The sequence below is a fragment of the Pseudomonas sp. MF08831 genome (assembly GCF_059862645.1).
The window spans coordinates 447,228-504,898 of the sequence record NZ_JCBCUX010000004.1 but is presented as its reverse complement, the minus strand read 5'-3'; the positions used below and the strand labels follow the sequence as shown (position 1 = coordinate 504,898).

Below are 57,671 nucleotides of genomic sequence, written 5' to 3'. Positions count from 1 at the left end.
ATTGGCATGGTAGTAGGAAGTCAAGCTGGAGCCCCACAAATCGACGTGCTCAAGGAGTATGAGCGGACTGTACTGCAGCCTACGAAGAACTCGGGCGTGAAAGAAATCAAGGCATTTATGGACTATAATGAGGCTTATGCGGCTTTGGCCTCCCGTCGCGTCGATGCAGTCGTTCAATCCCTACCCAATCTCGCGCCTTTAATCAAGGAACGTGGAGATGTATTTGAAATTGTACAGCCTCCCTTCGGACCGCCGACATACTATGCGTGGGCCGGTCGTAAAGATGCTGACAGCGCCTCTCTTGTTAAATTCTTCAGTGACGGTATTGCAAAGCTGAACGCAAGTGGTGAGTTAGCCAAGCTCCAGCGCAAATGGTTCGGCTTCGAAATGCCTCTACCTACTGATGCTGTTCCAGCACCGATAAACTGAATGCAGTAATGCTAGTCGGGAAAATTAGGTATGTTTGATTTAACAGCTACAGCCCACTATTTGCCACAGCTTTTGGCAGGCCTGTTTACCACACTATGGGTATCTTTGACCGCTATTGCGTTAGGGCTGGTGGTGGGCTGGGCTGTTTGCCTTGGTCTGATGGGTGAGCATAGGTGGCTCCGGATGTTCTGCGCTGCTTATGTAAGCTTCTTTCGAGGCACGCCTTTGTTGGTACAGCTTGTTCTAGTATTTTATGCACTGCCTTCTATTGGGATAAGTTTACCTCCACTGGCCGCCGCGATTGTCGCGTTAACTTTGAATAGTGGAGCCTTCCAGGGTGAAATATTGCGCTCCGGTTTCCAGCTTCTGCCATACGGTCAAACTGAGGCGGCCAGAGATCTTGGTCTGTCGCGCTGGCAAGCATTGATTTATATTAAAACACCCCAGGTGTTGAAGGCCATGTTGCCTGCTCTTGTAAACGAAACTATCGATATCATTAAAAATTCCTCATTGATTTCTGCTGTCGCTGTACATGAGCTTATGAGGACAGCTCAAACCCTTGCCTCAACTACCTACCGCCCCATCGAATTCTTTATCGTGACTGGACTGCTTTACTTGGCCCTAACAATGGCGACTGGACGGGTGGGTAACTGGCTGGAAGCTAGGCTAAAAATTGCATAGGAGGTGCCTTTGATTGGCATTGGTCTGTTTGACGAGTACGGTGGCTCAATCCTAGCCGGGATTTGCGTTACGCTGAAAATGAGTATTGGGGGAATTGCGCTGGGGATGGTTTTAGGCCTGGCGTTACAGAGTTTTTACAAGCCTAATAACAAACCAGCTGCCTTTTTATATCAGCTGTATTTAAATGTTTTTCGGGGTACGCCGCTTCTTCTACAATTATTTTTGGTTTTCTATGGGGGACCATACATAGGTATTGACTGGACTGCAGAAACCGTAGGATTGATAGGTCTAGGGTTGTATGGTGCAGCCTATTTTGCAGAGATATTTCGTGCTGGACGTGAGTCAATTCCAAAAGGTCAACTCGAAGCTGCAAGAGATCTGGGACTGACAGGTACCCAGGCATTTCGAGTTGTGCTGTGGCCGCAGATGATGGCTCGGTGCGTACCAGCAGTTGTCGGGCAGACGATAATTCTACTAAAAGAGTCGTCTGTTTTGTCGATTATAACAGTCGCTGAGTTAACTAATGTGGCGATGACAATTGCTGTTCAGAGCTACTCGATGCTGGAACCATATACGATATTGGCGTTGACGTATTGGGCTATTGCCATTGTACTAGCTGGCATTGGCTCCAGAGCTGAGCGTCATTTTAAAAACTATCTGCAGCGCTGAGGTTATGCATGTCCAATTCATACGCTATAGAAATTCGTGATTTGCAAAAAAGCTATGGCCAGCATGAAGTGCTCAAAGGCATTTCACTCACCGTCGCAAAAGGCGAGGTTGTTAGCATCATCGGAGGTTCTGGATCTGGTAAATCAACGTTGCTGAGATGTATAAACTTTCTTGAGGAATATGACGGTGGTGAGGTATTGGTAAATAACCGCCTTATTGGTTACGGAAGCTCTGTTACTGGAGGTTTGTACCAATTACCCGAAAACACAATCCAGAGTTCGCTTCGCAAGGTGTGCATGGTTTTTCAACAGTTCAATTTATGGCCGCATATGCGTGTTCTTGATAATGTTGCCACCCCCCTGAGGCTTGTAAAAAAAATGCCGAAACTTGCGGCATATGCAATGGCGGAGGCCCAGCTTGAAAAGGTCGGTCTCGCTCATAAGGCTTCCAGCTACCCGAGTCAACTCTCCGGAGGTCAACAGCAACGGGTGGCAATAGCCAGAGCGTTGGCGATGGAACCCAGCATTATGCTGTTTGACGAGCCTACCTCAGCTTTAGACCCCGAATTAGTAGGAGAGGTGCTCAATGTCATTAAGGACGTTGCGAGTGAAGGTATGACATTAGTTATCGTGACGCATGAGATGGGATTTGCGGCAAAGGTATCGGATAAAGTCGTCTTTCTCGCTGATGGTCGCGTAGAGGAACAGGGACCTCCTAGCCAAATATTTGGGGCTCCCACCAGCCCTCGCTTACTTCAGTTCCTTACGTCATGGAATGAGCGGCAGAATGGTGGCAGTGTAAATTGAATTGCATTTACATCAATATGGTCTTACTTTGTGATCAAACTATCATTTGATCTCTTTCCAGAAGCATTAGATGCTAAATATTATCTTGTGCGGTGTTGCGTTTAAGCATGGTACTGAGGATGCAGAAAAGTGTCTAAATTCCCTGGCGGTGAGTTGCATATTGTGAAATTTGGATTCTTGCTCTCTGAGGGGTTTGACCTATATTCATTAGCGAATGCTATACAGCCATTACGATCCGCTAATCATGTAGCAGGCTTTCAGCTTTGTGAGTGGCAAATTCTCAGTTTAGAAGGGGGCACGCTTAACGCAAGCAGCGGCATAGCTACCGAGACTACTCGGCTGGACCATGCGCAGTTATTTAATGTGTTGATCCTGTGTACCGCGGAGAATCTACATTCCGATGCGGATTACGATGCTGTCATGCAGCGGCTGGACCATTGGATCACCGAGCCTGTTAATCTGGGGGCCTTCGGCGGTGCGGGCTGGTTGTTGGCAATGAGTGGCGCGCTAAATGGTTTTCGTTGCAGCCTACCTGAAACAGGGTATTCCCAGCACCTCGGTATTTACAAAGACATCAAATTTGTTACCGCGCCATTCTGTGTCGACCGTGGACGCCTGACATGTATTGGCCGCCAAGCTGTTCAAGGGCTCATGTGCGAATTTCTAGCACAAGAGTATGGGCGGTATATTATGTTAGAAGTTGAAAAGAATCTGGCAGTCAAATCAGGCGCAAGTGGTACGATTCCCCAGGTCCGAACTTAATTCCAGATAATCGTTGTGAGCTGGCTTATCGATGTAAATTAAGAGACAGAACCCTGGGTTTTTTTGTGTGGCCGATTCGAAAGTGCTCAACCGTTCGCATATCAATGTTATTTACTTCTCGACCGAAATTATCCATCACCAAGCTTGTTTCGGTAATCTCTCTAGCATCGTGGCCACCCTTGTCCCGAGATTGATCGGGCTAGAATGAAGATCTGCCTCGGCAAGAATGTTATCGTCTATATCATGATATCCGCTGATGAATTGCATCCCTCGCCCATTCTGGAAGCCGGTCTGCACATCTGAGATGTGTTGGGCTACTCGGAACTCAAGCGTTTTTTCGCTCTGATCACCGATAACAGCGCAAATACGCTGCACTTGGCAGACCCCTACAGGCTAGCGGTTAGGCGGCCTGCTCATGTTTGATCCTGTCCGCCCCAGGCGACTACGTAATAATCTGTAGTCTGATGTCGCTCCACAAAGCAGAGTCCTGATGCAGCGCAGCTCGGCGCGCATGGAGTTATTCTCCGGTTGAACCGTTTGTGTCAGTAAATGTTGCATCTCCTTCCCCTATGACCGCTCGCCTCACCCAGAGAAGACCCATGCACTCGAACTCGCTCGCTTCGTTGCGCTGGTCACCTATCGTCAGCATCTAAGCTGCGTTTATGACTCGATATCGACGGTCGAGATCGTCCATGGACATATGTCATCCAAAACATCGCGGTGTGTAGCGCTTTTTGATTAGCCCTGAGTTCCCCTTCGAAAATAGCGGGTCTGGTCAATTACAGGTCGGATTCGCACAAAAAATCCTACTTCGCATCTGTTCGAATGATCTTCAGCGGCCAGCCAGAGTGGCGTCTTACGTCGCTGAATCAACGACAAGGATAAATGACATGCAAATGCCTAAAACCATCCAGATCAAGAACGGCGAAAAAGTGAAATCGACGTTTTCGGTTGAGGAATACGCCAATCGACAGGCCAAATTGCGAGCGTATCTATCGCAAAACAATATTGATGCGGCAGTTTTCACGTCCTATCACAACATAAACTACTACAGCGATTTCCTGTTTTGCTCCTTCGGCCGCCCGTACGCGCTGGTCGTTACCCAAGACAGTGCCGTTACTATCAGCGCCAACATCGATGGCGGTCAGCCTTGGCGCCGCACCGTGGGTACTGAAAACATCGTTTACACCGACTGGCAGCGCGACAATTATTTCGTCGCGATCCAGCAAGCATTGCCGAAAGCTGGACGCATTGGCATCGAATTTGACCATCTGAACCTGCTCAATCGCGACAAACTTGCCAGTCGTTACCCGCAGGCCGAATTGGTGGACATCGGCGCACCTTGTATGCGTATGCGCATGATCAAATCCGCCGAAGAGCATGCAATCATCCGCCATGGTGCCCGCGTGGCAGACATCGGTGGCGCAGCAATCGTGGAAGCCTTGCGTGATCAGGTGCCGGAGTATGAAGTCGCCCTGCATGCTACCCAGGCAATGGTGCGAGAAATTGCCCGCACCTTCCCGGACTCGGAACTGATGGACACCTGGACCTGGTTCCAGTCTGGCATCAACACCGACGGTGCACATAACCCGGTGACCTCGCGCAAGGTTAACAAAGGCGACATCCTGAGCCTCAATTGCTTCCCGATGATCGCTGGTTATTACACTGCGCTGGAACGCACAATGTTCCTGGGCCATTGCTCCGACGAGCATCTGCGTTTGTGGGAAGTGAACGTTAAAGTGCACGAGGCCGGCCTGAAACTAATCAAGCCGGGCATGCGCTGCTGTGATATCGCCCTGCAACTTAACGAGATTTTCCTTGAGCACGATCTTCTGCAATACCGCACTTTCGGCTACGGCCACTCCTTCGGTACGCTGAGCCATTACTATGGCCGCGAAGCTGGGCTGGAACTGCGCGAGGACATCGACACGGTATTAGAGCCGGGGATGGTGGTTTCTATTGAGCCGATGATCATGCTGCCTGAAGGCCTTCCGGGTGCGGGCGGTTACCGCGAACACGACATATTGATCGTCAACGAGCAGGGTGGGGAGAACATCACCAAATTCCCGTATGGCCCGGAACACAACATCATCAAGAAGTGAGATTACGCGCCGCACAGTGAACCTGTGCGGCGTTCTCTTTTATTAGTGGCAAACGTGTAGAAAAAACCGTCCCGGCGGCTGAGTTAAACGGAAAAAGCAACGTATGCACGATAATATCGCGCATCATTTACTGACCCTAAACCCTGCCAAGTAAAACAATAGAGGGTATTTGTCATGTTCTACGTCATGATTCCGGCCACTGGCTCAAACCAAACCAACTTCCATACCGCTTCAGGTAGCGATACAGCGTTGCCTCTTCATTCCGATAATTGCACCTCTACCACCGGAGGTTCGCAATGAGCACCTGAAGCGCAAGTCTGACGCCGATCCTGGACCAGCAGCTTGAACAGGTGTCCGAGCGCAAGGCACTGCGGCGCGCGGCCAGTGCCAGTTTCATGGGCAACTTCGTCGAATGGTTCGACTACGCAGCCTACGGCTATCTGGCAACCGTTATTGCACTGACGTTTTTTCCTCAGACCGACAAGGCGACCGGTCTGCTGGCAACCTTCGCGGTGTTTGCGCTGTCGTTTATCGTCCGACCGCTGGGAGGGCTAGTCTGGGGGCACTTCGGAGACAAATACGGGCGGCGCAGCGCATTGTCATGGTCGATTCTGATCATGTCAGTCTCGACCTTCTGCATCGGTATCCTGCCGACTTACAACCATATTGGTCTGTGGGCATCGGCTCTGTTGTTCCTAATCCGCTTGTTTCAGGGCTTTTCCGCTTCCGGAGAGTACGCCGGTGCATCAGCCTTTCTGGCCGAGTATGCCCCCGAGGGTAAACGCGGTTTGTATACCAGCATCGTGCCTGCGAGCACTGCTGCCGGCTTGTTGTTCGGAGCAGTGTTCGTGGCCGGTCTGCATTCGTGGATGAGCGTTGAGGATCTGCACAGCTGGGGCTGGCGTTTGCCCTTTCTGTTGGCGGCACCGTTCGGTCTAGTCGGGCGTTACATTCGCATGAGTTTGCAAGACACACCCAAATTTCTGGAGATGGAAAAACGCCTCGAGGCCAAGGAATGCGCGACCCACGCTCCAGTTCGCGAACTTTTGACCTTGCACCGGCGTAGCGTGATTACCGGGATCGGTGTGACATGCCTGAATGCGGTGGCGTTCTACCTGTTGCTCAGTTATATGCCGACCTACCTGTCCACCGAGATGGGCATGAGCGAGAGTGATTCGTTCATGGCGTCAACGGTGTCGTTGGCGACCTATATCGGGCTGATTTTCCTGATGGGCAAACTGTCTGATCTGTTCGGACGAAAGACCATGTTGCTGACCGCGTCGGTGCTGTTCCTAGCCCTTACATGGCCGCTGTTTGGCATGCTGAACAACCAGCCGCTGGTCGTCATTCTAATGATCCAGATCGCTTTTGGCGCGATCTTGGCGATGAATGATGGCACCTTGCCGTGCTTCCTCGCCGAGATATTCCCGACCCGCGTGCGTTTCAGCGGTTTTGCCTTTAGCTTCAATATCGCCAATGCGGTTTTCGGCGGCACTGCGCCCTTTATTGCGACCTGGCTGATTCAATTGACCGGTAACAAAATGGCGCCAGCCTGGTATCTACTGGCGGCCGCTGCCGTTGCTTTGATTGCCATGCTCGCCAGTCGCGAGACCGCGCATAAAGCCTTGCAGGATTGACCAGCACCATCACTACCCTGTATAGGCCGAGCATGCTCTGATCGCGTCCTTGAGGTCGCCGTGACGAACAGGCTCGGCTCCTACAATCAATGCACGGCAGCCACTTTTTTTCGTTCACTTATGGGCGATATGCCGAAGAAACGGCTGTAGCATTTGGAGAAGTGCGCTGGGGAGACAAATCCGCAAGCTAGGGCAATGTCGCGCACTTGCGACTCGCTGCGCAATAGCAATTGCCGCGCTCGCGAAAGACGCAGCTCCAGGTAATACTGACTCGGTGTGCGTTGCAGGTGCTTGTGAAATAGGCGTTCCAATTGCCGCACCGATACTTCGTTCAACCGCGCGAGCTCCTCAAGGCTCAATGGCTCATCGAGATTGGCTTCCATGATTGCCACCATCTGGCTGAGCTTAGGTTGGGACGTGCCCAGTTTCTGTCGTAATGGGACGCGTTGCTGTTCCTGTGCGCCCCGTACCCGATCACACAGTAGCAACTCGGCCGCATGTGCTGCGATGTCCCGACCACCGGGTTCGCGGGCAATCAACTGTAGTGTCATGTCCATAGAGGCGACGCCACCGGAGCAGGTGTAGCGATCACGATCGAGCTCGAATAACTGGTTGGAAATAATGATCCCCGGAAAACGCTCCTTCAGGGCTTCGATATCTTCCCAGTGAATCGTGCAGCGATAACCCTTGAGCAAATTAGCGCGCGCCAATAAGTGGCTCCCAGTGCAAATACCACCTAGTGGCACCTGATCATGCGCCAGCTTGCGTAGCCAGTTGAGTAACGGTTGACTGCTGTGATTAGAGACGATCGGGTTTGATCCGACAACAAACAGAATATCTAGTTTTGGTGCATCGGTGATGGTGTAGTCGGGCAGGATGCGCATGCCGTTGCTGGCCGTGACCGGGTCCATGTTCGCTGCGATGATAACCGTGCGGAACATCGGTTGACGCGCCGCCATATTGGCTATGCGCAATGTTTCCACGGCGGAGGCGAAGCCGATAGTGGTGAAATTTGGTATGACCAGAAAACCTACGGTTTTCACTGGCCGTGGTTCATTAGCCGAACGTCCCGCCGCGGGGGGGAGCGCCGCCTGGAGTTTCGCCATTGTTCGCACTCCTCAACTGCATAAGTGACGCGCTTTGCGGCAATATGCCGACGTTCGCAACATCATTTTGTTTCTACGAGGGTTAACCCCGCTTTCAGTCTTAGGATCTTACTCCGAGTGTCCGATCAATAGACAAAGCGATACCTGCTTGCACTCAAGGTTTTCCTTGGGGGTCGATTTGAAGCCGGTCGATCCGACCAAATGGCTACGGAAGGGAATGTCCATCGCATGTATGCAGTTACCGAGCAAATCCCACCGCCAGTAGGGCCAAATATCGAGCAGTGTATACGGAATGCTGCTTCATTCTCACCCTGGCCCATCGCCAATCTATATCGAGACAAAATTTGTGGTTTGGTGCAAAGGCGAGCTTGCTTGGATGCGTCGCTTGCTTCCTGCGGGGGGCACTGATCTAGGTGTCGTCCCCTAGCATTACCTGGAAACACGGAACCTTCCCCCGACGCTGGCCATCGACACGCCGGGTTGCAGGCATTCCTGGACTATCTGGGCTTTAAGGGGTTTGGGCTAAGACGTTCTTCGGCGCATGGGAATCCTGACGATAAGAGTGATGGTGTCCACGTATTTTTAGGTGGAGAACATCGCCCTTTGCTGGGATCGGGTAGGTGACTTTGCCGGACGGTTAGAGCGCCAGTTAAAGCTGGCAGAGGATAGTCGATGAAAGTTCGATACTGGTAAGAAATGGCGAATCAACCAGACCCCGAGTCATGCATGTTGCACCGTGAGGTGCAGGGTGAAGCGTTGACAGGGGAAACCGATGGGCCAGCCATTGAGCCGCGTAATCAGGAATTCGGGATGCCGATGCTGTTAACCGAAGCAGAAGGCAATACGGAGCATGGCGTTATACGCCAGTCATGCTCTGATCCCGCGCGGTCGGAGACCCTGTGCACGTCGGGAAGTCCTTTGCACAGAAACTGGGAGATCTCAGCGGTGCCCGGTGCGCAAGCACCGGGCGGAGGAGGAAAGGCCAAAAGCCGTAACCCTGCTGCCTACGTCGCTGAGAAGTCGGATACGTCCGTAGTACCTGAGAAGCCATCGAACAAGGGGCCAAGCCCTGCGGAGATAGTGGAGGAAAGGGACGTAGCCAAGGGAAACACCGACACGTCCCCCGCGCCCCGGACACAGAGTCGGATCAGTTGCGCGTCGATGGGACTTGAAGGTGTACGTGAAGCAGCCCGAAGGAACAAGGGCATGCAGTTCACGGCATTGCTGCACCACATCACACCGCAGTTATTGGCGCAGAGCTTCTATGCCTTGCGCCGCGATGCAGCGGTGGGCGTGGACGGCATGTCGTGGCGAGAATATGAGGAAGGTCTTCTCCAGCGGGTGACCGATTTGCACGCAAGGCTCCACAGTGGAGCCTATCGGGCAACGCCATCGCGGCGGGTGTACATTCCCAAAGCCGATGGCAGGCAGCGCCCGTTGGGCATTGACTCTTTGGAGGACAAGATTGTACAGCAGGCGGTTATTACCGTTCTGAATGCGATCTATGAAGAGGACTTTCTTGGATTCTCGTATGGGTTTCGACCGGGCCGCAGTCAGCACGATGCGCTGGCTGCGTTAACGGTCGCGCTGAAAAGCCAAAAGGTGAACTGGATACTTGATGCGGATATCACGTCGTTCTTTGATGAGATCGACCATGAATGGATGCTGATGTTTCTGGGACACCGAATTGCAGACCGGCGCTTGCTCGGGCTTATCTGCAAATGGCTTCAAGCGGGCGTTGTGGAGGATGGCCGTAGGGTGGCTGCGACCAAGGGGACGCCCCAAGGCGCAGTGATATCGCCGCTGCTGGCGAATATCTATCTTCACTACGTGCTGGATCTATGGGCAAGGCAGTGGCGCGAGCGCCACGCCCGTGGCGATGTGATTGTCGTGCGCTACGCGGATGACAGTGTGGTGGGGTTCAGGACGAAAGTGCAGGCTCAGCAGTTTCTGGTGCAGTTGCAGGAACGGTTGGCCAGGTTCGGCCTATCGCTCAACGCCTTGAAAACACGACTGATCGAGTTTGGTCGTTTTGCTGTGACGAATCGCAGGAAACGAGGTTTGAGAAAACCGGAGACTTTTGATTTTCTGGGTTTCACCCACTGTTGTAGTGTCAGCCGACGCGGTGACTTCCAAGTACTGCGACTGACTGTCAAAAAGCGTATGCGTGCGACGCTTCTTGCTATCCGTGAGGAGTTGAGTCGCCGGCGTCATGACCTTGTCCGGGTTCAAGGGCAATGGCTCAAACGTGTGGTGAGCGGTTACTTCAATTACCACGCGGTACCGGGGAACCTGATACGTCTTAGCGGTTTTCGTTTGGCGGTATGCCGTCTCTGGCGGCAAGCCCTTAAGCGACGCAGCCAGCGTAATCGGCTTCAATGGTCACGGTACGGACGCCTTGCCGATCTCTACATCCCGAGACCTAGAAATGCACATCCTTACCCTGAGGATCGCTTTGCGTCACATACCCGAGGCAGGAGCCGTATGCGGTAGTTCCGCACGTACGGATCTGTGCGGGGGGCGGCAGGTAACTGCCGTTCCTACCGCGACCGCTCTTCCGCCCCTTCGGGCACACCCGGCGTGAACCGCAACGGTCCGGCGAGTCACCGCAGCCGCCCGGGTGCCACAGCCATGGCCCAGTGGTGCGCATACGGCGCTGGCTCGGCCGCACCAATCGCGGCCGGCGCCACAACCAGCACTCCATAGTACGAGGTACCTGCACCGGGAGCATCGGCAACGGCCGCTGAAGACGGTGCAGTGCTAGCTTGCACGCAAGGGCTGTCTGGCTAAAGAAGGCGATCGGTTAGCAGCCTGATCCGAGCAAGTGAATGCAGGGGAAAAGTCCACCGCATGTATGTTTTAACCTGCCAGGTCACGCCACCAGCTGTGCTTAAACACCAAGCAGTTTAGGCGGTATTTTGCTGGAATTCTCGCCTGGCCCTGCGTCGGACGATATAAAGAGCGATTTTCGGTCTCGCCCAAATATGAGTTTGCGTGGGTGTACTGCTTGCATCCTGCACGGGTGGCTGATCAATGCTCATACCGTTAGCCTAACCCGTTAAAATTCTACCTCACACAAAGCCTTGAGGTCGTGCAGGGACTCGCAATACGTCAGACATCCGTCTCACCTCCGTCACTGGCGTTAGCCCATGCCCATGCCGTTACTTGTCGTAGGGGTTGTCAGAACAATGCCTCAATGGAGCGGGTGATCCTGGTTTGAAAACTGAGGGTATCGGTAGTGGGGGTACAATATCACCAAAGAGACGGAGAGACATCAATCTCGATTTGATGCATCGCTATAAACGGGTTCGCCCAAACGAGCTAAATCGTTGCCTTGCTACAAGCTCAGTCAGAGAAAAGACTTAGTGTTGGGTCGGTGAACTGTCGACAGCCATATTGACGGACTTGAGGGCCCCTGCAAGATTCTCAGCTATATGCTGAGCAAGGTATTTGCTACGCCGGGCTTCGTACCTAAACAGTGCGTTCGCGCTACATAAAAGGGCGTCGTGCATACGCAGCCAAATTAATTGCCTATAAAAATGTGATAGATGCACATTACCTTGTATTCGCTTCGCACGCTTAATTCTTAATTTTCTAGCGTTTGAGAACAGGCCCAGTATTTGCTCCAGCCCTTGCAGGCCTGTCCATCAACGCTTTCGATCTGGAGAAAAAAGACATGAGTGCATCTGGCGATTTTCCGTTAAGCGAAGCCCCGCAATCTGCGCGCAAGGGGCTTCTTTCCATTTCCATGGTTCTGTTCAGTTTCACGTTCTTTACCGGCACAATGTTCGCCGGTGGGAAGCTGGGCATGGCATTTTCGTTCACCGACATGTTATGGATTGCAACCATCGGCAATAGCCTATTGGCACTCTATGCTGCGGCCCTGGCTTTCATTGCTTCGCGTAGTGGCCTTAACACCGTCCTGATGGGACGGTTTTGTTTCGGCGAGGCGGGTAGCAGGCTGTCCGACTTTCTGCTGGGCTTTGCTGAGTTGGGCTGGTACGCCTGGGGCACCGCGACGGCGGCTATTGTTCTGGTAAAAATGCTTGGCTTGTCCGAAGGACTGACGATTCCGTTGATGATCCTGTTCGGCTTTGGTTTCAGCATCACGGCTATCGTGGGCTACAAAGGCCTGGATGTCCTGTCGCGTGTTTCTGTACCGCTGATGTTTATTTTGCTGATCGTTTCCATGTACATCGCCACCCGCGATATTGGAGGCTTTAAGGGGCTGGCGGCTGTCATTCCCCATGAGACCATGACCTTTTCGGCGGCGGTGACGATGGTGTTTGGCACCTTCGCCAGCGGTGCTACTCAGGCGACCAACTGGACCCGGTTGTCGCGTACCGGTCGCGTGGCAATCATCGCCAGTGTCGTGAGCTTTCTGATAGGTAACGGCTTGATGGTGGTCGCCGGAGCTTGGTGTGCAATCGTCTATCAGCAGGCCGATATCGTTGAGGTAATGATCCTTCAAGGCTTGTCCTTCGCAGCAGTCATCATGCTCTGCCTCAACCTCTGGACCATTCAAGGTCCGACCATCTACAACGTCGCCGCTGCGTCTTGCCATCTGCTGCGCAGCGAGCGACGACGCACCATGACGGTTGCTGCCGCGGGTGTCGGTGTGCTGTTGGCCATCGGCGGTATGTACGAAATGCTGATCCCGTTTCTGGTGCTGCTGGGCTCGATCATTCCTCCTGTGGGCGGTGTAATCATGGCTGATTTCTGGTATCGCCACCGTGGTAAATACCCGCTGTTAGCGAATGCCAGCTTGCCTCGCTACAACCTCATGGGCCTGGGCGCCTACGCCGTGGGGGCCCTGGTCGCATACTGCTCGCCCTGGGTCGCTCCGCTGGTGGGTATCGCTGTATCAGCCGTCTGTTATATAGGATTGCTGCAGTTCAGCGGTCGTCGTGTCGCGGTGAGCGCCGCACAGGGGGAGTAGTGAGTTTGACCGTTGAGGAAGTCCTCAAACTGACCGGCCTCGAGGAGCTGAGCGTGCGTGCTGGTGCGGGTCAGCTGCATCGCAGTGTCCGCTGGCCCTATGTGGCTGAGAACGAAGGGATCGCCGAGTGGGTGATGGGGGGCGAGCTGGTGTTTATTACTGGTGTCAATCACACCAGGAACGAGGCTAATCTCCTGAGAGTAGTCGAAGACGGTGTGGATATGGGGATTGCTGGTCTGGTGGTTCTCACCGGGGGAACGTTCATTCAAAGCATCCCCCCAGCGGTTATCGAGCGGGCCGAGGTACTTGGCCTGCCTCTGATTGAGCAGCCCTATCTTCTAAAGATGGTCTTCGTCAGCCACACGATCGGCACGGCGCTGGTGCAGACCGCTCAGGCGCGGCGTTCACGTCATGACATCCTCAGCCAACTGCTGACCGGCGACTACCCGAGCCTGGCTATCGCGCGCCAGCGTGCCGAGCACGTGCAGCTTCCTCTTGAAGGGCCACGTCATCTCGTGGCCTTGCGGCTGTCGTCGGTCAGAGGTCTGTTCGAAAACCATCCCCCGGCCCAGGCTGAGCAATTGTTGCAGCAGACGCAACAGGCACTGCAAGACTACCTGGAAGCCTGGAACCGCCGTTTACCTGAAGCATTGCCGGTAATCCTACAAGGTGATTTGTTCATCGTGCTACTGGCGAACCGTGCACAGCTGCGTGACGATCTTTTGTATCTGCACCGCGAACTCAGCAGTTTGATTGGAACCATGACGGTTTTCATGGGGCTGGCAAACCGGGTCGAGGATTGTGGCCAATACCGTCAGGCCTTAAGCGAGGCGCGTCAAGCGCTAGACGTTGCGGAAAACCTGCGACCGGCCAGCGGCCTCTGCGACTTCAGCGAGCTGGGAGTACTGCGGCTGTTGCAGGGCATAAGCGACCGTACGGTGATTGATCACTTCGTGAAGCAGACCCTCGGCGCCTTGATCGAGCCTACCCGCAAGCACCCGTTCACTCTGATTGAGACCCTGGATGCGTTGCTGCAGGAAAACGGCAATGCCCTCAAGGCCGCCTCCCGGCTGGCGATCCATCGCAACACCATCACCCAACGTATTCAACGCATCGAACAACACAGCGGGCTGTCGCTGGATGACCCTCTATTTCGCATGAATGCCTCGGTCGCGCTGCTGGTATGGCGCATGACCGACGTCAATAGCAAGGAGTAAGTATGAATATCATAAACGCGCGACTGCGCGGTAAAAACGGCCTTTTTCGAATCGAGCTCGATGAGGCGCATATTGCGGCCATTATCCCTCAGACTGATGTGCTTCAAACCATTGACGCAACCGACCTGGATGCCGGACAGAATCTGGTTACCGCACCGTTTGTCGAGCCACACATCCACCTGGACGCCGCGCTCACCGCCGGCGAGCCGAAATGGAATATGAGCGGTACGCTGTTCGAAGGAATTGAACGTTGGGCCGAGCGCAAGGCGCTAGTGACCCATGAGGACACTAAAGTACGTGCGCGCAAGACCATCGACATGTTGGTCGATAACGGTATCCAGCATGTGCGTACCCATGTCGATATCACCGACCCAAGCCTTGCCGCGCTCAAATCCATGCTGGAGGTGCGTGAGGAAACCCGGCACCTCATCGACCTGCAAATCGTTGCGTTCCCTCAAGAGGGTATCGAATCGTTCAAGAATGGCCGTGCTTTGATGACCGAAGCCGTGGCCATGGGTGCTGACGTAGTGGGCGGTATTCCGCATTTTGAAAATACCCGTGAGCAGGGCGAATCCTCGGTGAAGTTTCTGATGGACCTGGCGGAGCGGACGGGGTGCCTGGTAGATGTGCACTGCGATGAGACCGACGATCCACAGTCGCGCTTTCTGGAAGTGCTGGCCGAGGAGGCGAGGGTGCGCGACATGGGTGAGCGGGTAACCGCCAGCCATACGGTGGCGATGGGCTCCTATGACAATGCGTACTGCTACAAGCTGTTTCGATTGCTCAAGCGTTCGCGCATAAATTTTATTTCCTGCCCGACCGAGAGCATCCATTTGCAAGGTCGTTTCGACGGTTATCCCAAGCGTCGCGGCCTGACTCGGGTTGCGGAGATCGACCGGGCTGGCATGAACATCTGCTTCGGTCAGGACTCAATCGTCGATCCATGGTATCCGCTGGGGAATGGCAACATTCTGCGCATTCTGGAAGCGGGTCTGCACATCTGCCATATGCTCGGCTACGAGGACCTGAAGCGTTCTCTGGATCTGATCACCGATAACAGCGCCAAGACGCTGCACCTGGGTGATCGCTACGGGCTTGAGATCGGCCGACCGGCCAATGTATTGATCCTGTCCGCGCCAGACGACTACGAAATGATCCGCAGCCAGGGGCAAGTGCTGATGTCGATCCGCAACGGAAAGGTTCTGATGCAGCGAAGCCCTGCGCGCGTAGAGCGATTCACAGGTTAAGCCACTTTCGCCAGCGAATCATGCTGGCCTTCCCTGGTAACCGCTTGACTTGCTCAGGGAAGGCCGGTGCATTCGACATCGCTTCGGTGCGCTGGTCACCTCTCGCCAGCTTCCTAGACTGCATTGTTGTCTCGGTCTCTTCGACGGCCGGGAACGTCCGTGCCCCCATTTTAATTGATGCGTTTTTCGGCAATAAACCAAGTTGATATACGAATTATCAGAATGAAAAATCACCATTAGACTCGACCACATCGCCGCATTGTTCACGTTGCGAAAAGAGAAAGGAGTTACGTGTTGCATACTCAAAAATCATCCAGGGACACCATAGGCCTACGGCGCGTTGTAGTGACCGGGATGGGCATTGTCTCCTGCCTGGGCAATGACCAGGTGGAGGTTGTGCGGGCATTGCGTGAAGGGCGCTCGGGGATCGGCTTCAATCCGACCTACGCCGAAGCAGGACTGCGTAGCCATGTCAGCGGGCTGCTGAACGTGGATTTGCTGCAGATTGACCGCCGCCAGCGGCGCTTCATGGGCGATGCCGCTGCCTATGCCTATCTGGCGATGCGCGATGCGATTGCGGACGCCGGGCTTGAGCCAGAGCAGGTGTCCAATCCCAGAACGGGCTGCGTGATGGGATCCGGCGGCGGCTCCAGCGAAGATATTGTCCAGGCCAACCAGTTGCTGGAACAGGGCATTCGCAAGGTCGGTCCCTATCGAGTGCCGCGCACCATGACAAGCACTGTCTCGGCTTGTATCGCCAGTTTCTTTGCCATCAAGGGCCTCAACTATTCCATCGCTTCTGCGTGCGCGACCAGTGCTCACTGCATCGGTCACGCCTTTGAGCAGATCCAGTTCGGTAAACAGGATGTCGTATTCGCTGGCGGCGCCGAAGCCGAGCATGTCAGCCAGAGCTGTATGTTCGATGCCATGGGGGCTTTCTCGACTAGCTACAACCGTGTGCCCACCCAGGCGAGTCGGCCATACGATGTTGCACGCGATGGCTTCGTGATAAGCGGTGGGGGTGGCGTGCTGGTTCTTGAAGAACTGGGGCACGCCCTTGAGCGTGGTGCGAAGATCTACGCAGAGGTAATCGGTTATGGCACCGCCTCCGACGGCCAGGACATGGTGTCACCCAGTGGCGACGGAGCACTGCGTTCCATGCAGGCGGCATTGAGCTCCTGTGATGAAACTGTGGATTACCTCAACACCCATGGCACCAGCACCCAGGCGGGCGATTTGGTCGAGTTGCGCGCTGCCTTGCTGGCGTTCGACGGCAACTTGCCTGCGTTCAGTTCTACCAAATCGTTGACCGGTCATGCACTAGGCGCGGCCGGCGTTCATGAAGCGATCTATTCGCTGTTGATGATGCAACACGGGTTTCTCGCCGCGTCCCACAACATTGAGCAACTTGATCCTGAAGTCGAACCGTTGCCAATCATTCGCACTACGCGCCTGAACCAGTCGGTGGATTGCGTGATGAGTAACAGCTTCGGTTTTGGTGGCGCAAACGCCAGCCTTATTTTCAGCAAGCGCGCGTTCCAAGCGTGATCTGAGGAAGCGATTGGAGTGACATCGCAGCGACTTGGTCGGTAAGAGTCGTGTCGTTGCGGGCGGCAACCAAGGTCCGCCAGAGACCAACAGCCCCGCTGTTCTTTTTTTTAGTTAGCTTCTGCCCATCGCTTGTTCCGACAACTGACAGTGAGGTGGATATGACAACTAATTCGCACACGCCCCAGCAACCAGTGGAGTTGAAAAAAGTAGTTTGGGCGGCTTCAATCGGCAACTTTGTCGAATGGTTTGATTTCGCGATCTACGGCTTTCTTGCGACCACGATTGCGCAAATTTTCTTCCCCAGCGGCGACACGACGACGGCGCTGCTCAACACTTTTGCGGTGTTCGCCGTGGCGTTCGCCTTTCGCCCGCTGGGCGGTTTGGTCTTTGGCATGTTGGGGGATCGGCTGGGGCGCCGTCGGGTGTTATCGATGACCATCCTGCTTATGGCAGGTGCAACTACCCTGATCGGTCTTTTGCCGACTTATGCAAGCATTGGCTTGATGGCTCCGGTGCTGTTAACGCTGATTCGCTGTGTACAGGGGTTCTCCGCCGGAGGTGAATACGCCGGCGCGTGTATCTACTTGATCGAGCACGCTCCATCCCACAAACGTGCCCGATACGGCAGTGCCGCACTGGTTTCAACGTTTGCGTCCTTTGCTGCCGCCGCCATCGTTACCTACCTGCTCAACACCTTTCTGAGCGCCGAAGAAATGGCCAGCTACGGTTGGCGTCTACCGTTTCTGATTGCCGCCCCCCTTGGTCTGGTGGGTTTGTATCTGCGCTGGCAGCTGGATGAAACCCCGGCATTCAAGGCCATCGCAGCCACCGAACGCGGTGTCCATGCGCCGCTCAGAGAAACCTTGCGCGACCAGGCCGGCGCGATGTGCTGCCTGGGTGCATTCATCTCGTTGACGGCCTTGTCCTTCTATATCTGCACAACCTACTTTGTAACTTATCTGCAGCTTCAGGGGGGCTTACCCCGGCCTACGGCTTTGTTGATCTCGGTACTCACGCTGGTATTCGCCGCAGGGCTCTGTCCGCTGGCGGGAGCTTACTCGGACTACGTTGGCCGGCGTCGCACCATGTTGACCGCCGCTTTATGGCTACTGGTGACGATATATCCAGCATTTCTGCTGGCCGGTTCAGGGACGTTTGTTGCGAGCCTGATGGGTGCGTGTCTACTCGCGGTCGGCGCGGTGCTTTGCGGTGTCGTCACAGCGGTGCTGTTGTCCGAAGTCTTTCCGACCCACACCCGCTACACGGCCTCTGCCATCACTTACAACATGGCTTACACCGTGTTTGGCGGCACCGCGCCGTTCATGGCCACCTGGTTGATCGAGCAGACCGGTAACTCCATGGCACCGGCTTTCTATCTCGCCGCGATTGCGATCTTTGCCCTCGCCGGAGGTCTTTCCCTGCCGGAAACTTGCGGGCGCGCACTGGATGGGCGCGAGCTCGAATCACAGCCCCGCTTAAAGCCCTTGGCCTGACCGTACAATCATTGAAACGCTTGCAACATAAAAACTAACTGGCGAACTTGCCCCGGACGCCCGGTTTGAGGCATTCGCGATAATGCAGGAGCATCATGACATGGCACGCATTGGCGTAGATGTTGGCGGCACCAATACAGACCTGATTCTGGAAACCACCGAGCTGGATTCCATTGGCCGCAAGATTTTTTCCCATAAAGTTCCTACCACGGTCGAGGACCAGTCCCTGGCAGTCATGCGCGGGATCATGGAGTTATGTGCCAAGGCGAAAATCGGCTTCGACGAAATCAAACAAATTGTCCACGGCACCACTGTCGCAACCAATATTTCCATTGAGCACAACGGCGCTAATGTTGGGATGCTGACCACCAAGGGATTTCGCGACATCCTGCACATTGGCCGCCACAAGCGCCCGTTTAACTTTTCCCTGCATTTCGACGTTCCGTGGCAGAGCGCGCCGCTGGTCCGTCGGCGCAACCGCATCGCGATCAACGAGCGCGTCCTGCCGCCCCATGGCGAAATTCAGACGCCGCTGGACGATGAGGAGGTCCGTAACGCCGCGCTGACGCTCAAGGCTCGCGGCGTCGAGGCGGTGATCATCGGCTTCATGTATTCGTTTCTCGAGCGCAGCCACGAGCTTCGAGCCAAAGCCATTGTTCAGGCGGTAATGCCGCAAGCGTTCGTCTGCTGCTCCAGCGAAGTGGTCGATGTCATGCGCGAATATGAGCGTTTCTCCACTACGGCCATGAATGCCTACGTCGGACCGCGCACCTCAAGCTATCTGACCCATTTATCCACCCAGCTACGAGACAACGGTATTCATGCGGACCTGCGCATCATGCAGTCCAACGGCGGCGTGGCCACCGTGGAAAGCTGCTGCGATCGGCCTGTGAACATTTTGATGTCCGGCCCGGCAGGCGGTGTGATGGGCGGGCATTACTTCGCGGGTCTGGATGGCGAACGGAACATCATTACAGTGGACATCGGTGGAACCTCTGCCGATATTTCGACGCTGGTCGACGGACAGATCAAAATCATGAACCCACGGGACTCTTACGTCTCCGGGCATCCGGTGCTGGTGCCTATGATCGATCTGATCACTATCGGAGCAGGGGGCGGTTCGGTGGCGTTCATTGACGCGGCGGGAGGCTTCCAGGTCGGCCCGCGCTCGGCTGGCTCCAACCCTGGCCCTGCGTGCTACAACCGTGGCGGTGTGGAACCGACGGTAACGGACGCCAACATTGTGCTCGGGCGGCTCGACCCCGATCAGATGCTTGGCGGCGATCTGCAAGTGGACCCGCAACTGTCCTATAAAGCTATCGAAGAGAAAATTGCCAAACCACTGGGCATGGATGTCCATCAAGCCGCGCTGGGCATTCTCAAGATCGTCAATAACAACATGGCCTTGGCGATACGCTCCAATTCCGTCGCCAAAGGGATCGATCCCCGGGATTTCGTACTGATGCCGTTTGGCGGCGCAGGCCCCGTACACGGTCCGGCGCTGGCGGATGAGGTTAACGCTAAGTCGGTGTTGATTCCCCCTGCACCGGGCATCACTGCCGCGGCCGGGCTGTTGACCACCGACCTGCAATACGAAGCGCTGCGGTCGCTGCTGTGCAACCTCAACGATATCAGCGAGCTGAACATGGCGCGCATTGAACAGGCATTGCAGGGGCTGGAGACGGACATCCGCAAACAGCTGGAAAATGATGGTGTGAGCGCAGCTGATATGCAGCTGACCCGCATCGCCGAATGCCGCTATGACGGGCAGGGGTTCGAGTTGCGCTCGCGGATACCCGCTGGGGCAGTTGACCGTGCGGCCATTGCCGAGGTCATGGCGCAGTTCCATCGCGAGCACCAAAAGGACTACGGCTATTGTTTCGACGATGCCACGGTCGAAGTGGTCAGCTTGCGGGTCATCGGTCATTCACAGTCGCAAAAACTGGCCTGGTCGGCGCTGCCGGAAGCTCAGGACAGCGATACCGGTGACGCTTTCCTGTACGAACGAACCACCATTTTCGATGACGGCCAGAGCTTGTCAACGCCGCGATATGACCGCAACAAGTTGCAAGCAGGACAATACATCGAGGGCCCGGCAATGCTCATGCAACACGATTCGACCTCATTGGTGCCGCCAGGCTGGGTCGCGAAAGTGAGCGCACATGGCAACTTGATCATTTCCCGTTCGTAATCTTTGAGGTCCGCGCCATGAGCCAGCAAAAAGTAGATCCGATTACCCTGCAAGTCATCAACGGTGCCTTAAAAACCATCGCCGAAGAAATGGGCCACGTGCTGTACCGCATGTCGTTCTCATCGATCATTCGCGAGTCCCAAGACATGGGCGCAGGTCTGTTCGACACCCGATATCAGACCATCTGTGAGTCCGAATCGACGCCCATGCACATCGGTTCCATCCCGGCGTATCTGCGCGGAATTGAAGCGACCCTGCAAGGCGGCGCTTGGCATGAGGGCGATGTGGTGGTGCATAACCACCCGTACCACGGTTCGAGCCACAGCCCGGATCTGGCCATTATCATTCCGATCTTTCATGAAGGGGAGTTGGTCGGCTTCTCCGGTAACACCGCGCATCACATTGACATTGGTGCGGCGACACCGGGCTTGATCATCGATGTGGGTGATGTGTACGCCGAAGGCATGCTCATGGCAGGTCTGAAGCTGTACGAGAAGGGTGTGCGCAATGAGGCGCTGGTGCAGATGTTCAAGTACAACAGCCGCGCGTCCACGCAGTTGATCCGCGACATCGAAGCCCAAGTGGCCTCTGCGCATTTGGGGGTCAAGCGATTCAAGGAGTTGCTGCAGCGTTACGGTAAGGACTTCACTTTCGATGCGATCAATCAACTGATTGACTACTCGGAAACCATCATGCGCCAGAAGATTCAGGAAATTCCTGACGGCGAATACCGCGCCGAAGGCTTTCTCGACGACGACGGTCGCCATAGAGATCAGCGCTTACCGGTGGTGGTGACGGTGAAGGTGCAGGGCGATTCGGTAATCGTGGACCTGACCGGTTCCGCGGCGCAAACCTTGACTGCGTACAACGTACCCTTCGAGGGCTCGTGCAAGGTCGCGGCATTTGCTGCGTTTCGCAAGATCCTGCTGGATGCCTACACCACGCAAAGCCCGGTACCGTCCAACGAAGGCTCGTTCCGACCGATCAGCGTGCTGGCGCCGTTAGGGACTATTTTCAACCCGATTTTCCCGGCAGCGGCCGAGGCGCGTTTCACCCAGTGCAACCGCATGATTGACCTGATCATCAAGGCCCTGGCGCCGGTACTGCCAGAGCGGATCATTGCCGGCAGTTCGGCGTCGATCTCTTTTGCCGCCTATTCGGGCATCAAACCCAGCGGCGACTATTGGGTGTTCCTGGAGGTCAACGAAGGCGCTTACGGCGGGCGGCCCCGGTCTGATGGTCCCGACGCCATCGACAACCTCATGGCCAATACCCGCAATAACCCGATTGAAGACCTCGGCATGCACCTGCCGATGATTTGTGACCGTTACGAGTTACGCGATGACGTCATGCCCGGCGCCGGAAAATATCGCGGTGGGATCGGCGTGGTGAAAGCGCAACGGGTGTTGACCAACGGGTTCATCACCCATGAAAGCGAACGCCATTACGACGTGCCGTGGGGTATTTTCGGCGGCTGTGAGGGCGTGGTCGGCAAGACTGAAATCTACAATGTGGCAACCCCTGACGATATCGTTTCGATGCCATCGAAGTTCTCCGGCTACGCCTCCCGGGCCGGTGATGTCATGGCGTACTACTCGCCTTGCGGCGGTGGTTACGGCAATCCGCTGGAGCGTAGCGCCGAGCAGGTGCGCGAAGATGTCCTGGATGACTTCTGCAGCCTGGACCAAGCCTATGAAGTCTATGGCGTGGTGCTGGACGAGCAGGTTCAGCTGGATCTAGCCGCCACTGATAAGCGACGAGCACAGCTGACGGCGCAGAACGGCTGACCTTCGATCGGTCCCATTGAGAAGTCCGACAGATCACCCAATGGTTTGTCGGGCTCCAGATAAAGCGTTGAATTCCCTTATTTACCCCTGCACGGCCTGGCCTCCTCAAAAAGGGCCAGCGTCGCCGTGCGCCTCGAACTTACCCAGAGGTATTGTCAATGACTCTGAACACACCCGATATCGCCAGCGATATCCCAGCAGCGGCAAGTCCTGTCTCGGTGTCTCGCCATAATTTGCTGGAGAAGACGATTTTGCCGATAAAGCGCCAGCAGCGTTCGATCGGCACACTGGGGTTCACCTGGATCTGGATTGGGATCGCTTTCATGATTGCCACGTTCCAGTTGGGCGCCACCGGCGTTTCCGGCATGTCGTTGACCCAGGTCGTGCTGATTATCCTGCTTGCCAATTTTGTCCTGGCTTTGTTGATGACCCTGACGGCCGATATTGGCACCGAGCATGGTCTTTCGTTTGCGGTTTACCTGCGCGCGCCTTTCGGTATTTATGGCACGCACATTCCGTCTCTGTTTCGTGGGGTGATTGCGGCAATCTGGTTCGGTATTCAGACGTACCTTGGAGCGCTGGCCCTCAATGGCATCATTGAATACCTGACCGGTTTTGATAACTGGCCGCTGTGGTACGTGATTTTTGCTGTGGTCCAGATCATCAATACCGCCATGGGGATCAAGGCAGTGGAGTTTTTGTCCTCGATTGCCGCGCCGGCAATCATTGCCATTTCGGTCTGGATGTACATGACGCTGGACGTACTGGCGACTACCAAAGGCGTGAATATCTGGACGTTCGTCGGCGACAAACAACTGAGCTGGACGACGCTGTTCCTGGCTAACGTAGCGTTCTGGTCGACACTGGCCATCGATATTCCCAATATCACCCGTTATCTGAAGACGCCATTGGATTCCCGACGGTTTATCAAACGCAACAAGCACGCACTGCTTGCTCAGTTACTTGCACTGCCATTGACCCAGACATGGATTGCCCTGATTGGTGCGGCATCATTTATCGCGGCAGGAGACTGGAATCCGATCAATGTGATTCAAGTGCAGAGCACGGGTATCAGTCTGGTCGTGCTTATGTTGCTGGTGGTTCTGGCGCAATGGTCGACCAATACAGCGGCCAATCTGATTCCGGCAGCGCTGACCTTCGTCAACGCTGGCGCGCCCTACGTTAAGTATCCAGTGGCGGTCGTCATCGCGGGCATCATCGGCACGCTGTCCATGCCTTGGGCGATCCTCGACAACCTCTTTGCATTCCTGTTTTCCTACGGATCCTTTCTGTCGGCTATCGGCGGAATCATGATCGCGGACTACTACCTGCTCAGACGCCGCCACCTGAATGTGCCCGAACTTTATCAAGTGCAAGGACAGTTCTATTACTGGCGTGGGTTCAATCCCGCGGGGTTGCTGGCCTGGAGTCTGGCTAGCGTGCTGGCGTTCTTCTCGGGTGACTGGGCCTTTGTGGTCGGCTTTGTGGTGGGACTGGTGGCCTATTTTGTACTGATGAAGTTCTGGGTGGCTAAACGCTATCCGCAACGTGAACTGCTGACGCCGGACAATGAGTCTTTGCTCGCCACCAGCGTGGGGATGAACTGGAGCTACGACGGCGAAAATGACAGCTTTCACCGTACACCCATCAATCGCCTGGATTAAGCTACGCCGCTAGGCGGTCAGGTCCTGCAACAACGCCCTGAACCTGGCTGCCGTGGGCGTTTCGTATGCGTCGTTCCAGGCGGCGATGGTTTGCACACAGGCATGCTCGTTTTCCAGGGGAATAATGGCTACCCCTTCGCGCTGGATCTTGTAGGCGCATTCCGAATAGATCGACACGCCCATATTAGCGGCCACCAGCCCGAAGATACCGATGCTGGTGGTCGCCTCCTGAATGATGTTCGGCGTAAAGCCAAAGCGTTGGCAGAGCTGAAATGACTGTTCCCGAAACAGGCTCCAGCCGCTGGCCGCGCCGAAGATGAAGCGCTCGTCTTTGAGTTGTTCGACCCTGATGCTGGTGTTGCCAGCCAATGGGTGTCTGGCGGGAAGAATGGCCACCATTCTCTCTTGCGACACAGGCAGGGATTTGATCCCTGGCATCGACACCGGGCCCAAAAGAAATCCTACGTCGATCAGACAATCATCGATGGCTTTGTACTGTTCGTGCGACGGCATGTAGAGCAACTCTACCGTCACGTTCGGATGGAGTTCCTTGAAGCGCTCAAGGATCGCGGGCAGGGCGCCGTTGATTGCAAAATCGTTGTAGGCAACCGTGAGGTGACCAATATCACCCGCCGCTGCGCTACGCGCCAACTCGATTCCGCGCTCTATATGGCGAAATACCTGCTGGCACTCATGGAGAAACAGGCGACCGGCCTCGGTCAGCGCAACCTGTCGGGTGGTGCGCTGGAATAACTGCGCCTCCACTTCTTCTTCCAGAGCTCTAATCAAACGACTTAACGCAGGCTGGGTAATGAACAGCACGTCCGCCGCGCGCTTGAAATGAAGGTGTTCGGCCACGGCGATAAAGGCTTTCATCTGCTTGAGGTCGAAACGGATATTGATGCTCATACTGGTATCAATAATGTCAAATAATGAATTGGATGTTATTTATACCACGGATTACCGTGAGTATCAGGTCAAGGCAATTTCTAATGCCAACCTTCATTACCTAGACTGGAGAGACTCACTATGTCGCAAGAACTGATGATCATGCTTGAACGCGCGTTCGAAGAATCTACCAAGCTCTACAAGGAGCGAGGTTTTCAGCGCCGCATCGGTTTTGGTAAGCACCCGGCGCTGATCAATGTCGATTTGGCCAATGCCTGGACTCGCCCGGGCAACCCGTTCACTTGCGATAAGATCGACGACGAAATTATTCCGGGCGTCCAGCGCCTGATGAAAAAATTTCGCGCCAAGGGCTTTCCGATCGTCCACGTGACAACGTGCTACCAGAATACCGATCGCAATGATCCGAACACCGATATGGGCCAATGGCACAACAAAATTCCAGTGGATGTGGTCAACCAGAGTGACGAAAACCTTTGGGCCATCGACTCGCGTATCGCCCCGATTGAGGGTGAGTTCGTGCTGATCAAGAAGCGCGCCAGTTCGTTCAGTGGAACGTCGCTGGCAGGCTATTTGCGTTCCGCTGGCGTCGACACAATTTTGGTCACCGGTGTCACAGCGTCTGCATGTGTTCGCACGACTTTATGTGACGGCCTGGCTGAAGGTTTTCGTACCATCGCAGTTAAAGAATGTATCGGTGACCGTGTCCCGGGCGCAGTAGCCTGGAACCTGTTCGACATCGACGCAAAATTTGCCGATGTAGAAACTGTCGACACATGCCTGGATTACTTGGCGACTGCGGGCCAGAAGTAATTACGAGAACGTGACTGGGTCCTGTTTGGTTAAACAAACAGCTGACGAAGAAGGGGCCGTGTGTCTATGCGTCACGGCCCTTTTGCCATTTGTTATTTCGGCCATGGTGCGTCTATCCCTTCACCTATGTGCCAGGGCATCCTAGCCGGACTGTAATTGGGGTGGTGCTGCGCAGTACCGACTCGTTAAATCGCTCGATGCAATAACCCCTTCCATGCAGAGCCCAGTAGGGCCAGTGCTGACGTGCGCTACTGCGAATTCAAACATCTGGCATTTGAGTCGATGCCATTTCTATGCAGATAAGTTAACGACCCGTCGCCGAAACTCACATGGGCGAATACGCAATAATTATCCAAATTAGTATTTAGAGGAACTGGTTCTAGTAGTGAGGCGGTCGCCCGTTGGCGACCGCCATTCAGCGTTTTGGCTAATATTTGTCGAACTTGACGGGACCATCGTACGGCGGCATACGCTCCACCCGCAGATTTGTCGAGCCTTGGTCATGTACTTGACTTACATGCGCGGCGATTTCTTCCAGCGTGGCGAACCACACTCCGCCTTTGGCCTGCATGTATTCAATGAAGCGCACCGTCTCATGCCAGCGGGCGAGGCGGCCGCTTACGAAAGGATGCCAGACTGCAACCAGAAGCCCGCCGTATTCCCACATGGCATCGAACTCAGCCTTGTAAACGGAGATAGCCTCCTGGGGTGAACGGATCGGCATGCTGTAGTCGATGTCACTCATGTGTACGTAAGGCGGCCAATCATCCATGGCCCAATGGGTCGGCAACTCGACCAGTTGCCCAGTTTTGCCTTGCAGGATGTATGGGGTATCGTCGCCCATCAACGACGCGTCGTACTTGAAGCCTTCGACAATCAACAGGTCTGTGGTCGCGGGGGAGAAGTTGTACAGCGGGGCGCGGAAACCTCGGGGTTTCTGGCCGGTGTGGCGTTCGATGATGTCGATGGATTTACGCAACCAGAACAGCTCTTCCTCTTCGCTGATTTCGTTGACGTGCTCATGGATGTAGCCATGGTGCCCGATCTCATGACCGTCCTTGACCATCGCCTCGACCGCAGCCGGATATTGCTCGATGCACCAGGCCGGGACGAAGAATGTCTGTTTCAGACCCAGGTCCCGGTAAGACTGCAGGATACGCGGTACGCCGACTTTCGGTCCGTATTGCAGCGTTGAAATGGTGCTGACCCGCTTGTGGCTGTCTGCGGGACGATGCAAGTGCAGGAAGCTGTCGGCGTCCATGTCGAAGGTGATCGCCACGGCGCAGCGCGCACCGTCCGGCCACGCAATAGGGCTCTTGATCATGCTTGCAGGTTTGCTCATGTCGGTACCTGTTGAAAAGCTGAAAGTCGAGGCTAGGTGTTATTTGCCACCGCGCTTGAAGAATTCACCTACAGAGGCCGGAGGCCTGATTTTTCCAGCGAAGATCACCAGTGCGGCAATGGATGCGACGTAAGGCAGCACCACGAACAGCTGATAGGGCACATCCGGATGACCAAATTGCAAACGCAGTTGCAGTGCATCGGCCAGGCCGAACAACAGACAGGCAGCTAGTGCGCCCACTGGATTCCATTTACCTAGAATCAATGCGGCCAAGGCAATGAAGCCTTTGCCCGCGCTCATGTGCTCGGTGAACATGAACACTTGTGACAGCACCAGATAGCAGCCGCCCAGTCCGGCGATCACGCAAGAGCCGACAATGCTTAAGAAACGAATCCGGAACACGTTCAGCCCGGCACTATCGGCAGCTCTTGGATACTCACCGGTGGCGCGCAGGTTCAGGCCCCATGAAGTGCGGAACAGAAGCCACCAGGCAAATGGCACCATGGCGTATAGCAGATAGACCAGAAGATTCTGCTTGAACAGAATATCGCCGACCACCGGGATCGACGCCAGCCCCGGAACAGGCAATGTCGTGAAGCCCGGCAACAATGCCGAAGCACCTTGTTCGCTGAACGCCATGCGTGCAAAGAATGAGGTAATGCCAATGACTAGCATATTAATGGCGATACCCGCGACCATTTGATTGATTGCCAGGCGCACGGTCATGGTTGCCAGAAGCAGTCCGATCAAACCCGCCGCAAGTACTCCACCCAGCAAACCTCCCCACACGCTGTGCATGAAAAAAGCAGCGACAGCCGCACCAAACGCGCCGCCCAAGATGCTGCCTTCCAGTGCCAGATTGAACACCCCGGCACGTTCACACCAGATGCCACCCAATGCCGCGAAAATCAACGGGACGGCGAGGCGCAGCCCGGTGGCAAGAATATCCAGATAACTAGCGTCCATCGGTCAAACCCTCCGCTGTGTTTTTCTGGCTCGGGATGCTGGCCGCTTTCGCCAACGGGTTGTTACGCTTTTGCAGGTTCAGTTTCCAGATCAACCCGGCGGCGACAAAGATCACGATCAGCCCGCGCAATGCTTCAATCGCTGTCACATCCAGGCCGATGGCGCGTTGCATGTACTGCGCACCAGTGCTCAGGCCTGCAAGGAAAAACGCCGAAAATGTCGCCAGCAAAGGATTCAGGCTGGTCATGAAGGCAACCACGATGCCGTCGTAGCCATAGCCGGGGCTGAACAGGTGATACAACCGGTATTTGACCCCGAGTACTTCTATCGCTCCCGCCAAGCCAGCGATGGCTCCATCTGCGATCATGCTGCCGATCAGGTTGCGGTTCACGGACATGCCAGCGTAGCGCGCGGCTTGCGGGCTTTTGCCTACCGCCGTCATGGAAAAGCCGATCGTGGTGTATTTGAAGACGACAAAGGTCAGCAGGCTTAACAGCGCTGCGAACAGCACGCCAATGTGGGTGTCGGTGTCCGACAGCAAAAGGGGCAGCCATAAGTCTTCGCTGATTTCTGCTGAGTAAGGGTAGGGCGCGCCTTCCTGCATCATTGGACCGCCTGCGAAATAGCTGACGATATTGATCGCAACGTAGTTCATCAGCAGCGTCACGATGACTTCATTGATGCCGCGTTTTGCCCTTAGATACCCCGGAATCGCACCCCACAGGCCACCGCCCAGCATGCCTGCCAGCAGGCACAGCAGGCACAGCAGCACATGCAGCATCGCAGGCATCTGTGGCAGATACAGCGCGACGGCTGCCGCTGCCAGGCCACCGATATAGATCTGCCCCTCGGCACCGACAATGAGCAGCCCGCAACGCATGGGAATGATCACCGCAAGCCCGGCGAGCAGCATCGGGCACATTTTGACCAGGGTATTGGCCAGGCCGTGATAGTCGAAAAAGGCTCCCTTAAACAACGCTTGATAAGCCGCCATGGGATTTTTGCCGGCCGCTAGGATGAGCAGCGAACCCAGGGCGAAGGCTGCAAGCACCGCCCAGACCATTCGCAGGCGATGCAGCCAGCGCCAGACTTCATTCATGACAAAACCTCTTGTGAAGCCGTGCTGGTCATCAGTGAACCAATCAGGTCCGCCGTGGCGTCGGCGCGATTCAGTACACCAGTCAGATGACCAGCGCACATCACGCCAATACGATCAGAAATCGCCATGACTTCTTCCAGCTCCGTCGATATGTAAAGCACCGCTTTGCCCGCTTGCCGTTGCTCGCGCACGACCCCTTGCACTGCTTCGATAGCTCCAACATCCAAGCCTTTGCATGGCTGCATGACGATCAGCAGGTCAGGGTCGCATTCGACTTCCCGGGCAAAAATCAGTTTTTGCTGGTTGCCTCCGGAGAGGAATCGCACTTGCTGGTCAACCTAATGCATGCGCACGTCGTATCGGGAGCACCAGTCTTGGGTAATCTCCCGCGCACGTTTTGATTTGAGCAGGGCGAAACGCGAAAACGGTGAGCGTCGGTGATCGCGCAGCATGGCGTTTTCCCACAGCGTGAAATCCAGGACCAGCCCGGTACTGTGGCGATCTTCGGGAACATAGCCGACCCTGAACCGTTTCCGGCGGCTGGCGACATCGTGGCCAAGCATCGACTGGCCGCGCATGCAGACTTCCCCGGACTGCGCATGGCGCATTCCGGCGATCGTATCCGCGAGCTCCGCCTGGCCGTTGCCGTCAACGCCGACGATACCCAGCACTTCCCCCGCTCGGATCTCGAAGCTGACAGCATTCAACGCCTGAATGCCGCGATCATTATTGGCTGACAAAGCCCGGACCTTGAGCACAACCGGACCCTGTACAACCTTGGGAAGCTCGACGGGCTGGGCCAGTTCGCGGCCGACCATCAGCCGGGAAATTTCCTGTGGCGTGCTCTCACTAACCTGCGCGTGTCCGACGACATTGCCCCGGCGCAGTACCGTCACCCGATCATAAACCCGAAACACCTCATCGAGCTTGTGCGTGATGAACAGCATGGTTTTGCCCATTGAGCGCAAGTTCTCCAGAATTTGCAGAAATGCGTCGATCTCGGTAGGGGCCAGAACGCTGGTGGGTTCATCCAGAATGAGCACTTCCACGTCCCGATACAGCGCCTTGAGGATTTCCACCCGCTGATGCATGCCTATCGGCAGTTGCCAGATCAGGCGGTCAGGAGCTACATCCAGGCCGACCTGAGCGCTGAGTTCGATCAGCTTGCGACGGTGATCAGCGAGTTTCAGGCGCAGGCGGCCCGGCAAGCCAAGGATGACATTCTCCAAAACGCTCAGATTATCCACGAGCATGAAATGCTGGTGGATCATGCCAATACCTTCAGACAGGGCCTGACGGGGCGAGTCGATTGACAGCTCCCGACCATCAAGGCGAATCACGCCCGTGTCCGGTTGGTAAAAGCCGTAGAGGATGTTCATCAGTGTGGTTTTACCCGCACCATTTTCACCTAACAGCGCATGGATACTGCCTTTGCTTACTCCCAGAGTGACGTCCTCCAGGGCCGTGAAGTCCCCGAATCGCTTGCCGATTCCCTCCAGTTGTAAATAGCTCATCAGGTTTTTACCGCCACCGCTGCGACTGCTGGCTGGCATTGCGCTGCTTGATGGTCTCGATCAATGCCGCGGCATCGGTCTTGGTCTGCTCAGATACTGCTTTGCCATAGCTACCGAGGCGGAAGGCCTTGGGCGTTTCAAAGCCGTAAACATAAGACTTACCGCCTAGTGACGAACTTTGCGCCTGAGTGAGCACCGTCAGCAGCGCCCCGCGCATATCCAGCACGGCTGATTGCAGCAGGTTATCCGGCCAGTCACTCAAAGCGTCGTAGTAAATGCCGAACCTCTGTTTGTTTTCCTGACGGACTGCTTGCAGGCTGCCAAGTACAGCGTTATCCATGGTCGGGAACACCACATCGGCTTTCTGCCCAATCAGATTCAAGGCCGCTTCTTTGCCTTTGGCCAGGTCATCCCAGTCGTTGGTCCATGCACTCAGGACCTGGCCCTGTGGTCGGGCGGCCTTGAAGCCTTGGACGAAACCGTCGTTGAGGTCGGAGTACGCTTTGATTTTTTGCGCACCGACAAAACCACCCACTCCGCTCAGTGACGTTTTGCCGCCGATATAGCCAATGACATAACCCATGTCCTTCATATCGAACGCCAGCGTCGAGACATTGCCGCCGCTTTTGGTGCCGTTTACAACCAGGAACTGGGTCTTGCTGTTGCGTTTGGCAACCCGGTCCACTGAATCCTGAAACTCGCCCCCATAACCAATCACCACGTCATAGCCGCGTCGGGCATAGTCTGCCAAGGCTTGAGTCTGGTCTGGTTGCGGGACCTTTTCGCTGTAGGCCACTTCGATCTTCAGTGCGTCGCGTGCCTGAATTACACCCTCATAACCGGACTGGTTGAAGGAACGGTCAGTGATGTTGCCGGCTAGCACAATGGCAACTTTCAACGGATCCGCAGCAACTGTCCCCGCGTAGACACACGAGAAGCAGATGGTAGTTATCGCTGCAATGCGAGCGAGCAAGGTGAAGGGAGTCGTGACTCTGGATTGGGTCATACGTTCCCCTGATTATAGTGGCTTACATTAAATTCAAGTTACTTTAATAACGTGAAAGCAATGTTCATGCCTAATTCGCAGACGCGATCTATTGCCATGTAGCACCACAAATCAAAGGTCTTTCGCCAACCTAAGTTGCGCTGGTTTGATGCGTTGGGACGGAGGTTGCACTAATAGAGGACGGGGCAGGATAAATATTCAAGGTGCTTGATTAATATTGCCAGTTATGACGTTGAAGGCACGTCGAGGGCGTTGTGGTCGGATGATTTCCATCTATGCTGACATCGCCTAGAGCACCGCAAATGCAACACCTGTATGAGCTAACGGCGTTGCGAGGCGGCGTGCTGACAATACTTTGCCAACAAGGCTGCGCTCCTGGTTTTCACAGCAGAAGATGCATTTCAGATCAGAGCGGTGCATGTTGTTGGATGTTGGGCGCCGCTGTCAGCGGCGGTGTCGACGAGGCGGACGTTGCCGTGTACCGACAGCAGTTTATTAGAACGTTGCGGGCGTGTTGATCCAAAGTATACGGACGACACTCTTGGTCGAATTGCGATAGCCATGGGGTACGTTGCTGGGGAAGTGAAAGGAATCGCCAGCATTCAGCGTGTAGGTGATCTCGCCGAGAGTCAGGTCGAGGCTGCCCTCGATCACATAACCCATCTCTTCACCCGCATGCTCGATCATGTCGCTGACCATGCCAGGAGAAACGATATGGATATCGCCTTGCAGCAGCCCGCCTTTTTGCAGATGAGTGATGCGTTCCAGATCGATATAGCCTTTCGCGGTGCCTTGTGCGAAACGACTCACTTGTCGACCGCCGGCGCGCAGCACGGGCTCTTCAGACTCCCAGTCTTCAGACGTCAGCTCCGACACGTTGCTGCCGAGCGCGAGTGCCAGGCGGTGCAGCATGGCCAGTGAAGGCGATGCTGCGTCGTTTTCCAGCTTGGAGATCAGGCTTTCGGAGCACTTGGCAGCCTGGGCAACTTGCTTGAGAGTCAGGCCTGCCACCTTGCGCGCATGGCGAAGACGAACGCTCAAGCTCGGCAGGCCATCGGAATGCTGGGATTTGGCTACTGGCGTTTTGCTGGGTGTGGACATGCATCCCTCGAAAAGTTTGTACGAAGTGAGCGACAGGCATCCTAGGGTTACGGAGGCCTGTCGTCTACTGGGATATTGACGATTAGCCGTGAACCGAGAAGGTAACTTCCACCGGGTTAAGGTCATTGATAGGCACGATGTCCTGAGGGCAGGCGGACATCACCACGATAACGTCCATGTCTGCACGGATTTCAACGTAGTCCCCTGCTTTGGATACCGGCGGCAACCATTCAACAGTGTAATCAGGCTTGACCGGAATATTCATCCACAGATTGAAAGGCTGCGGAACTTCATGGGAGCGCAGACCGATAGCCTGCAAGGCCAGACGCATGTTATCCGCGCAGCTGTCGTGATAACCCTCTACTCCCAGGTTGGTGTAGCGGTGCAGATCACACGCAGCCATCAAGGTGTCGTGAATGCCCGGTGAGGTGTCGGTCAGCAGGGTGCCGATCGTGCGGCGACGGTTACTGAACAGCGTGTCGCCAGCTTTGGGAATGATGCTGTTGCAATGCGCGCGAGCATGTTCCATCGACAGGAATTCGCTCATGTCTTCGCTGTTGAACAACCAGGTGTCACATACCTGGGTGCCGTGAGTGTTGACGATTTTGATGACCTGGCCAGCTTTCAGGCGGACGGCGCGGCCACAACGGGCAGGCACTGTGTAGCTTTCGCCCAGGACTGGAGTGCCATCGGCCGAGATCGGTTCTTTCAACGTGGCGTTGATGCCCAGCGAGGAGCCGTTGTCGGGCTGGCAGCAGGCTGGATAGTCATGGCTATGTGTGATGTTGGTCATATGAGTTCCTATGGGTTCAGGGTTGTTCTGCAAGTGCAACCAAGCTCCAGGCCAATGCCTGGGCGCCTGCTTTCAATTGCGCGGGATCTGTGAATTCCTTCGGGTTGTGGCTTATGCCGTCCCGGCTGGGTACAAAAAGCATTGCTGTAGGACAGTGCCCGGCCAAATACATGGCGTCGTGGAAAGCGCCAGAACGTATCGATTGCCAGGCCAGTCCTGTGGCGTCGCAGGCGTTCTCCAACACATTGATGACCTGATGATCGAACGCGGTCGGGCTGTGGCTGAACAGGCTGGTCAGTTCGGCGTCGGCAGGCAGGCAGGCACTCAGGGCGTTATCGAAGGAGTCGAGAACCGCTGGATCGGCGTGGCGGAAGTCGATGCTGAAGGTTGCTTCGCCGGCAATCGTATTGATTGCATTGGGCGAGACGCTCCAGCGGCCGAATGTCAGGCGCTTGTCGTCACCGGCGAGTTGTTCGGCCAGTGCGTCAATGCGGCCCAGGGATTCCATGGCGAGCAACAACGCATCGCGCCGCATGTGAGTCGGCGTGGTTCCTGCATGTGCCGAAGCACCTTTGCAGCGCACTTGATACCAGCGCACGCCCTGAATACCGGAAACCACTCCTAGCGGGACATTGGCTTGCTCCAATACCGGGCCTTGCTCAATGTGCAACTCGACAAAGGCGTGTGTGGCGATTTTTTCGCGCAGTGGCAGGTCGGCAAAGCGCAGGGCGTGAGCGTCCAGTGCCTCTCCGACCGAGATACCCGCAACGTCAAGGTTGTTTCGATAGGTCTGCAGCCGTGCCGGGTCCACGTAGGCGCTGGAGCCCATCGCTCCCGGACTGAAGCGGCTGCCTTCTTCGTTGGTCCAGACCACCACTTCGATTGGGCGGCGGGTGCTGACGTTGAGTTCTGCCAACGCATACAGGCATTCAAGCCCGGCCATTACCCCGTAACAGCCGTCAAGCTTGCCGCCTGTGGGTTGGGTGTCGACGTGGCTGCCGGTCATCACTGGCGGTAAGTCCTCACGGCCTTCGCGGCGGATGAACAGGTTGGCACCGGCGTCGGTCCACACTTTGCAGTCAAGTTTTCGGGCTTCGTCAATCAGCCAGGCGCGGGCCTGGAGGTCTTCTTCGGACAACGCCTGCCGGTTCATTCCGCCATCGATGCCGGGCCCGAAGGTTGCCAGGGTCTCCAACAAACGCTGCAATCGTTCCGATGAAACGGCTTGCATCACTTGATCGGCAATCATGGGGTCACCTGCACGCGTGGAGTGAGGCTGCGGTCAAACCAGGGGCTGAGAAACTGCTGTAAGCGTTCCGTCTTTGGTGCCTGGAACAGTGCCTGCGGAGTACCGGTTTCAATTATTTTTCCTGCTTCCATAAACACCACCTGACTGGAAATCTGTGCGGCGAAACTCATTTCATGGGTCACCATCACCATGGTCATGCCATCGTTCGCAAGGCTGCGAATGACTTGCAGCACTTCCTCGACGAGTTCCGGGTCCAGCGCCGAGGTCGGTTCGTCGAGTAGCATCAGCCGCGGTTTTACTGCCAGGGCCCGGGCAATGCCGACGCGTTGCTGTTGTCCGCCGGAGAGGCGAGCCGGGTACGCATCCGCCTTGGCGCTCAAGCCGACCCGTGCCAATGCCTGATCAGCCAGGCTGCGGGCCTGCTCCTTGGCGATTTTCTTGCCGAGTACCAGGGGCGCCATGACGTTCTCGCGCACGGTCATGTGGGGCCACAAATTGAATTGCTGGAACACCATGGACAGTGGGTTGCGCACCTCATCGATCTTGGCTTTGCTGTCGCGGTCGGTTTCACGCCTGCCCGAGCCGCTGTAGCCCAGCAGTTGACCATCGATCCAGATCTCACCTTCGTCATAGCGTTCAAGGAAGTTCATGCAGCGCAGGGCGGTGGTTTTTCCGGAGCCTGAAGGTCCGATCAGCGATACGATTTCTCCGGCCTGCACGCGCAGGTCAAACCCACTGAGCACGCGGTTCGAGCCATAGGATTTACCAACACCACGCAAGTTAAGAAGCGGTAGGGTAGTCATCTGTTCAGCCTCGTAGATGGCGTGTCATGCGCCGCCCCAGTGCGCTGGCGACAGCGGCGACCGTTGAGGTCAGCAGCCAGTAGCTCAACACCAGCAGGGCGTACGGCAATACGTAGGAAAAGGTGGTGGATACGATGCGTCCGGCTGTCATGGTCAGTTCTGGCACAGTAATAATCGAAGTGACGGCGCTTTCCTTGATGGTCAGGATCACCTGATTGCCCAGTAGCGGGAGGGCGAATGCCAGCGCTTGCGGCGCTTGTATGTGCCAGAACACACGGCTGCGTGAAATACCATGCACCCGCGCCGCTTCCACTTGACCGTTGGGCACGCTTGCCCAGGCAGAACGGAACAGTTCGGCAAAGTAAGCAGCACTGTATATGGCCAGCGACAGGATGCTTGCCTCAACGGCTTCCAGCCGCAGACCGATGACGGGCAGCCCGAAATAAATAATCGCGAGTTGGGCGAGAAAAGGTGTCCCGCGGATCAGCCACACGTAAACGCGATAGATCGCTAGAAATCCTGGGACCGCCATGCGCAAGGCGTTGAGCCCAAATCCCAGCAGTAAGCCCATCGCAGCGGCAGTAAGGCTAATACCTAGCGTGACCAGCAGTGCATTGGCAAAATCTGGCAGATAACTCAATAATTCTTGCATCACTTGAGCTCCTTCCAGCGACGTTCCAGCAGGCTGCCGAGCACGCTCAACAGGCTTGTCAGCGCGAGATAAAACAAGCCCGCCACCAGATACACCTCAAGCGGGCGGTAAGTCTGTGAAACCAGTTGCTGGCTGACGCGCATCAAATCAGTGATGGAGATGACCGAAACCACCGCTGAAACCTTGATCACATCGATCAACTCGGAGATCAGCGCGGGTGAGGTGAGGCGCAACACCTGTGGCAGTTGGATATGAAACAGCGTTTTGTATTTGCCGATGGCAAACACGGCCGCCGCTTCCATCTGTCCCTTGGGGATTGCGGCGAAACCGCTGCTCAATATCTGCGACTGATAAGCCGCCGTATTCAGTGCAAGTGCCGTAGCAGCAGCCACCATTGGTGGCACATCCAGACCCAGGGCCGATGGGAGATAAAACAGAAGCAGCAGCTGCGCCAGCATTGGCGTACCGCGAAAGAAACTGACATACACCCTGGTGAATGCTCTGCCGGCACGGCTGCGACCATTGGCAATTAGATGAATTACTACGCCGAGAATGAAACCCAGCAGCATGCCGATGGCGCACAACCACAATGTGGTTATTGCACCGTCGATCAAGGCAGGCCAATAGAGCGCGAGACGGCTGCTGAAATCATTCATCATCAGCGGCTCAGATGCTCGGTACTGGCATGGCATCGGCAGGCAAGTCCATGGTGAAACCGAACCACTTATCCTGCAGCGTCTTTAAGGTGCCATCTTTCGCTGCGCGGGCAATGCCCTCGCTAAATAGCTTCACCAGGCTTGCGCTGTCAGCATCCTTGCGACCGACCCAGCCGAAATACGTCACTGGACCCGCCATCTCCGGCAGCGTTGTGAAAAGCCCCGGACGGGCTTTCATCAACGGGCCTAAGTTGGAAAGCGACTGTGCCACGCCATCGAGACGACCATTGGCCAAATCCGCATAAGCCTCATCGAAGCTCACATACTCTTTGATCTGCTTGAGGCCCGGTTGGCCCTGAGCTTTGAGCTTGGTATCCAGTGCTTGTAGCACTGCCAACTGCCCGGAACCTACTTGAGAGCCAATCACCCGGCCGTTCAAGTCAGTCAACGCCTTGATATTGGTGTCGTCGGCGCGCTTGAGCAGTGCAACGGTGGACTCGGCAATAGGGGCGGTAAAAGCGAATTGCTCGAAACGCGCCTTATTGACTGTCACCGATGTCACAACGAAGTCGAATTTGCGGGTATCCAGGCCAGGCAAAATCCCTTGAAACGGTAGATCGAGCTGGCGCACCTTGACGCCGGGCAAGTCAGCATCCAGTACGTAATGCATCAGGTCTGCGCCATAGCCGACAATCTTGCCATTCTCGACCGATTCGAACGGCGCAAAACGCGCCTCGGTGGCAACGACTATCTCGTTTTTCTGCTTGATGCGCTGCAGCAAATCGTCTGCGTGCGCTAGAGAAATACTGCACAGCGTGACGAGCGACAGCGACAGCGCCTTTAGAGTGAAACGCGTCATTGGTATTCCCCTTGAAGTACTTAAATTTATATTCAAGTAGCTTGAATAATATTACAAAAGCATGATTCGTGCCAGGAGTTAGCTCGAGGGAATTGGGGCGTAGGACAGGATAGAAAGACGGGGAAGTGCGCTAATTGCGTGCGATAGCCGGTGGTGCGCATTGATGTGGTGCGTGGTGTGTGAATGGTATCTGTAGTGCTTGGATGTGCCGGCGCTGCTCGGTTGCTTGTTCGTGGGGCGGGGGGGGAGAAACGCAGTGCTTACATATGCCCTAACGAGTAACTATTCAGAGCTCGAAAGCAGTCGGTCACGAATGGCAGCTTTGGTCAGCTTGACCGCCTTGGCACGCTTTGCAGGGGTGGCGAGAGCCGGAAGTTTGAACTCTGAGACGGCAGGCTACGATTGCGAGGCATTCGATTGAAACCGAACGCATGATCATTGATCTACAATAATTAGCACGGAACGGCCGCAATTGGCCGATTTCTGGCTTTAGTCAACTGCTTTACGTAGAGCCGCTGCAACGGTAATGGGCAATGCTACATCTGGCTGGGATCAGTTGACCACTACATAGCGACTGGGTTCCGGCTCCGAGGTTTTGACGTTACCAAGACGTATCAGGTGCTCGCGAACGTCAAGCTGGTCCAAAGTAATCTAGTCGGGCCATTCAGAGAGTCGCTGAGCATCGTAATTCCCAACTTGAAATAATGAGTACATAATTAAGTCCATCAGCAGTATGCTGAGCTACAGAAAGCTGAAGCTTTCAATGATTTAGAGGATGAGTTATGATCCCGTCCGCTGCGCCATATTCGGTCACCTGGAACGCTGAACGCCAGGTCACCACAGGAAGCCCGCTCATCGAGCGGGCTTTTTGCTGTCTGGGGTGTGCGAAACCTCAAAAAACGCCGCCGATCATTTCCGATGATCGGCGGCGTTTTTTATTGGCCGGTTAGCAATCCCAGCGCGTGGTAACCATGACATTGCGTGGTTCGCCTTACCCGGCGCAATTATAGAAACCGATGTCGGTGCAGTAGGACTTGTCGAAGCTGTGGTTGACGTTCAGCGTCGCCGAAATGTCTTTGGTGATCTGGTAGCGCGTCATCAGGTCCACCGGCCAGTAAGCGTCCTGGGAAAACGCTCATAGTTGCCGTGGGGGCTGTTGTGGATGTCCTGCCAGCCCGGCGCCAGTTTGCCGGTCATTTGCAGTTCATAACCCTTGCTCACCGCCTTGGTGCCTTTGCAGGCATAGTGGGTTGGGGGCAGCGTCTGGTTGTTGTAATCGTCGTCGGACACTGAGCGATTGTTTTCGTGGATTTCAAAATAGGCCGCGCTGGCGTTCAGGCGTCCGTCGAAGAAATCTGCCTTGAGGCCCAGCTCGTAGTTCTGGCGCAATTTGTTTCGCGGTCGCGGTTGTAGCTTTTCTGGGGCATGAAGAGGTCGGTGTAGCTGGCGTACACCGAGTAGGTTTCGTTGCGGTCGTGGATCGCGCCAATGTACGGTACGAAGCGCCCGGTAACCGCAATAGACTCGCGTTTGCGGGTCAGAGGCCCGGTTTTCCGGGGGCGTGCGCTGCGTTTATGAAAATATTTCAAATAAAGTGCATTTAAATCAAGACATTGCAGATTTTTGGTGTATGATGCCGCCCACACCGAAAGTGAAGGGTGATTAGCTCAGCTGGGAGAGCATCTGCCTTACAAGCAGAGGGTCGGCGGTTCGATCCCGTCATCACCCACCATTCGCTTCAACGTGTTACGCGCAGCGGTAGTTCAGTCGGTTAGAATACCGGCCTGTCACGCCGGGGGTCGCGGGTTCGAGTCCCGTCCGCTGCGCCATATTCGGTCACCTGGAACGCTGAACGCCAGGTCACCACAGGAAGCCCGCTCATTGAGCGGGCTTTTTTTTGCCTGCGATTCAGCTCGGCGATTCAACGGCGGGTGCCGTGGGGATCGGCGCGACCTCGCGTCGGCTCAGAAACGCGAACACCACCGCCGCCGTGAGCAGGGTGAGCCCCGCCAACCCTTGCAGCAAGGTGTTGAAGCCTGCGAGGTAGGCCGTGCGCAGCCCTGCCAGTGGCAGGGTCGCACTGGCGTGTCGGGCATCGCCCATGACCAACTGCTGGGCAATCACCGACACGTCCTGCGCAGTGCCGGCTTGCAGATGACGCGCGACCAACGCACTCAATACCGCCAGGGTGATTGCCAGCGCCACACCTTCACTGGCGACGCGGGTGGTATTGAAAATCCCTGCCGCCATCCCCGCGCGTTCTTTGGGCACCACGCTGATCGCCAGGCCGTCCATCAACCCCCAGGGCAACCCGGTGCCGATGCCGATAACCAGCATCGCGGCGACGGTCTGCACGGGGTGGCCGACGTTGACCAGGCTCAACCCGTACAGGCCTGCCGCCGCAATCAGCAGGCCGATAGCGCACAGCAGTCCCGCCGACAGCCAGCGCGTGAGGCTTGCCGCGATAATCGGCACCACCAGCATCGGCGCCGACAACGCCAGCATCATCAACCCCGCGTCAAACGCGCTGGCACCCTCCACACCGATAAACCGCAGCGGCAGTAGCACGATCAACACGATGTAGCAGTAACAGGTGCCGATCGGCAGCAACTGCACGCCGATAAAGCGGGGAAAACGAAACAACTCCAGCGCCAGCATCGGTTGGCTGGCGCGATGTTCCACGAGGATGAACACCAGCAAAAACACGGCTGCTGACGCGAGCAGGGCATGGATCGTCGATGAGGCCCAACCGTGTTCGGGGGCCAGGATGACCGCCGTCGTCAAGGTCACCAGCATGGCCGAAAACGTCAGTACGCCGGCCAGGTCCAGGCGCAGCGCCTGCGGGTCGCGGCTCTCGCGCATTTTGGGGGCGGCGAACAACAGCGACAGGCCCGCCAGCAACGCCGTGGTGAGGAATACCGCGCGCCAACCCCACTGTTCAATCAGCAGCCCCGACACCAGGGGGCCGAATGCCAACCCCGCGCCAAACGTACTGCCCAGCAGGCTGAAGGCTCGGGTGCGCGCATGCCCGTCAAACTCCTGCGCCAGTGCCGCGCAGCCGCTGGCCAGCGCAGTGGCTGCCGCAATCCCTTGCATGCCGCGCAATATATCCAGCCACACAATGCCCGGGGCCACGGCCAGCAGCAGTGACACCAGGGTAAACAGCAACATGCCCGACAAAAACAACCGCTTGCGCCCATAGCGGTCGGCCAGGGTGCCAGCGGCCATCAACAGGCTGCCGAAACTGAGCATGAACGCGTTGGTAATCCAGGCCAATTGCGCAGGATGAGCCGCAAATGCCTCACCGATAAACGGCGTGGCCACGGCGCCGCCGGTGAAACTCATGGGTAATACCAGCGCCGCGAGGCAAATCGCCGCCAGAATGGCATAGCTGCCAGGCGCGGATTCAGTGGTTGCGTTCATGGGCGTTCCCGTCGGTCTATAAAGATAAAGACTCTAATCAGGATGTAATCGCAGATAAACAGGTCTACATTCCGCTCAAAGCGGACTAAAAGGATGCAATGATGTGACGGACAATCTCAGCGGTGTGATCGCCTTCGTGAAAACCGCAGAAGCCCTGAGCTTTGTAGGCGCGGCGCGTACGCTGGGGATTTCCGCTTCGGCGGTGGGCAAAAATGTCGCCAGGCTTGAGGCCGAGCTTAATGTGCGGCTGCTGCACCGCAGTACCCGCAAGGTCAGCCTCACGGCTGAAGGGCAGATGTTCTACGAGCGCAGCCGCAAAATCCTCGATGACCTGCACGACGCCCGCGCGATGCTTTCGCATGCCATGCAGGCACCGCGCGGCAAGCTGCGCGTGAGCCTGCCCACCATCGGCTATCGCTTCCTCTTTCCGCACATGCTCGCCTTCAGAAAAGCCTACCCGGAGATCGAGCTGGAACTGGACTTCAACGACCACCTGGTGGATGTGATCGAGGAGGGGTTCGACGTCGTGATCCGCAGCGGCGGGTTGGCCGATTCGACACTGATGGCGCGCAAGCTTGGGCCTTTTCGCTTTGTGCTGTGTGCGTCGCCCAAGTACCTGCAGGCCAATGGCCGACCCCAAACCCTCAGTGATCTTGAACACCACCAGTGCCTGCGTTATCGGTTTGCGACCACTGGCAAAATCATGGATTGGACCTTGTCCGCCAACCCCGCGATGACCCAGTTGCGCCTGCCCACGGCGCTGACCTTGAACAACATGGAAGCCATGCTCAGGGCCGCCGTCGATGGCCATGGCATTGCCTATGTGCCGGACTTCCTGGCCCGTGAGGCGCTGGCCCAGGCACAGCTGGACACCGTGTTGGACGGGCACTCCGATGACCAGGGCCAATTCTGGGCGCTGTGGCCTTCCAGCCGGCACCTCTCGCCCAAGATCCGCGTGTTTGTGGACTTTGCCGCTGAGCGTCTGTTTACAAACCCATCAACCGGTACCCCACCTGCAACTCGGTAATAAAGTGCTGCGGCTGCGCCGGGTCCGCCTCCAGTTTTTGCCGCAAATGCGCCATGTGCACGCGCAAATAATGGGGACGGTCGATGTAATCCAGGCCCCACACTTCCAGCAATAATTGCCGGTGCGTCAACACCCGGCTTTGGCCACGAAGCATTGCACAGAGCAGGCGGTATTCGATGGGCGTGAGGTGCACCGGTTGCCCCTGGCGCCACACTTCATGCGTCGACAGGTCCACGGCAATGTCGCCAAACGCCACTTTGCTGGTGGCCGCCGCGGTACCCGTTTGCCCGTGCCGGCGCAGCTGTGCGCGGATGCGTGCGAGCAGCTCGGGCACGCCAAAGGGCTTGGTCAGGTAGTCATCGGCACCGGCATCCAGGGCGGCGACTTTTTCTTCCTCGCGATCACGTGCCGACAGCACCAGAATCGGCACCGCCAGCCAGCCGCGCAATTCGCTGATCAGCTGTTTGCCGTCTCCATCCGGCAGGCCGAGGTCGACGATCACCAGGTCCGGCTGGCGGCTGGCGGCATGGATCAGCGCGCGTTTGACGCTGTCGGCCTCGAACACCTGAAACCCTTCGTCTTGGAGGGCGATCCCGACGAAGCGGCGGATGTTGGCCTCGTCTTCCACAATCAAAATGCGTGCAGTGCTCATAGGGTTTCCATAAGCGGCGGGGTGCCCGCCGGTAACGTGATAGTGAAGTGCATGCCGCCCACCTGACCGGGGTTGGCTTCGATGCGCCCGCCATGGGCCTCGACGATACGTTTGGCCAGCGCCAGGCCCAGGCCGATGCCGGCGACGGACGACTCCTGCTGGCCGCGCGCGAAGGGTTCGAACAGATTCGCTGGTGCTTTGCCTGGGCCGTTGTCGCTGACATGCAGCACGATGCTGCCCGCAGTCGAGCAGGCTGCAACGGTGATCAGCGTGCCCGGCGGCGTGTACTTGGCGGCGTTGTCGAGCAGATTGACCAGCACCCGCTCGATCAACAGTGCGTCGATGTCCACCAGTGGCAAGTGCGGGTCCAGCGCAGTGAGCACGCGGTGGTGCGCCAGCGGCTCACGCAGCTGGCGCAACGCGCTGCCGACGACTTCTTCCAGCGAATGCCATTGCCGGTTCAGGCGCACGCCGCGTTCCTGCATGCGGGCCATGTCCAGCAGGTTTTCGATCAGGCGCTGCATCGAGGTGGCCTGTTCATGAATGCCATTGAGCAACTCGGTCAGCGGCCCCGGTGGGGCGTGGGGCAGGGCGGTGTCGGCGGCGCCGATCAGTGTGGTCAGGGGCGTGCGCAGGTCGTGGGAAATGGCCGCGAGCAAGGTGTTGCGCATTTTCTCGCCTTCCATCTGCACCAGCGTGCTTTGCGCCACTTCGACGAAGTGCACGCGTTCCAGTGCAATTGCCAATTGGCTCATGCAGGCTTCCAGCAGGCGGCGTTCCTGCGGATCGCTCAGGCGTTCGCTCTGGGCCAGTTCCAGCACCAGCACACCGCGCACGCGCATCGGGGCCTTGAGCGGCAAATAGCAGCCGTTGGCCGCCGACAACGTGTCGGTGCCATGGCCGGCCGCCTGGCCGTGGTCGTAAGTCCATTGGGCGATGCTGTCGTCAATCGGCAGCCCGCTCGCGCTGACGCTGTGCACGCCATCGGCGGCGTCCGGCAGCGCCAGGCCGACCCGCGCTTCAAACACGCCACTGAACGTGCGCAGGGCCACTTCGCTGATTTGCTCCACCGTCAACGCGGCCGACAGGTCGCGGGCCAGCCGCGCCAGGGAGGTGGCGCGTCGCTCGCGGGCGGCGGCGGTGCGGGCCTCGTGGCGCAAGCGCGCGGTGAGTTGCCCGGTGATCAGGGCGATGCCGAGCATCAGCGCAAAGGTGAAGAAATACTGGGTGTCATTGACGGTGAACGAGTAACGCGGCTGCACAAAAAAGAAGTCAAAGCACAGCACCGCGAGCATCGCCGCCCACACGCCGGGGCCGCGCCCAAACCGCAGGGCCACCAGCACCACCGTCAGCAAAAACAGCATGACCACGTTGGCCAGGTCAAACACCTGCAGCAGCAGGGCGGCGACCGCAGTGGCGGCGAAACACGCCAGGGTTGCCCACAGATACGCCAGCCGGGTGCCCGCCGCCGGCACGGTTTTTTCGACGACCGGCGGCTTGCCCGGCAGCAGCCCGTGGGCAATCACGATCTGATCGATCTGCGGGTGGTGCCGGCTGATCCGGTCGCTGACCGATTGATGCCAGAACCGCCAGGCCCGGCGCGGATGATGGCCCAGCACCAGGCGATTCGCGTTGTGCTCGCGGGCGCAGGCGGCCAGCGCCTCGGCCACGTCCATGCCCGGCAGTGTGGCGGTGTCGGCACCGAATTCGGCCGCCAGCGCCAAGGTTTTCATCGCCGTCAGGTAGCGCCTGGCGCCACGCCCTTGATGCGCGGCCACGTGCACCACGATCCAGTCGGCTTCGAGTTTTTGCGCCAGCCGCGCAGCTTCGCGCACCAGGCGCTCGTCGCCGGCATCGCCCGCCACGCCGACCAGCAGGCGCTCGCGGGCCGGCCATACGGTACTGATCGAACGCTCGCGACGGTACACGCGCATTTGTGTGTCGACCCGATCCGCCGTGCGCCGCAGCGCCAGTTCGCGCAACGCCAGCAGGTTGCCCTTGCGGAAAAAATGCCGCGACGCGCGCTCGGCCTGCGGGCCCAGGTACACCTTGCCGTCCTTGAGGCGTTGCAGCAGATCGTCGGGCGGCAGGTCGATCACCACCACTTCGTGGGCGTTATCGAACACGTGATCCGGCACGGTTTCGCGCACGCGAATGCCGATGATGCCGCTGACCAAATCATTCAGGCTTTCCAGGTGCTGGACGTTCAGCGTGGTCCACACGTCGATACCGGCGCTGAGCAACTCTTCAATGTCTTGCCAGCGTTTGGGGTGGCGCGAACCGGGTACGTTGCTGTGGGCCAATTCGTCCACCAGTACCACGGCGGGATGCCGGCGCAGGGCCGCGTCGAGGTCGAATTCGCTGAGCGCGAACTCGCGGTGCAACAGGGCGGCGCGGGGCAGTTGTTCCAAGCCTTGGAGCCACTGGGCGGTCTCCGCGCGACCGTGGGTTTCTATCACGCCAGCGAGCAGGTCGCGGCCCAGCGCAACTTCGCGTTGCGCCGCCGCGAGCATCGCGCAGGTTTTGCCCACGCCGGCATTGGAGCCAAAGTAGATACGCAATTTGCCGCGCAAGGCGGCCTGTTCTTCCAGCTGTACCCGTGCCAATAAGGCGTCGGGGTCGGGGCGGTCATCGTTTAATGCGGGCATATTCTTCCTGGTGAATACAGTGCTGTTACCTGTGGGAGCGGGCTTGCTCGCGAATGCGGAGGGTCAGTCACACATGCACTGACTGACCCTCCGCATTCGCGAGCAAGCCCGCTCCCACATTGGTTTGGCGGTGCTACACGAGACCCAACCCGCTAAGCAGCATGTCGATCAACTTGATCCCGGCAAACGGCACCAGCACACCGCCCAGCCCGTAGATCAGCAAGTTGCGGTTAAGCAGCGCCGCCGCACCAATCGCCCGGTAAGTCACCCCGCGCAAGGCCAAGGGAATCAGCGCGACAATGATCAACGCGTTAAAAATCACCGCGCTGAGAATCGCCGAGTTGGGGCTGCTCAGGTGCATCACGTTCAATGCGCCGAGCTGTGGGTAGGTGGCGACAAACGCCGCCGGGATGATTGCGAAGTACTTCGCCACGTCATTCGCCACGCTGAAGGTGGTGAGGGCGCCGCGGGTCATCAGCATCTGTTTGCCCACCTCGACTACTTCGATCAGCTTGGTCGGGTTGCTGTCGAGGTCGACCATGTTGCCGGCCTCTTTGGCGGCCTGGGTGCCGCTGTTCATCGCCACCGCCACGTCGGCCTGGGCCAGTGCCGGCGCGTCGTTGGTGCCGTCGCCGGTCATGGCCACGAGCTTGCCCTGGGCCTGGTAGTCGCGGATCAATTGCAGCTTGTCTTCCGGGCGGGCCTCGGCGAGGAAGTCATCCACGCCGGCTTCCACCGCAATCGCGGCGGCGGTCAGGCGGTTGTCGCCGGTGATCATCACGGTCTTGATGCCCATGCGCCGCAGCTCGGCGAAGCGCTCCTTGATGCCGCCTTTGACCACGTCTTTAAGCTCCACCACGCCCAGCGCCTTGGCGCCGTCGCACACCACCAACGGCGTGCTGCCGCGTCGCGACACTTCATCGACCTTGGCCTGCAATGCTGCCGGGAAACTCCCACCCAGCGCTTCGATATGGCTGCGAATCGCATCCGCCGCGCCCTTGCGAATCGCACGGCCTTCGGGCAAGTCCACACCGCTCATGCGCGTTTGCGCCGTGAAGTGTACAAAGCTTGCACCCAGGGCGTTGATGTCGCGCGCGCGGATGTCGAATTTCTGCTTGGCCAGCACCACGATGCTGCGGCCTTCCGGGGTTTCGTCGGCCAGGGACGCCAGTTGCGCAGCGTCCGCCAGCTCGGCTTCCTTCACACCCGGCGCCGGCAAGAAGCTGCTGGCCTGGCGGTTGCCCAGGGTGATGGTGCCGGTCTTGTCCAGCAGCAACACGTCGACATCGCCCGCGGCTTCGACCGCCCGGCCCGAGGTGGCGATGACGTTCGCCGACATCATCCGGCTCATGCCCGCCACGCCGATGGCCGAAAGCAGGCCGCCGATGGTGGTGGGGATCAGGCACACCAGCAAGGCCACCAGCACCGTGGCGCTGATCACACTGCCGCTGCCGCTCATGGCCACGGCGAAGATCGAATACGGGCTCAGTGTGGCGATCACCAGCAGGAACAACAGGGTCAGGCCCACCAGCAAAATCGTCAGCGCAACTTCGTTGGGCGTCTTCTGGCGCTTGGCCGATTCAACCATCGAGATCATGCGGTCCAGGAACGATTCGCCGGGGTTGACGCTGATGCGCACCACCAGCCAATCCGACAGCACCCGCGTGCCGCCGGTGACCGAGGAAAAGTCGCCACCGGCCTCGCGAATCACCGGTGCCGATTCGCCGGTGATCGCGCTTTCATCCACCGAGGCCACGCCTTCGATCACCACGCCGTCCAGCGGCACCAGGTCGCCGGCTTCGATCAGCACCACGTTGTCTTTGCGCAGCAGGCTGGCTTCCAGCGGTAGCCAGGCGGCGCCGTGGCGCGGTTGCTGCAACAACTTGGCCAGGGTCTGGCGTTTCATGCCGCGCAGGCTGGCGGCCTGGGCGCGGCTGCGGCCTTCGGCCAAGGCTTCGGCGAAGTTGGCGAACAGCACGGTGAACCACAGCCACAAGGTGATGCTGAGGATGAAACCGCTGGGCGCTTCACCCTTGCCGCCCAGGGACTGGAACCACAGCAGGGTGGTGAGAATGCTGCCCAGGTACACCACAAACATCACCGGGTTTTTCCATTGCGCCTGAGGCAGCAATTTCTTCAACGCATCGACGCCGGCAGTGAGCACGATGCGTCGATCAAACAGAGGTAAACGAGCATTTTTCATGAGGGCAATCTCTTACTCACTGACCGCAATAGAGGGCTGATGTGCATCCAGCGCCAAGTTGAGTTGCAGCACATTCACCCGTGGCTCGCCGAGCAGGCCGAGGGTGCGTGCGGCGGTGTGGTCGTTGAGCAGTTGCAGCAGGTCGGCCTCGGGGATATGGCGCAAGCGCGCTACCCGTGCCAGTTGCAGCCGGGCGTTGGCCACCGAGATATGCGGGTCGAGGCCCGAGGCGGAAGCCGTGACCGCGTCCACCGGCACCGGGGCGTCGGCCGGCAGGCCGTTGTCCTGGCGATAGGCCTTGGCGCGTGCGGCGACCTGGTCCAGCAGTTTCTGGCTGGTCGGGCCCAGGTTGCTCGCGCCGCTGGAACCGGCGTTGTAGGGCTGCGACACGCTTTTACTCGGGTCTTGCGGGTCGGCGCCGAGGGTCATGCTCGGGCGGCCCTGGAAGTACTCAGGCTTGGTGAAGTTTTGGCCGATCAACGCTGAGCCGATCACCAGGCCGTCGCGTTCAATCAGCGAGCCACTGGCCTGATACGGGAACAACAGTTGCGCGGCCACGGTGGTGAAAGCGGGGTACGCCAGGCCGGTCAGCAGCATGAAAAACACTGCCGACACCAGCACCGGACGCAGCAGCCCTTTGAATATCGATTGAGTCGTCATCAACATGTCCTTAGTTGTACGTCTGGCCGGACAGCAACTGCAGTTGCTCCACCAGCGGGCCGAGCGCGAGCGCCGGCAAGAAGGTCAGGCCACCGACCACCAGCACCACGAACACCACCAGCAGCATGAACAGCGGGGTCGCGGTGGGGATGGTCCCGGCACCGGCCGGTACGGTCTTTTTCATCGCCAGCGAACCGGCCACGGCGAGCATCGGCAGCATGGTGAAGAAGCGCCCGATCAACATCGCAAGCCCAATGGTGGTATTGAAAAAGGGTGTGTTGGCGTTCAGCCCGGCAAACGCCGAACCGTTGTTGGCGGTGCCCGAGGTGTAGGCGTAGAGCACCTCGCTGAACCCGTGCGGGCCGAGGTTGTTGAGGCTGGCCATGGTGTCCGGCCACAGGGCGGCGAGGGCGGTGAAACCAAGAATGCTGATGGGGTGCGCGAGCACCGAGAGCATCACCAGTTTCATCTCGCGGGCCTCGATTTTCTTGCCGAGGAATTCCGGGCTGCGCCCAATCATCATGCCCACCAGAAACACCGTCAACAGCGCGTACTGGATCAGGTTGATAAAGCCCACGCCGTCGCCGCCGAACACACAGTTGAGCATCATCTGCGCCAACGGCACGAAGCCACCCATGGGCGTCAGCGAGTCGTGCATGGCATTGACCGAACCCGTGGTGGCCGCGGTGGTGGTGGCGATAAACAGGCTGCTGTCGGCGATGCCGAAACGCAGCTCCTTGCCTTCCATGTTGCCGCCGCTTTGCTCGATCGATAGCGTCTGGTTGGCGCCGGCCTGGGTCAGCAACGGGTTGCCGGTTTGCTCGGCGCCGTACACCAGCGCGAGGAAGCCGATGAACATCACCAGGAAGGTGCCGAAAAACACCCAGCCCTGACGGCGTTGCAGCAGCATGCTGCCAAAGGTGTAGGTCAGTGCCGACGGGATCAGCAGCATGCTGAGGATGTGCAGGATGTTGGTCAGCGGCGTCGGGTTCTCGAACGGGTGCGCGGCATTCATGCTGAAGAAGCCGCCGCCGTTGGTGCCGATGTGCTTGATCGATTCAAAGCTGGCGACCGCGCCGACGATCAGCTGTTGCTGCGCGCCTTCCAGGGTGGTCGCCAAGGCTTGTGAGGCGAAGGTTTGTGGCATGCCTTGCCACACATACACCAGCGCCATGGCCACACACAGCGGCAGCATCACCCGGTACAGGGTGCGAGTGAAGTCGACCCAGAAGTTGCCGATGTCGGCCGAGCTTGAGCGGCTCAATCCGCGAATAAACCCTGCGGCCGCGACCACGCCGGACGTGGCGCCGACAAACATCAGAAAGGTGATGACGGCCATCTGGCTGAAGTTCGACAGGCTGGTTTCACCCGAGTACGCCTGCCAGTTGGTGTTGGTAATAAAGGACGCGGCGGTGTTGAACGCCAGGTCCGGGGTTTGCGCGGCCAGCCCCAGCGGGTTGATCGGCATTAGCGCCTGCAATCGCAGGACGATATAGCCGAGCAGCATCATCGCCGCGTTCGACAGCAGCAGCGCTGAGCCATAGCGGGCCCAGCCCATGGTCTCCAGCGGGTTGATGCCCAGCAGGCGATAGGTAAAACGTTCCGGCAGGGCGTGGCCGGTCCCGGTAAACACCCGGGTCAGCCACTTGCCCATCAGCACGGCGAGCCCGGTCATCAACCCCAGGACCAGCGCAAATTCCAGCAGAGTGCTTAGCATGTCGTGGCTCCGTTCAAAGCTTGCCCATGGCGACAATGGCCATGGCAGTCGCAACAAAAAACATCAGGGAGAGGCCGATAAACATCACGTCGTACATGGCGGACTCCCTAGAACTTTTCAGCGCGGATGAGGGCGTAGCCCAGGTAAGCGAACAGGCCCACGGCACATAAGCCGCTGGCGACATAAATGAAGGTCAGTGTGAGCACGGTGTAACTCCCCTTGTTGAAGAAGCGGGGGAGGTTATGCGCTTGGGTATTAAGCCCGGGCACTGATTACAGGGGGCGGTATTAAGACGGTATATAGATGGGTTTTGGCTGGACGAACGAAAACAAGGGATAGCCCGGTGCCGGGGTATCCCTTGAAAAACTGGGGTTCTGCTGATTTCAGTGATCAGCTTATTTGGCTTTCTTTTTCTTTTCGCCGCGGGTGGCGAGGTGCTCGAAGCAAAACGCGGCGGTGCCGAAGAGCGCAATCATTGACAGGACGACCATGCCTAAAGTTGAACTTTCCACGATGACTTCCTACGGGTTTTGGGGGTAGGACGTGACGGTAGAGCGTGGGGGGTTAGTTGCTCAATAGGGACGACGTAATCGTTATGGGGAAGTTGGAATTTATACGGGTTCTTTACGGGCTGGTGGGGGGGAGTACATATCCGTTGCTGCGGTAACGGCGGCTTGGGGTTCCGCTCTTACAGCGGGTCACTTTTGGCAAACGCCCCAAAAGTAACCAAAAGGTCTTTGCCCCACCACTCGGCCCCTCGCTTAGGCTCGGTGTGCCCTCACTCCGGCTTGAATCCGTGGGCCGCCGTGACGGGCCATCCATGGCCCAACACGGCTAACCCGGCGTCCTGCCGGGTTACCCACGGATTCAAGCCTGCGTTCGGCCAGCGTGGTTGACGGGGCCTGGCAGATCAAAGTCAAAAGCAAGATCAAGAGCAGAGCACGGCGGCCTAGTAGCCGACCTGAGTGGTAGAAGCAAAAGCAGGGCAGAAGCACAGCAACAGCACAGCAACACACTTCTATCTGATGCACAGAGATCCAAATGTGGGAGCGGGCTTGCTCGCGAAGGCGGTGTGTCAGCTACACATGAATTGACTGACCCACCGCCTTCGCGAGCAAGCCCGCTCCCACAGTTTGACCGAGTCCAGCCGCCAGCACCGCACTGCTTGGCTTTTCTGTGGGAGCTGGCTTGCCTGCGATGCAGGCACCTCGGTCTATCAGGCACACCCAGTCGATGCCATCGCAGGCAAGCCAGCTCCCACATTTGATTGAGTTCAGCCTCCAAGATCAGGTCGGCTGTCAGGCCGCCTCGCCTTCGTTTTTGATCTAACCACTCAGGTCGGCTACCAGGCCGCCGTGCTCTGCTTTTGATCTTGATCTGCTTTTGACTTTGATCTTAGGCGCCCCGTTAAACCACGCTGGCCGAACGCAGGTAGTACGGAGCGGGTAAACCGGCAGGACGCCGGTTTAGCCGCGACGGGGCAGGGACGGCCCGTCGCGGCGGCCCGCTCCGTAGTACCGGAGTGAGGGCACACCAAGCCCAAGCGAGGGGCCGAGTGGTGGGGCAAGAGCCCTTTGGTTACTTTGGGGCTTTTCCAAAGTGACCCGCCGTAAGGGCGGAACCCAAAGCAGCCATCACCCAAACAACGGATATTCACACTAACCCGCAGCCCAAAAAAAAGGCGCGACCCCCATCAGAGATCGCGCCTTCTTTATCAGCCGCAGCCTAGTAGCCTATCAACTACCCAGCGCCTTGGACGCCAACCAGAACAACCCGGCCGACAAGCCCACCGTCGCCGGCAAGGTCAACACCCAAGCCATCAGAATGGTCTTCACCGTACCACCCTGCAGGCCGCTTTTATTGGCAACCATGGTCCCGGCAACACCGGACGACAACACATGGGTAGTCGAAACCGGCAGGCTAAAGATGTTGGCCAGGCCAATCATGCTCGCCGTGGTGATCTGCGCCGACATGCCCTGGGCATACGTCATGCCCTGCTTGCCGATCTTCTCGCCGATGGTCAGCACCACACGCTTCCAACCCACCATCGTGCCCAGGCCCAAGGCCAGTGCCACCGCCAGGATCACCCAGAACGGCGCGTACTCGGTCGTGGCAGTCAGGTCTTTACGCAGCTTGTCCAGGTCGGACTTCTCACGCGCATCCAGGCCCGGCAGCTTGCCGACTTTCTTCGCGGTGTCGTCCAGGCACAGCAGGTAGCGGCGCACTTCGATACGGTGCTCGGAGGTCAGCGAGTGGTAGTCCGAGACACCTTTCAAAGTGTCCATCAGCGCGCTGATGGTGGGCTCGGTCTGCTGCGGGTTGCACTGGAACTTGCCCGGCAGGTCATCCTTCACGCTTTTGCCCAGTGCCAGGAACTCGCCGAGGGTGGCGTTGTTACGCTGGTAGAACTGGCTCAAGTGCACGGTGGCGTCACGGGTGCGCTCGATCTGGTAGGTGGTGCTGCCCAGGTCGAGTACGAACTGCGCCGGCACGATACCGATCAGCACCAGCATGATCAGGCCGATACCTTTCTGACCATCGTTGGAGCCGTGCACAAAGCTCACGGCCATCGCGGAAATCACCAGCACCAGGCGGTTCCAGAACGGCGGGTGTTTCTTGTCGTCGAGCTTGCGGCGCTGGTCCGGGGTCTTGTGCATCTTCGACAGCGGGCGCCACCATTTCAGGCCAAGCAGCACCAGGGCTGCGACCAGGAAACCGGCCATCGGCGAGAACACCAGCGATGCGCCGATATCGATCGCTTTCTGCCAGTTCACACCGTCAGCCAGCGGAATATCGTTGATCAGGGCATTGGCCAGGCCGACACCCAGGATCGAGCCGATCAGGGTGTGGGAACTGGAGGCCGGGATACCGAAGTACCAGGTGCCCAGGTTCCAGGTGATCGCCGCTGCGAGCAAAGAGAAGACCATAGCCAGACCATGGCCAGTGTTCACATTGATCAGCAACTCCACCGGCAGCAAATGCACGATGGCGTACGCGACACCGACACCACCGAGCAACACGCCGAGGAAGTTGAACACCCCGGAGAAGAACACGGCCAGGTGCGGCGGCATGGCTTTGGTATAGATGACTGTGGCCACCGCGTTAGCGGTGTCATGAAAGCCATTGATGAACTCGAAGGCGAGGACAAAGGCCAGGGCGAGCAACAGGCTCACTAGAACCCACGCATCCAGTCCGCTGAATAAATCGATCATGAAGGTTTTCTGACCCGGTCGTAAGGGGGCGCGATTATGCCAGAAAACCTCAGTAATCGATGCACTAGCTGCTCATCGGTAACAATCTTCATTGAAAAAAAACCGGGCAGGGGTGCGCATCCCAGGGTTTTCGGGGCTTTGGCAAGTCTTTGATTTATAAAGCGCAGGGTCGAAAAAGCGGGATTTTTTGACCGAATTGTCACATTTGAAACATTTGTACGAAATTTCGTTCAAGGCTGTAGGAGCCTGATTAAATCAGGTTGCCCGCCGCTGGCAATGCGCCAGCGGCGGTGGCAAAACCTTGAAGCTCAAATCGAAGCGCTTATGGCTCTTCGGTTTTGAGTTCCTGTTCAATCTTTTGGATTTCCTGGGCAAATGCCTGATCGAGCAAACTGGCTCGTTTGCGCCAGGGCTTGCGCTCGGGCTCAGGCTGGGCGGCGTAGGTGGTGATTTCCCCGCCGTAAACGTCCTTGTAACGTTGCTCCTGGCGCTCAAGTTCCGCGCGCAGTTCGTCTTTCGTCACAGTGTTACCTAAATGAGTTGAGTGTATTGAATGTGCAGCGCCACGCTTGAAAGTCGTCCTCGGTCTGTTTCAAGTTGAACAGGCGAACTGTTCAAGTTTGAAAGAAGGCACCAGGGGCAAAACGTTTAAGCGGATACGTGTGACCGGCGATGCTGGAACGCTGCAAAGCCTGGCGAGCTCCAATCCCGATTATTGTTATCGGGCCGACCTCTGCACAGGTTGCATTATAGCGGCGTATTTGAATAACACTATCGGCGTGAAGTTAAAAAGCGTCAACGTTGCGTGAGGGTTTTGTTACATACAGGTGTCAGTCTTTTCTAAAAACCCGTGTTGACGTTCTGCACTTTTACAAATGTCGGATGGCTGTTTAAACGTGAGCGATCCCTTCGGCGCATCCGTTAAGTGTGCTCGTTCGTTGAACGCCATTGCGGGACCAGCAAATTGCGATAATCGCATGATCGTCCGATAATCGCCCAAAGTTGCTGGCCCCGCCTTGTGCATTCTGGCCAGCGCGGCTTGTAATAGCGGCCAACCCTCCCAGCGGTTGAAAATAAGAGAAAGGACCCTGAAATGAACGATCAATTGCGCAACTCCTTCGCGTCAGTGGCGCCGCCGATCGTGGCGTCCCCGGCCAAGCGCATCCAGGCGTTTACCGGTGATCCGGACTTCATGACTTCCCTGGCCCGTGGCCTGGCCGTGGTGCAGGCCTTCCAGGAGCGCAAGCGCCACCTGACCATCGCCCAGATCAGCCACCGCACCGAAATCCCCCGCGCCGCGGTGCGTCGTTGCCTGCACACGTTGATCAAGCTCGGCTACGCCACCACCGACGGGCGGACCTATTCACTGTTGCCCAAAGTCTTGACCCTGGGGCACGCCTATTTATCCTCTACGCCACTGGCGGTGTCGGCCCAGCCTTATCTTGATCGCATGAGCGAGCAACTGCATGAAGCCTGCAACATGGCGACGCTGGAGGGCGACGACATCCTCTATATCGCCCGGTCCGCCACCACCCAGCGCCTGATTTCCGTGGACTTGTCGGTGGGCGGGCGCTTGCCGGCGTACTGCACGTCCATGGGCCGCATTCTGCTCGCGGCACTCGACGATGCCTCGCTGCAGGACTACCTCGACCACGCCGACCTGCAAACCAAGACCAGCCGCACCCTGACCACCGCCGACGCGTTGTTCGAATGCCTGCAGCAAGTACGCCAGCAGGGCTGGTGCATTGTCGATCAGGAGTTGGAGCAAGGCCTGCGTTCAATCGCCGTGCCGGTGTACGACGCGTCCGGCCAAGTGTTGGCCGCGCTCAACGTGAGTACTCACGCCGGTCGGGTCAGCCGCAGCGAGCTGGAGCAGCGTTTCCTGCCGAGCATGCTCAGCGCGAGCCGTGAGCTGAGTGCGCAACTGTTTGCCTAAGTGTTCGATGACCGCACAGATCCCGGCTTGATCAATTGACGGTGTTTCCCCTGGCTTATTAATGTGCGGCAGCGCTGTCAGCGCCGCCCCAATAATAATGACGACCTCAGGTCGTTCGCCCGCCCATCGGTGTGGAAATAACAATAATGAATCAGCCCTCTGTCGGTACTAACCTGGACGTGCAGTCCTTTATCAATGCCCAGCCGTTGTCACGCTACCAATGGCGCGTGGTGATCCTGTGTTTCCTGATTGTCTTCCTCGACGGGCTCGACACCGCCGCCATGGGCTTTATCGCGCCCGCCCTTTCGCAGGACTGGGGCATCGACCGCGCCAGCCTCGGCCCGGTGATGAGCGCCGCATTGATCGGCATGGTGTTCGGCGCGCTGGTCTCCGGCCCGTTGGCCGACCGCTTCGGGCGCAAAGTGGTGCTGGTGAGCGCGGTGCTGGTGTTTGGCGCGTTCAGCCTGGCCTCGGCCTACAGCACTCACGTCGACCAGTTGCTGGTGTTGCGTTTCCTCACCGGGCTGGGCCTGGGCGCGGGGATGCCGAATGCCACCACGCTGCTCTCCGAGTACACGCCCGAGCGTCACAAGTCGTTGCTGGTCACCAGCATGTTCTGTGGGTTCAACCTGGGCATGGCCGGTGGCGGATTTATCTCGGCCAAGCTGATTCCAGCGTTCGGCTGGCACAGCTTGCTGATGATTGGCGGCATCCTGCCGTTGATCCTGGCGGTGGTGCTGTTGGTGTGGTTGCCGGAATCGGCGCGCTACCTCGTGGTGCGCAATCGTGGCACCGACAAGGTGCGCAAAACCTTGTCACCCATCGAGCCCAACCTCGTCGCCCGCGCCACCAGCTTCAGCGTGCCCGAGCAAAAAACCGTCAAGGCGCGCAACGTGTTCGCGGTGATCTTCTCCGGCACTTACAGCGCTGGCACCTTGTTGCTGTGGCTCACCTACTTTATGGGCCTGGTGATCGTGTACCTGCTGACCAGTTGGCTGCCGACCCTGATGCGCGACAGCGGCGCCAGCATGGAACAGGCTGCGTTTATCGGCGCGCTCTTCCAGTTTGGTGGCGTGTTGAGTGCGGTCGGCGTGGGCTGGGCGATGGACCGGTTCAATCCGCACAAGGTCATCGGCACTTTCTATCTGCTGGCCGGGGTGTTCGCCTACGCGGTAGGGCAGAGCCTGGGCAATATCACGCTGCTGGCCACCTTGGTGCTGGTTGCCGGGATGTGCGTCAACGGTGCGCAGTCGGCGATGCCGTCACTGGCCGCACGCTTCTACCCGACCCAAGGCCGCGCTACCGGCGTGTCGTGGATGCTCGGCATCGGCCGCTTTGGCGCGATTCTCGGTGCGTGGATGGGCGCGACGTTGCTGGGGTTGGGCTGGAACTTCGAGCAGGTGCTGACGGCGCTGGTGATTCCGGCGGCATTGGCCACGGCGGCCGTGTTGATCAAGGGCATGGTCAGCCATGCGGACGCGACCTGAGGCTTTACCGATCTTGTGGCTGCCGGCGCCTCTGTGGGAGCTGGCTTGCCTGCGATTGCATCAACTCAGTTCACCTGCCGAACCGAGTCGTTTGCATCGCAGGCAAGCCAGCTCCCACATGGACTAAGCCCAGTTGAGTTTCAGTGTTTCGTACAAAAGATTAGCTAGACAACAATCCGTTCGATAATCGAACGCTGAGTCGATTATCGGATTGTTCGACCCCTTTCCCCGGCTTAATCTTCAGGCACTTGGGCGCCACCTCAGCGCCTTTTCGATCAACACCGGGAGCCCTAACCCCATGGCTGAAATCCTTGCGCTGCGCGACGCGGTGAAGCACTTCGTGAATGACGGCGACACCGTCGCGCTGGAAGGCTTCACCCACCTGATCCCTACGGCGGCGGGTCATGAAATCATTCGTCAGGGCAAGAAAGACCTGACGCTGGTGCGTATGACGCCTGACTTGATCTACGACCAGTTGATCGGGGCCGGCTGCGCCCGCAAGTTGATTTTCTCCTGGGGCGGCAACCCCGGCGTAGGCTCCCTGCATCGCCTGCGCGACGCGGTCGAGAAGCAATGGCCGCAACCGCTGGAGATCGAAGAACACAGCCACGCCGACCTGGCCAATGCCTACGTCGCCGGTGCATCCGGCCTGCCATTTGCGGTGCT

Annotated in this window: 47 protein-coding genes, 2 tRNA genes and 1 pseudogene (2 of these 50 cut by a window edge); 24 read left to right on the top strand and 26 right to left on the bottom strand. The window is 57.5% G+C overall.

The window, feature by feature from the left end; genetic code table 11:
* The 7 genes from AC19YS_RS11425 to AC19YS_RS11395 form a co-directional block, all read left to right on the top strand.
* A protein-coding gene (locus AC19YS_RS11425) for a transporter substrate-binding domain-containing protein (RefSeq protein ID WP_010565150.1) crosses the window boundary here: on the top strand, positions 1-429 show its 3' portion. 423 nt of this gene lie to the left of the window's left edge; only the last 429 of its 852 coding nucleotides appear in the window; the start codon falls outside the window, past its left edge; its stop codon occupies positions 427-429.
* Positions 430-459: 30 nt separating this feature from the next.
* The gene (locus AC19YS_RS11420) at positions 460-1,110 is read left to right on the top strand and encodes an amino acid ABC transporter permease (RefSeq protein WP_010565151.1); all 651 of its coding nucleotides are present in this window, start codon (positions 460-462) and stop codon (positions 1,108-1,110) included.
* Between the two features lie 9 nt (positions 1,111-1,119).
* Positions 1,120-1,779: an amino acid ABC transporter permease gene (locus tag AC19YS_RS11415; RefSeq protein WP_010565152.1), complete on the top strand. Its 660-nt coding sequence runs from the start codon at positions 1,120-1,122 to the stop codon at positions 1,777-1,779.
* 8 nt (positions 1,780-1,787) lie between these two features.
* Positions 1,788-2,585 carry an amino acid ABC transporter ATP-binding protein gene (locus AC19YS_RS11410; protein ID WP_034128263.1) on the top strand — a complete coding sequence of 266 codons (798 nt, stop codon included), beginning with the start codon at positions 1,788-1,790 and terminating at the stop codon, positions 2,583-2,585.
* 129 nt (positions 2,586-2,714) lie between these two features.
* The gene (locus AC19YS_RS11405; RefSeq protein WP_010565154.1) at positions 2,715-3,347 is read left to right on the top strand and encodes a type 1 glutamine amidotransferase family protein; all 633 of its coding nucleotides are present in this window, start codon (positions 2,715-2,717) and stop codon (positions 3,345-3,347) included.
* Between the two features lie 890 nt (positions 3,348-4,237).
* Positions 4,238-5,449 (top strand): creatinase, encoded by a 1,212-nt coding sequence (creA, locus tag AC19YS_RS11400; RefSeq protein ID WP_010565155.1) that lies wholly within the window; start codon positions 4,238-4,240, stop codon positions 5,447-5,449.
* Between the two features lie 395 nt (positions 5,450-5,844).
* A complete protein-coding gene (locus AC19YS_RS11395; RefSeq protein ID WP_233095443.1) occupies positions 5,845-7,086 on the top strand; it encodes an MFS transporter in 1,242 nt (413 codons plus the stop codon).
* A gap of 86 nt (positions 7,087-7,172) precedes the next feature.
* On the opposite strand, the gene cahR is transcribed toward AC19YS_RS11395, so the two are convergent.
* Positions 7,173-8,192 (bottom strand): transcriptional regulator CahA, encoded by a 1,020-nt coding sequence (gene cahR / locus AC19YS_RS11390; protein WP_010565157.1) that lies wholly within the window; start codon positions 8,190-8,192, stop codon positions 7,173-7,175.
* A gap of 1,206 nt (positions 8,193-9,398) precedes the next feature.
* Here cahR and ltrA point away from each other — a divergent pair.
* The 9 genes from ltrA to AC19YS_RS11345 all read left to right on the top strand — a co-directional run bounded on the left by ltrA (position 9,399) and on the right by AC19YS_RS11345 (position 24,281).
* Positions 9,399-10,685 carry a group II intron reverse transcriptase/maturase gene (gene ltrA, locus AC19YS_RS11385; protein WP_010565158.1) on the top strand — a complete coding sequence of 429 codons (1,287 nt, stop codon included), beginning with the start codon at positions 9,399-9,401 and terminating at the stop codon, positions 10,683-10,685.
* A 1,183-nt stretch (positions 10,686-11,868) separates the two neighbouring features.
* On the top strand, positions 11,869-13,131 hold the full coding sequence (gene codB, locus AC19YS_RS11380) for a cytosine permease (protein WP_010565159.1): 1,263 nt from the start codon (positions 11,869-11,871) through the stop codon (positions 13,129-13,131).
* Positions 13,131-14,348, top strand: coding sequence for a PucR family transcriptional regulator (locus tag AC19YS_RS11375; RefSeq protein WP_010565160.1), 1,218 nt, complete (start codon positions 13,131-13,133; stop codon positions 14,346-14,348). Before codB ends, AC19YS_RS11375 begins: the two co-directional genes overlap by 1 nt.
* 2 nt (positions 14,349-14,350) lie before the next feature.
* Positions 14,351-15,595, top strand: a complete 1,245-nt coding sequence (gene codA, locus AC19YS_RS11370; protein ID WP_010565161.1) for a cytosine deaminase — start codon at positions 14,351-14,353, stop codon at positions 15,593-15,595.
* 324 nt (positions 15,596-15,919) lie between these two features.
* Entirely contained in the window at positions 15,920-17,143 is a 1,224-nt protein-coding gene (locus AC19YS_RS11365) for a beta-ketoacyl synthase N-terminal-like domain-containing protein (protein ID WP_373419541.1), read from the top strand.
* A gap of 161 nt (positions 17,144-17,304) precedes the next feature.
* Positions 17,305-18,639: an MFS transporter gene (locus AC19YS_RS11360; RefSeq protein WP_010565163.1), complete on the top strand. Its 1,335-nt coding sequence runs from the start codon at positions 17,305-17,307 to the stop codon at positions 18,637-18,639.
* A 100-nt stretch (positions 18,640-18,739) separates the two neighbouring features.
* Positions 18,740-20,830, top strand: coding sequence for a hydantoinase/oxoprolinase family protein (locus tag AC19YS_RS11355; protein ID WP_010565164.1), 2,091 nt, complete (start codon positions 18,740-18,742; stop codon positions 20,828-20,830).
* Positions 20,831-20,847: 17 nt separating this feature from the next.
* Complete coding sequence (locus tag AC19YS_RS11350; protein WP_010565165.1) at positions 20,848-22,617, top strand: hydantoinase B/oxoprolinase family protein; 1,770 nt, start codon at positions 20,848-20,850, stop codon at positions 22,615-22,617.
* 158 nt (positions 22,618-22,775) lie between these two features.
* A complete protein-coding gene (locus AC19YS_RS11345; RefSeq protein ID WP_081480365.1) occupies positions 22,776-24,281 on the top strand; it encodes an NCS1 family transporter in 1,506 nt (501 codons plus the stop codon).
* Positions 24,282-24,290: 9 nt separating this feature from the next.
* On the opposite strand, the gene AC19YS_RS11340 is transcribed toward AC19YS_RS11345, so the two are convergent.
* Entirely contained in the window at positions 24,291-25,190 is a 900-nt protein-coding gene (locus AC19YS_RS11340) for a LysR family transcriptional regulator (RefSeq protein ID WP_010565167.1), read from the bottom strand.
* Positions 25,191-25,310: 120 nt separating this feature from the next.
* Here AC19YS_RS11340 and AC19YS_RS11335 point away from each other — a divergent pair, with 120 nt between their 5' ends.
* Positions 25,311-26,000, top strand: a complete 690-nt coding sequence (locus AC19YS_RS11335) for an isochorismatase family protein (RefSeq protein ID WP_010565168.1) — start codon at positions 25,311-25,313, stop codon at positions 25,998-26,000.
* A 427-nt stretch (positions 26,001-26,427) separates the two neighbouring features.
* On the opposite strand, the gene AC19YS_RS11330 is transcribed toward AC19YS_RS11335, so the two are convergent.
* From AC19YS_RS11330 to AC19YS_RS11265, 14 genes and pseudogenes are all read right to left on the bottom strand, one after another.
* A complete protein-coding gene (locus AC19YS_RS11330; RefSeq protein ID WP_230633867.1) occupies positions 26,428-27,342 on the bottom strand; it encodes a polysaccharide deacetylase family protein in 915 nt (304 codons plus the stop codon).
* Between the two features lie 39 nt (positions 27,343-27,381).
* Positions 27,382-28,308, bottom strand: coding sequence for an ABC transporter permease (locus tag AC19YS_RS11325; protein WP_010565170.1), 927 nt, complete (start codon positions 28,306-28,308; stop codon positions 27,382-27,384).
* The gene (locus tag AC19YS_RS11320; RefSeq protein ID WP_010565171.1) at positions 28,298-29,407 is read right to left on the bottom strand and encodes an ABC transporter permease; all 1,110 of its coding nucleotides are present in this window, start codon (positions 29,405-29,407) and stop codon (positions 28,298-28,300) included. The genes AC19YS_RS11325 and AC19YS_RS11320 overlap by 11 nt, the downstream gene beginning before the upstream one ends.
* Positions 29,404-29,733, bottom strand: coding sequence for an ABC transporter-like protein (locus AC19YS_RS11315; protein ID WP_010565172.1), 330 nt, complete (start codon positions 29,731-29,733; stop codon positions 29,404-29,406). Before AC19YS_RS11315 ends, AC19YS_RS11320 begins: the two co-directional genes overlap by 4 nt.
* A 12-nt stretch (positions 29,734-29,745) precedes the next feature.
* Positions 29,746-30,960, bottom strand: coding sequence for an ABC transporter ATP-binding protein (locus AC19YS_RS11310; protein ID WP_010565173.1), 1,215 nt, complete (start codon positions 30,958-30,960; stop codon positions 29,746-29,748).
* A complete protein-coding gene (locus tag AC19YS_RS11305; RefSeq protein WP_081480366.1) occupies positions 30,929-31,927 on the bottom strand; it encodes a BMP family protein in 999 nt (332 codons plus the stop codon). The genes AC19YS_RS11310 and AC19YS_RS11305 overlap by 32 nt, the downstream gene beginning before the upstream one ends.
* Before the next feature lie 495 nt (positions 31,928-32,422).
* Positions 32,423-33,028: a cupin domain-containing protein gene (locus AC19YS_RS11300; RefSeq protein WP_010565175.1), complete on the bottom strand. Its 606-nt coding sequence runs from the start codon at positions 33,026-33,028 to the stop codon at positions 32,423-32,425.
* An 82-nt stretch (positions 33,029-33,110) separates the two neighbouring features.
* Positions 33,111-33,821 (bottom strand): DUF1989 domain-containing protein, encoded by a 711-nt coding sequence (locus AC19YS_RS11295; RefSeq protein ID WP_010565176.1) that lies wholly within the window; start codon positions 33,819-33,821, stop codon positions 33,111-33,113.
* Positions 33,822-33,837: 16 nt separating this feature from the next.
* A complete protein-coding gene (locus tag AC19YS_RS11290; RefSeq protein WP_010565177.1) occupies positions 33,838-35,070 on the bottom strand; it encodes a M20 family metallo-hydrolase in 1,233 nt (410 codons plus the stop codon).
* A complete protein-coding gene (locus AC19YS_RS11285; RefSeq protein ID WP_373419542.1) occupies positions 35,067-35,891 on the bottom strand; it encodes an amino acid ABC transporter ATP-binding protein in 825 nt (274 codons plus the stop codon). The genes AC19YS_RS11290 and AC19YS_RS11285 overlap by 4 nt, the downstream gene beginning before the upstream one ends.
* Positions 35,878-36,525, bottom strand: coding sequence for an amino acid ABC transporter permease (locus AC19YS_RS11280; protein ID WP_010565179.1), 648 nt, complete (start codon positions 36,523-36,525; stop codon positions 35,878-35,880). Before AC19YS_RS11280 ends, AC19YS_RS11285 begins: the two co-directional genes overlap by 14 nt.
* Positions 36,525-37,184 (bottom strand): amino acid ABC transporter permease, encoded by a 660-nt coding sequence (locus tag AC19YS_RS11275; protein WP_010565180.1) that lies wholly within the window; start codon positions 37,182-37,184, stop codon positions 36,525-36,527. The genes AC19YS_RS11280 and AC19YS_RS11275 overlap by 1 nt, the downstream gene beginning before the upstream one ends.
* Positions 37,185-37,191: 7 nt before the next feature.
* Entirely contained in the window at positions 37,192-38,040 is an 849-nt protein-coding gene (locus tag AC19YS_RS11270; protein ID WP_034128257.1) for a transporter substrate-binding domain-containing protein, read from the bottom strand.
* Positions 38,041-39,031: 991 nt separating this feature from the next.
* Positions 39,032-39,581 (bottom strand): annotated as a pseudogene (locus AC19YS_RS11265) (TonB-dependent receptor domain-containing protein); the annotation flags it as partial.
* Between the two features lie 115 nt (positions 39,582-39,696).
* On the opposite strand from AC19YS_RS11265, the gene AC19YS_RS11260 reads away from it, so the two are divergent.
* Positions 39,697-39,772: transfer RNA gene (locus tag AC19YS_RS11260), tRNA-Val, on the top strand.
* Between the two features lie 20 nt (positions 39,773-39,792).
* Positions 39,793-39,869: transfer RNA gene (locus AC19YS_RS11255), tRNA-Asp, on the top strand.
* A 79-nt stretch (positions 39,870-39,948) separates the two neighbouring features.
* On the opposite strand, the gene AC19YS_RS11250 is transcribed toward AC19YS_RS11255, so the two are convergent.
* Positions 39,949-41,463, bottom strand: a complete 1,515-nt coding sequence (locus AC19YS_RS11250) for an MFS transporter (protein WP_500601719.1) — start codon at positions 41,461-41,463, stop codon at positions 39,949-39,951.
* A gap of 103 nt (positions 41,464-41,566) precedes the next feature.
* Between AC19YS_RS11250 and AC19YS_RS11245 the strand changes: the two genes are divergently transcribed.
* Positions 41,567-42,490: a LysR family transcriptional regulator gene (locus AC19YS_RS11245; RefSeq protein ID WP_448194821.1), complete on the top strand. Its 924-nt coding sequence runs from the start codon at positions 41,567-41,569 to the stop codon at positions 42,488-42,490.
* Here the strand turns inward: AC19YS_RS11245 and AC19YS_RS11240 are convergent.
* The 8 genes from AC19YS_RS11240 to AC19YS_RS11205 form a co-directional block, all read right to left on the bottom strand.
* Complete coding sequence (locus AC19YS_RS11240) at positions 42,450-43,142, bottom strand: response regulator (protein WP_106580700.1); 693 nt, start codon at positions 43,140-43,142, stop codon at positions 42,450-42,452. The genes AC19YS_RS11245 and AC19YS_RS11240 overlap by 41 nt on opposite strands.
* Positions 43,139-45,790, bottom strand: a complete 2,652-nt coding sequence (locus AC19YS_RS11235) for a DUF4118 domain-containing protein (protein WP_500601717.1) — start codon at positions 45,788-45,790, stop codon at positions 43,139-43,141. Before AC19YS_RS11235 ends, AC19YS_RS11240 begins: the two co-directional genes overlap by 4 nt.
* Before the next feature lie 133 nt (positions 45,791-45,923).
* Positions 45,924-47,993: a potassium-transporting ATPase subunit KdpB gene (gene kdpB, locus AC19YS_RS11230; RefSeq protein ID WP_179607087.1), complete on the bottom strand. Its 2,070-nt coding sequence runs from the start codon at positions 47,991-47,993 to the stop codon at positions 45,924-45,926.
* 12 nt (positions 47,994-48,005) lie between these two features.
* The gene (gene kdpC / locus AC19YS_RS11225) at positions 48,006-48,653 is read right to left on the bottom strand and encodes a K(+)-transporting ATPase subunit C (protein ID WP_106580703.1); all 648 of its coding nucleotides are present in this window, start codon (positions 48,651-48,653) and stop codon (positions 48,006-48,008) included.
* A 10-nt stretch (positions 48,654-48,663) separates the two neighbouring features.
* A complete protein-coding gene (kdpA, locus tag AC19YS_RS11220) occupies positions 48,664-50,370 on the bottom strand; it encodes a potassium-transporting ATPase subunit KdpA (RefSeq protein ID WP_106580704.1) in 1,707 nt (568 codons plus the stop codon).
* A 107-nt stretch (positions 50,371-50,477) separates the two neighbouring features.
* Positions 50,478-50,576: a K(+)-transporting ATPase subunit F gene (gene kdpF / locus AC19YS_RS11215; RefSeq protein ID WP_053255293.1), complete on the bottom strand. Its 99-nt coding sequence runs from the start codon at positions 50,574-50,576 to the stop codon at positions 50,478-50,480.
* Between the two features lie 1,530 nt (positions 50,577-52,106).
* On the bottom strand, positions 52,107-53,582 hold the full coding sequence (locus AC19YS_RS11210; RefSeq protein ID WP_200623568.1) for an inorganic phosphate transporter: 1,476 nt from the start codon (positions 53,580-53,582) through the stop codon (positions 52,107-52,109).
* A gap of 322 nt (positions 53,583-53,904) precedes the next feature.
* Entirely contained in the window at positions 53,905-54,105 is a 201-nt protein-coding gene (locus AC19YS_RS11205; protein WP_057701255.1) for a hypothetical protein, read from the bottom strand.
* Positions 54,106-54,151: 46 nt separating this feature from the next.
* Between AC19YS_RS11205 and AC19YS_RS11200 the strand changes: the two genes are divergently transcribed.
* On the top strand, positions 54,152-54,391 hold the full coding sequence (locus AC19YS_RS11200) for a hypothetical protein (RefSeq protein WP_124416644.1): 240 nt from the start codon (positions 54,152-54,154) through the stop codon (positions 54,389-54,391).
* Positions 54,392-54,399: 8 nt separating this feature from the next.
* Here the strand turns inward: AC19YS_RS11200 and AC19YS_RS11195 are convergent, their stop codons facing one another.
* On the bottom strand, positions 54,400-54,687 hold the full coding sequence (locus AC19YS_RS11195) for a hypothetical protein (RefSeq protein ID WP_200623570.1): 288 nt from the start codon (positions 54,685-54,687) through the stop codon (positions 54,400-54,402).
* Here AC19YS_RS11195 and pcaR point away from each other — a divergent pair.
* The 3 genes from pcaR to AC19YS_RS11180 all read left to right on the top strand — a co-directional run.
* Positions 54,676-55,518: a pca regulon transcriptional regulator PcaR gene (gene pcaR / locus AC19YS_RS11190; protein WP_106577091.1), complete on the top strand. Its 843-nt coding sequence runs from the start codon at positions 54,676-54,678 to the stop codon at positions 55,516-55,518. The genes AC19YS_RS11195 and pcaR overlap by 12 nt on opposite strands.
* 146 nt (positions 55,519-55,664) lie before the next feature.
* Complete coding sequence (pcaK, locus tag AC19YS_RS11185; RefSeq protein ID WP_200623572.1) at positions 55,665-57,005, top strand: 4-hydroxybenzoate transporter PcaK; 1,341 nt, start codon at positions 55,665-55,667, stop codon at positions 57,003-57,005.
* Between the two features lie 298 nt (positions 57,006-57,303).
* A protein-coding gene (locus tag AC19YS_RS11180) for a CoA transferase subunit A (protein ID WP_500601714.1) crosses the window boundary here: on the top strand, positions 57,304-57,671 show its 5' end (the start). The gene runs 490 nt beyond the window's last position; 368 of the gene's 858 nt are visible here — the first part of the coding sequence; the start codon lies at positions 57,304-57,306; the stop codon falls past the right edge of the window.

Bases quoted from the DNA above. Each gene is read 5' to 3' on its own strand.
- AC19YS_RS11335 (WP_010565168.1), top strand. From the start codon at position 25,311: ATGTCGCAAGAACTGATGATCATGCTTGAACGCGCGTTCGAAGAATCT.
- kdpB (WP_179607087.1), bottom strand. From the start codon at position 47,993: ATGAAAAATGCTCGTTTACCTCTGTTTGATCGACGCATCGTGCTCACT.
- AC19YS_RS11320 (WP_010565171.1), bottom strand. From the start codon at position 29,407: ATGAATGAAGTCTGGCGCTGGCTGCATCGCCTGCGAATGGTCTGGGCG.
- AC19YS_RS11210 (WP_200623568.1), bottom strand. From the start codon at position 53,582: ATGATCGATTTATTCAGCGGACTGGATGCGTGGGTTCTAGTGAGCCTG.
- AC19YS_RS11420 (WP_010565151.1), top strand. From the start codon at position 460: ATGTTTGATTTAACAGCTACAGCCCACTATTTGCCACAGCTTTTGGCA.
- AC19YS_RS11330 (WP_230633867.1), bottom strand. From the start codon at position 27,342: ATGAGCAAACCTGCAAGCATGATCAAGAGCCCTATTGCGTGGCCGGAC.
- AC19YS_RS11250 (WP_500601719.1), bottom strand. From the start codon at position 41,463: ATGAACGCAACCACTGAATCCGCGCCTGGCAGCTATGCCATTCTGGCG.
- AC19YS_RS11310 (WP_010565173.1), bottom strand. From the start codon at position 30,960: ATGCCAGCCAGCAGTCGCAGCGGTGGCGGTAAAAACCTGATGAGCTAT.
- AC19YS_RS11345 (WP_081480365.1), top strand. From the start codon at position 22,776: ATGACTCTGAACACACCCGATATCGCCAGCGATATCCCAGCAGCGGCA.
- AC19YS_RS11280 (WP_010565179.1), bottom strand. From the start codon at position 36,525: ATGCAAGAATTATTGAGTTATCTGCCAGATTTTGCCAATGCACTGCTG.
- AC19YS_RS11270 (WP_034128257.1), bottom strand. From the start codon at position 38,040: ATGACGCGTTTCACTCTAAAGGCGCTGTCGCTGTCGCTCGTCACGCTG.
- ltrA (WP_010565158.1), top strand. From the start codon at position 9,399: ATGCAGTTCACGGCATTGCTGCACCACATCACACCGCAGTTATTGGCG.
- kdpC (WP_106580703.1), bottom strand. From the start codon at position 48,653: ATGACGACTCAATCGATATTCAAAGGGCTGCTGCGTCCGGTGCTGGTG.
- pcaR (WP_106577091.1), top strand. From the start codon at position 54,676: ATGAACGATCAATTGCGCAACTCCTTCGCGTCAGTGGCGCCGCCGATC.
- AC19YS_RS11410 (WP_034128263.1), top strand. From the start codon at position 1,788: ATGTCCAATTCATACGCTATAGAAATTCGTGATTTGCAAAAAAGCTAT.
- codA (WP_010565161.1), top strand. From the start codon at position 14,351: ATGAATATCATAAACGCGCGACTGCGCGGTAAAAACGGCCTTTTTCGA.
- AC19YS_RS11325 (WP_010565170.1), bottom strand. From the start codon at position 28,308: ATGGACGCTAGTTATCTGGATATTCTTGCCACCGGGCTGCGCCTCGCC.
- AC19YS_RS11295 (WP_010565176.1), bottom strand. From the start codon at position 33,821: ATGACCAACATCACACATAGCCATGACTATCCAGCCTGCTGCCAGCCC.
- cahR (WP_010565157.1), bottom strand. From the start codon at position 8,192: ATGGCGAAACTCCAGGCGGCGCTCCCCCCCGCGGCGGGACGTTCGGCT.
- AC19YS_RS11305 (WP_081480366.1), bottom strand. From the start codon at position 31,927: ATGACCCAATCCAGAGTCACGACTCCCTTCACCTTGCTCGCTCGCATT.
- AC19YS_RS11360 (WP_010565163.1), top strand. From the start codon at position 17,305: ATGACAACTAATTCGCACACGCCCCAGCAACCAGTGGAGTTGAAAAAA.
- AC19YS_RS11340 (WP_010565167.1), bottom strand. From the start codon at position 25,190: ATGAGCATCAATATCCGTTTCGACCTCAAGCAGATGAAAGCCTTTATC.
- AC19YS_RS11275 (WP_010565180.1), bottom strand. From the start codon at position 37,184: ATGATGAATGATTTCAGCAGCCGTCTCGCGCTCTATTGGCCTGCCTTG.
- codB (WP_010565159.1), top strand. From the start codon at position 11,869: ATGAGTGCATCTGGCGATTTTCCGTTAAGCGAAGCCCCGCAATCTGCG.
- kdpA (WP_106580704.1), bottom strand. From the start codon at position 50,370: ATGCTAAGCACTCTGCTGGAATTTGCGCTGGTCCTGGGGTTGATGACC.
- pcaK (WP_200623572.1), top strand. From the start codon at position 55,665: ATGAATCAGCCCTCTGTCGGTACTAACCTGGACGTGCAGTCCTTTATC.
- AC19YS_RS11240 (WP_106580700.1), bottom strand. From the start codon at position 43,142: ATGAGCACTGCACGCATTTTGATTGTGGAAGACGAGGCCAACATCCGC.
- AC19YS_RS11355 (WP_010565164.1), top strand. From the start codon at position 18,740: ATGGCACGCATTGGCGTAGATGTTGGCGGCACCAATACAGACCTGATT.
- creA (WP_010565155.1), top strand. From the start codon at position 4,238: ATGCAAATGCCTAAAACCATCCAGATCAAGAACGGCGAAAAAGTGAAA.
- AC19YS_RS11350 (WP_010565165.1), top strand. From the start codon at position 20,848: ATGAGCCAGCAAAAAGTAGATCCGATTACCCTGCAAGTCATCAACGGT.
- AC19YS_RS11290 (WP_010565177.1), bottom strand. From the start codon at position 35,070: ATGATTGCCGATCAAGTGATGCAAGCCGTTTCATCGGAACGATTGCAG.
- AC19YS_RS11235 (WP_500601717.1), bottom strand. From the start codon at position 45,790: ATGCCCGCATTAAACGATGACCGCCCCGACCCCGACGCCTTATTGGCA.
- AC19YS_RS11395 (WP_233095443.1), top strand. From the start codon at position 5,845: ATGGGCAACTTCGTCGAATGGTTCGACTACGCAGCCTACGGCTATCTG.
- AC19YS_RS11300 (WP_010565175.1), bottom strand. From the start codon at position 33,028: ATGTCCACACCCAGCAAAACGCCAGTAGCCAAATCCCAGCATTCCGAT.